Annotated in this window: 31 protein-coding genes (1 of these 31 running past the window's edge); 18 read left to right on the top strand and 13 right to left on the bottom strand. The window is 73.6% G+C overall.

The features are described 5' to 3' along the window. Window positions 1-1,466: the 5' portion of a BCCT family transporter gene (locus tag E1265_RS02815; RefSeq protein ID WP_243740493.1), read on the bottom strand. The gene continues 289 nt to the left of window position 1, outside the view; the window shows 1,466 of its 1,755 coding nt (coding positions 1-1,466); the start codon lies at window positions 1,464-1,466; its stop codon lies off the left edge, out of view. Between the two features lie 393 nt (window positions 1,467-1,859). On the opposite strand from E1265_RS02815, the gene E1265_RS02810 reads away from it, so the two are divergent. Beyond that, a complete protein-coding gene (locus E1265_RS02810; protein ID WP_132928582.1) occupies window positions 1,860-3,173 on the top strand; it encodes a cytochrome P450 in 1,314 nt (437 codons plus the stop codon). Here the strand turns inward: E1265_RS02810 and E1265_RS02805 are convergent. Beyond that, window positions 3,170-3,445, bottom strand: coding sequence for a DUF397 domain-containing protein (locus tag E1265_RS02805; RefSeq protein ID WP_132928581.1), 276 nt, complete (start codon window positions 3,443-3,445; stop codon window positions 3,170-3,172). The genes E1265_RS02810 and E1265_RS02805 overlap by 4 nt on opposite strands. Continuing rightward, the gene (locus E1265_RS02800) at window positions 3,442-4,218 is read right to left on the bottom strand and encodes a helix-turn-helix transcriptional regulator (RefSeq protein ID WP_243740492.1); all 777 of its coding nucleotides are present in this window, start codon (window positions 4,216-4,218) and stop codon (window positions 3,442-3,444) included. Before E1265_RS02800 ends, E1265_RS02805 begins: the two co-directional genes overlap by 4 nt. Window positions 4,219-4,348: 130 nt before the next feature. Here E1265_RS02800 and E1265_RS02795 point away from each other — a divergent pair, with 130 nt between their 5' ends. After that, on the top strand, window positions 4,349-4,804 hold the full coding sequence (locus E1265_RS02795; protein ID WP_243740491.1) for a hypothetical protein: 456 nt from the start codon (window positions 4,349-4,351) through the stop codon (window positions 4,802-4,804). Window positions 4,805-5,083: 279 nt separating this feature from the next. Here E1265_RS02795 and E1265_RS02785 read toward each other — a convergent pair whose 3' ends face one another. After that, entirely contained in the window at window positions 5,084-6,865 is a 1,782-nt protein-coding gene (locus tag E1265_RS02785) for a polysaccharide lyase family 8 super-sandwich domain-containing protein (protein ID WP_132928580.1), read from the bottom strand. A 130-nt stretch (window positions 6,866-6,995) separates the two neighbouring features. Here E1265_RS02785 and E1265_RS02780 point away from each other — a divergent pair, with 130 nt between their 5' ends. Together E1265_RS02780 and E1265_RS02775 are read left to right on the top strand one after the other, a co-directional pair. Further along, complete coding sequence (locus tag E1265_RS02780) at window positions 6,996-7,928, top strand: LysR family transcriptional regulator (RefSeq protein WP_132928579.1); 933 nt, start codon at window positions 6,996-6,998, stop codon at window positions 7,926-7,928. An 11-nt stretch (window positions 7,929-7,939) separates the two neighbouring features. Then, on the top strand, window positions 7,940-8,464 hold the full coding sequence (locus E1265_RS02775) for a DapH/DapD/GlmU-related protein (RefSeq protein WP_132928587.1): 525 nt from the start codon (window positions 7,940-7,942) through the stop codon (window positions 8,462-8,464). Window positions 8,465-8,471: 7 nt separating this feature from the next. On the opposite strand, the gene E1265_RS02770 is transcribed toward E1265_RS02775, so the two are convergent. Together E1265_RS02770 and E1265_RS02765 are read right to left on the bottom strand one after the other, a co-directional pair. Then, complete coding sequence (locus tag E1265_RS02770; RefSeq protein WP_132928578.1) at window positions 8,472-9,254, bottom strand: DUF899 domain-containing protein; 783 nt, start codon at window positions 9,252-9,254, stop codon at window positions 8,472-8,474. A gap of 96 nt (window positions 9,255-9,350) precedes the next feature. Next, a complete protein-coding gene (locus E1265_RS02765; RefSeq protein WP_132928577.1) occupies window positions 9,351-9,998 on the bottom strand; it encodes a TetR/AcrR family transcriptional regulator in 648 nt (215 codons plus the stop codon). Between the two features lie 71 nt (window positions 9,999-10,069). Between E1265_RS02765 and E1265_RS02760 the strand changes: the two genes are divergently transcribed. From E1265_RS02760 to E1265_RS02740, 5 genes are all read left to right on the top strand, one after another. Beyond that, window positions 10,070-11,566, top strand: a complete 1,497-nt coding sequence (locus E1265_RS02760) for a serine hydrolase domain-containing protein (protein WP_132928576.1) — start codon at window positions 10,070-10,072, stop codon at window positions 11,564-11,566. Window positions 11,567-11,576: 10 nt separating this feature from the next. Beyond that, window positions 11,577-11,726 carry a hypothetical protein gene (locus E1265_RS40585; protein WP_207930929.1) on the top strand — a complete coding sequence of 50 codons (150 nt, stop codon included), beginning with the start codon at window positions 11,577-11,579 and terminating at the stop codon, window positions 11,724-11,726. 345 nt (window positions 11,727-12,071) lie between these two features. Next, window positions 12,072-12,317 (top strand): hypothetical protein, encoded by a 246-nt coding sequence (locus tag E1265_RS02750; protein ID WP_132928575.1) that lies wholly within the window; start codon window positions 12,072-12,074, stop codon window positions 12,315-12,317. Between the two features lie 41 nt (window positions 12,318-12,358). Continuing rightward, the gene (locus E1265_RS02745) at window positions 12,359-12,901 is read left to right on the top strand and encodes a DinB family protein (RefSeq protein ID WP_132928574.1); all 543 of its coding nucleotides are present in this window, start codon (window positions 12,359-12,361) and stop codon (window positions 12,899-12,901) included. 168 nt (window positions 12,902-13,069) lie between these two features. Continuing rightward, window positions 13,070-14,236 (top strand): MFS transporter, encoded by a 1,167-nt coding sequence (locus E1265_RS02740; RefSeq protein WP_132928573.1) that lies wholly within the window; start codon window positions 13,070-13,072, stop codon window positions 14,234-14,236. A gap of 19 nt (window positions 14,237-14,255) precedes the next feature. Here the strand turns inward: E1265_RS02740 and E1265_RS02735 are convergent, their stop codons facing one another. After that, a complete protein-coding gene (locus tag E1265_RS02735; protein ID WP_132928572.1) occupies window positions 14,256-15,335 on the bottom strand; it encodes an alkene reductase in 1,080 nt (359 codons plus the stop codon). 118 nt (window positions 15,336-15,453) lie between these two features. Between E1265_RS02735 and E1265_RS02730 the strand changes: the two genes are divergently transcribed. After that, window positions 15,454-15,825, top strand: a complete 372-nt coding sequence (locus E1265_RS02730; protein ID WP_132928571.1) for a MerR family transcriptional regulator — start codon at window positions 15,454-15,456, stop codon at window positions 15,823-15,825. Between the two features lie 114 nt (window positions 15,826-15,939). Beyond that, window positions 15,940-16,953: a class I SAM-dependent methyltransferase gene (locus E1265_RS38545; protein ID WP_132928570.1), complete on the top strand. Its 1,014-nt coding sequence runs from the start codon at window positions 15,940-15,942 to the stop codon at window positions 16,951-16,953. Between the two features lie 22 nt (window positions 16,954-16,975). Here E1265_RS38545 and E1265_RS02720 read toward each other — a convergent pair whose 3' ends face one another. Together E1265_RS02720 and E1265_RS02715 are read right to left on the bottom strand one after the other, a co-directional pair. After that, the gene (locus tag E1265_RS02720; RefSeq protein WP_243740490.1) at window positions 16,976-18,805 is read right to left on the bottom strand and encodes a VanW family protein; all 1,830 of its coding nucleotides are present in this window, start codon (window positions 18,803-18,805) and stop codon (window positions 16,976-16,978) included. A gap of 135 nt (window positions 18,806-18,940) precedes the next feature. Further along, a complete protein-coding gene (locus E1265_RS02715; protein ID WP_243740489.1) occupies window positions 18,941-19,393 on the bottom strand; it encodes an ATP-binding protein in 453 nt (150 codons plus the stop codon). A 195-nt stretch (window positions 19,394-19,588) separates the two neighbouring features. On the opposite strand from E1265_RS02715, the gene E1265_RS02710 reads away from it, so the two are divergent. Both E1265_RS02710 and E1265_RS02705 read left to right on the top strand, forming a co-directional pair. Next, a complete protein-coding gene (locus E1265_RS02710; protein ID WP_132928568.1) occupies window positions 19,589-20,446 on the top strand; it encodes a helix-turn-helix transcriptional regulator in 858 nt (285 codons plus the stop codon). Between the two features lie 6 nt (window positions 20,447-20,452). Next, complete coding sequence (locus E1265_RS02705; protein WP_132928567.1) at window positions 20,453-20,722, top strand: DUF397 domain-containing protein; 270 nt, start codon at window positions 20,453-20,455, stop codon at window positions 20,720-20,722. Window positions 20,723-20,762: 40 nt separating this feature from the next. On the opposite strand, the gene E1265_RS02700 is transcribed toward E1265_RS02705, so the two are convergent. The 3 genes from E1265_RS02700 to E1265_RS02690 form a co-directional block, all read right to left on the bottom strand. Then, window positions 20,763-22,250 (bottom strand): MDR family MFS transporter, encoded by a 1,488-nt coding sequence (locus E1265_RS02700; protein ID WP_243740494.1) that lies wholly within the window; start codon window positions 22,248-22,250, stop codon window positions 20,763-20,765. A 173-nt stretch (window positions 22,251-22,423) separates the two neighbouring features. Then, window positions 22,424-23,920: a cation:proton antiporter gene (locus E1265_RS02695; protein WP_132928565.1), complete on the bottom strand. Its 1,497-nt coding sequence runs from the start codon at window positions 23,918-23,920 to the stop codon at window positions 22,424-22,426. 16 nt (window positions 23,921-23,936) lie between these two features. Continuing rightward, a complete protein-coding gene (locus E1265_RS02690) occupies window positions 23,937-24,164 on the bottom strand; it encodes a potassium transporter TrkA (RefSeq protein ID WP_132928564.1) in 228 nt (75 codons plus the stop codon). Window positions 24,165-24,884: 720 nt separating this feature from the next. On the opposite strand from E1265_RS02690, the gene E1265_RS38540 reads away from it, so the two are divergent. From E1265_RS38540 to E1265_RS02610, 5 genes are all read left to right on the top strand, one after another. Continuing rightward, on the top strand, window positions 24,885-46,556 hold the full coding sequence (locus tag E1265_RS38540; protein WP_243740488.1) for a type I polyketide synthase: 21,672 nt from the start codon (window positions 24,885-24,887) through the stop codon (window positions 46,554-46,556). Window positions 46,557-46,592: 36 nt separating this feature from the next. Then, window positions 46,593-52,139 (top strand): type I polyketide synthase, encoded by a 5,547-nt coding sequence (locus E1265_RS02625; RefSeq protein WP_132928563.1) that lies wholly within the window; start codon window positions 46,593-46,595, stop codon window positions 52,137-52,139. Continuing rightward, window positions 52,136-52,642, top strand: a complete 507-nt coding sequence (locus E1265_RS02620) for a nuclear transport factor 2 family protein (RefSeq protein WP_165953625.1) — start codon at window positions 52,136-52,138, stop codon at window positions 52,640-52,642. The genes E1265_RS02625 and E1265_RS02620 overlap by 4 nt, the downstream gene beginning before the upstream one ends. An 89-nt stretch (window positions 52,643-52,731) precedes the next feature. Next, complete coding sequence (locus E1265_RS02615) at window positions 52,732-55,407, top strand: alpha/beta fold hydrolase (protein WP_132928561.1); 2,676 nt, start codon at window positions 52,732-52,734, stop codon at window positions 55,405-55,407. Further along, window positions 55,407-56,303, top strand: coding sequence for an ABC transporter permease subunit (locus E1265_RS02610; protein WP_132928560.1), 897 nt, complete (start codon window positions 55,407-55,409; stop codon window positions 56,301-56,303). Before E1265_RS02615 ends, E1265_RS02610 begins: the two co-directional genes overlap by 1 nt. 49 nt (window positions 56,304-56,352) lie before the next feature. On the opposite strand, the gene E1265_RS02605 is transcribed toward E1265_RS02610, so the two are convergent. Then, window positions 56,353-57,671: ABC transporter permease (locus E1265_RS02605; protein WP_132928559.1), on the bottom strand; the 1,319-nt coding region annotated here is incomplete at its 5' end.

Raw genomic sequence — 57,671 nt, 5'->3', positions numbered from 1 at the left:
AGGATCGTCAGGTTCTGCAGGCCATCCAACGCCGTCGACCCGCCGCCGCCGATCACCAGCATCACGGCGGCCACGGCACCGGTCAGCGCGCCCCAGAACACGACGACCAGACGGTGCGGCTCCAGCGTGCCGCGCTGCGACAGGGTGCCCATCACGATGGACGCCGCGTCGGCACCGGACACGAAGAAGATCCCGACCAGGACCATCACCAGCAGCGCCGTGACGCTGGCCAGCGGGTACTCCTGGAGCACCGTGAACAGCTGGCCCTCGGTGGTGGCCTCGCCGGTCAGCCCGGCGCCCTGCTCCTCGAGCCGCATCGCCGTGCCGCCGAAGATCGCGAACCAGACCAGGCTGACCACGCTCGGCACCAGTATCACGCCGCCGACGAACTGCCGGATGGTCCGGCCCCGGCTGATCCGCGCGATGAACATGCCGACGAACGGCGTCCACGAGATCCACCAGGCCCAGTAGAAGACCGTCCAGCCCGAAAGCCAGTCGCCGACGCCCTCGCCACCGCTGGCCTCGGTGCGGGCCGCCATGTCCGGCAGGTCACCGATGAAGGTGCCCACCGACGACGGGATCAGGTCGAGCATCAGCACCGTCGGGCCCATCAGGAACAGGAAGACCACCAGCACCACGGCCAGCACCATGTTGATGTTGGACAGCCACTGGATGCCCTTGGCCACGCCCGAAACGGCCGACAGCACGAAGGCGGCGGTCAGGCCGGCGATCACCAGCACCAGCAGCCCGGTGCCGACGTCGCTCATCCAGCCGAGCTCCTCGACGCCGCTGCCGATCTGCAGCGCGCCAAGACCCAGCGAGGCGGCCGAGCCGAAGAGCGTCGCGATGATCGCCAGGATGTCGATCACCCGGCCCCACGAGCCGTTGGCACGCTTGGCGCCGATCAGCGGGGTGAACACCGCGCTGATCGTCTGCCGCCGGCCGCGCCGGTAGACGCTGTAGGCGATGGCCATGCCGACCACCGCGTAGATCGCCCACGGGTGCAGCGTCCAGTGGAAGAGGGTGGTGGCCATCGCCGTCGTCATCCGCTCACCGTCGTCGGCCGGCGAGGTGCCGGGCGGCGGGGTGGTGAAGTGGGCCAGGGGCTCGCTCACGCCCCAGAACATCAGGCCGATGCCCATGCCGGCGCTGAACATCATGGCGACCCAGGAGATCGTCCTGAACTCGGGCTTCTCGCCCTCCTTGCCCAGGGTGATCCGCCCGTACCGGCTCATCGCCAGCCAGAGCGCGAACACCACGAACCCGGAGGCCGCGAGCACGAAGCCCCAGCCGGCGTGGTGGATGATCGCGCCGAGCGCGTCCCCCGACGCCTCGGCGAGGGAGTCCGAGGACAAGGCGCCCCAGACGACGAAAGCCAGCGTCAGCACGGCGGAGACGCCGAACACCACCGGATCCGTCCGTGGTTTCGTCAGCGACAGCCGAGGAGGCCTGTCCGTAGCCGTCACCGAACCGTGTTTATCGCTTGGCACGCCCTAAACCTTTCCTTTCCACCCGGTCTCGTCGCGGGGTCAGCCGCTGTATCTGTACCGGGCAACAATCCGCATGCGCGAGCGGCTACCCGAAATCGCTACAACCATGCCACTCAAATAAAACGCGCTGACCTGCGGAGATCGCGTTCTGTCGAATGGCTGCCACGCTCTGTTGGTGGTTGCGCCGGCGAAAAATCTCACAACCCTCATGCGATTCTTACGCTCACCGCCCGGCCGTCGACGCAACGTGACCATCTGCCGTAGTCGCCCGATCACGCAAACCGTCAAGTTCCAGCCATTGCCCGGGCCCCCGGGGATTCCCTACGATCGCGCAGCCAACGATCTTGAGTACCACCAAGCGGAGCCCCGGTGTCGTCCCCACTTCCCACGGCCGCTCGGCTGGCCGACCTGCCCGCCGACCCCCTCTTCACGCACGACTACGAACGGCGCCGCCCGGCCGTGCTCGCCGCCCTGCGCGAGCGCCACGGCGCCGTCGCGCCCGTCGACCTGCTCGGCCAGCCCGTCTGGCTGGTGCTCGATCACGGCGAGGCCATGCGCGTCCTGACCGACGAGGAGCGGTGGAAAAAGGCCCCCACCCACTGGCGCGCCTACCGCGAGGGGGCCGTCCCCAGGGACTGGCCGCTGCGGTTCGTCGTGGACAGCGAGATGGTGGTCTTCTTCGACGACGAGCGCCGCGTCGCCGCGCGGGCCGCCATCGACGCCGCCCTGGCGCCCTACCAGGGAGAGGGGGCCGAGGCCGAGCGGCTCACCGGGTTGATCAGCGGCCACGCCGACTCCCTCATCAGCTTCCTCAGCGCGGGTGGCGGCGGGCGAGGGATGGCCGACCTCTGCGGCCAGTACGCGCGCCCGCTGCCGCTGATGGTCGCCAACCACCTGCTCGGCCTCCCGGACGCCGAGGGCGACGACGTGCTGATGGACGTCTGGCGGGTGCTCGACGCCGGCCCCGAGGCGCCGATGGCCGTCCACCGTCTCCTGGTCGGCCTGCGCGAACTGGTCGAGGAGAAGCGGCGCCGCCCAGGCGACGACGTCCCGTCCCGGCTGCTCGCCCACGCGCCCGACGCGAGCACCGAGGAACACGCCCTCCACCTCAACATGATCCTGATCACCACGGCCGAGTCCACTGGCGCGCTGCTCGCCGGCAGCCTGGTCCACGCCCTCGCCACGAACACTCTTGCCGAGACCGAGCCACGCGAACTCATCGAGCGCACCGCCATCAGCAACCCGCCCATGCAGAACCTGTCGCTGCGCTTCGCGGCGGCGGACACCCGCCTCGGCGACGTCACCGTCGCGGCCGGCGACCCGGTGATTGTCTCGCCGGCCGCCGCCCACGCCTGCCCGCACTTCACCGGGGACGAGGCGGCCCCGCACCTGGCCTTCGGCGCCGGCCCCCACGCCTGCCCGGCCCGCCCGCTGGCCGAGACGATCGTCACCATCGGCATCGAACGGGTCCGCGAGCGGTTCGGGGAGCTGACACTGGCCATGCCGCCGGACCAACTCCCATGGCGCGTCACCCCCCTGGTGACCGGCCTGAGGTCGCTCCCGGTCCGCTATAGCGTTGCCACGCCGGAGCCGGGACCGGCGGCGCCGGCCGTTGAGCCATCTGCTCCCGAACGCCGCCCCGCGTTCTGGCGGTTGCTGGCGACGCTGCGGGGAGCGCGCTAACGCGCCACGTGACGAACCATGCTCCGCCACGCCGCCGCCGACACGGCGAGCGTCGCGCCTCCGGCGCGGTCCTTGGAATCCCGGACATGGACGGTGACGGGGGCGTCGTCGGTGTGTGCGGAGGTGTGCCACTGTGTGGCGACCTCCAGGCACTCTCCGCCTTGGCTGCCGCTGTGGCTGGACTTGCGCCAGTTCAGGGCGACTTCCAGGCAATCCCCGCCCTGACTGCCGCTGTAGCTGGACTTGAACCACACGAGAGAAGAACTGCTCATAGTTCGCGGATCATCTCCTCGATCAGCTTGCGGGATTCCTCTGGATTGAGGGCCTGCGAGCGGATCATGCCATACCGCGTTTGAAAGGCGCTGACGTGCGTGCGGTCATCGATGACGTGGCCGATGTGTTGCCCTTCGACGTAGGCAACCCAGTCCCGATCCGGCGTTTCGAGCAGCGTGAAGGGGCCATCGAACCCCGCATGGGCTGTATAGGACATCGGCATCACCTGCACCGAGGCGTTGCGCATGGCCGACACCTCAAGCAACCGTTCCAACTGTTCCCGCATCACTTGCGGGCCGCCGATCGGCTGCCGCAGAACAAGCTCCAGGATGACCTGCGAGAAGTTCACGGCCGGTTTCCGAGCCAGTAGTTCCTGGCGGTCCATTCGGGCTTGTACATGGCGCTCGACCTCATCGTCATCGAGCATGGGTGAGTAGGCGCTCAGTACCGCGCGGGCGTAGCTCCGCGTCTGCACGAGTCCCTTGATGGTCAGAGCGTCGTAGCACCAGAGGCTGACCGCCTCGCCCTCCCGGTCCGCGTACTCGCCGAACCAGTCGGGGTGCCGCTGCTCCCTGAGCCGGGTTGCTGTCGGAGACAAAACGCCCTGCAAACCCAGCAGTTTCTCCAGCTCGTCGATGAACTCCGGGCTCGCGTTACGCTCGCCGCGTTCGATCTTCTCCAGCATGGACTCCGAGTAGCCCACGATCAGCGCCGCCTGTCCCGGCGTGACGTCGTTGAACTCGCGGAGCGCCCGCAGGAGCGCGCCGAACACCTGTCGTCCGCGAGGCTTTGGTTCTTCTTCCCGGCCATCTCGCCCTCCCGAGGTTTCACACAGCCGCACACACCGGCCAGGTGGCGTGGCACACGCTGTGGTGTCGGCCCGTCACCTCTGGTCACCGTAGGTGCTGGCCGAAAAGGATGTGGGCGTGATCGGAGAAAATGAACTCGAACCGGTGGTATCTCCTTATCGTCCGGACTGGGTGCCCGTGACCGGCACCACGCTGCGCATGGTCGGCGTCGTCTTCGACGCCGTCCGGATCGTCGGCGAGCGTGGGCCCGAGGTGGCCGACGCGTTGGGGCGTGAGGCCGGGCCCATCGTGCACCAGGCCGTCGGGGAGTCGCGGATGTACTTCCTCGTGCCGCCCCGAAGCGTCCGTGGCTACCGTTGGCCTTACCCGGCCGAGGCGTTCAGCCGAGGCGACGCACGCTACTCCTACATCGGCGTTCCGGCGCTCCGCGCCGGGAGCGGCACGTGGCCGTTGGTCTGGCGCTCGGCGCCCACCGAGAGCGCGCCGTTCGTCGACGTGAGACTCCTCAACGCGACGGTACGTTCGCTATGGCGTGCCGATATCCCGTGATGCCTGGTCACCGAGCTGAGCGCGCTGGTCGCCGGCGGCGCCTCCCTGGCCGGGGTGTCGGTCTTCATCGGTGGGTTCCGCCAGCTCTTCAACGACACCGAGCGCCACGTGCTCGCGGCGAGGCCTGGTCGCGGCTGCGCTCGGCGGTCCAGCACTACCAGCTGGTCCCGGAGGCGGAACGCGACGAGGCCAGCCGCCAACTCCTGCTGGAGCACGTCGCTGGGCCGCCGACCGCCGTGGACTGCAACTGGCCCCGATACCAGGGGACCAGCCGCCGGCCTAGGGTGTCGTACCCAGCGTCATGCCGGTGGCGTCGTGCCGGGCGGTGAGCGTGATGCCGGTGCGGTGGCAGCGGACGGCCTGCAGCGTGGCGGTGTTCGCGAGCACGGTGACGCCCGGTCGCGTGGCGCGCCGGCTGGTCGTCTCCGCGTCGGTGTCGGGCAGGACGAGCCAGGCGTACGCGGCGCCTCGCGGCGCGGGGCCGTGGTCGACGCCGATGTGGAAGACGTCCGCCGTCAGCGGTGTGGCTTCGCCGTCCCGGGTGATGTCGGACCAACGGCCGGTGCGGGGGCGGGTGTGGGAGAACACGCCGGGGTGTGCGGTCAGCGGGATGTATCCGATCCGCCCCTGGTGGGTGAAGCCCGCCCCGGTCGTCACAGGACCGGTGGCCAACCGCTGGTCGAGGGTGGTGACCACCCGGTGTTCCGCCGACGGCGCCGTGATGTCCGCGCCGAGGGCGATCACCATGTCGTCGAAGCAGAACCAGGCCTTCCAGCCGTCGTCGACGCGGTCGGTGCCGGCCAGCCGCATCAGAGCGATGCCGAGGCGGCCGTCGGTCCATCCGGCGACGTCGTCGCTGGCTCCGCGCCGGTCGCCGGGGCGGGGGAGGAGCGCGGCGGGGTCGGGCGGCTGTTCTGCGGTGGTGCCGGGCAGGCACGCCCAGTCCCACAGGGGGAGGACGGCCCGGTAGCCGTCGTCCGAGGCGTCGCCCACCCGGATCGTCGCGACGCCGTCGGCCAGGTGACGTCCCCGCAGGTTCTCGCCGTTGATGCTCTCGGACGGGATGGTCCGGGTCGAGGACATCCGCACCGAGACCGACCAGCCGGGCCCGCGGTGCGCCAGATAGTCGGAGCGAGGGTAGTACCGACAACCCACAGGGCCGCCCTCGGCGCGGCCACCGGCCGCCAGCCGCGCCAGGCGTCGTTCGAGGGCCGCCAACTCCGCCGACCTGGGCGGATCGGTGGTCAGCAGCCGCCGCAGCGCCTCCCGCAGGGGGCCGCCGGCCCGGTGCGCGGTCGCACGGCTGACCTCGCGCCCCATCAGCGTGAAGTCGTAGCCGTCGCCGTGTAGGGCCCACTGCTGGCCGTCGAGGAGGTAGTCGACCAGCAGCCGCACCTTCGGCTCGTCGAACGCCCACGGCGTGCCGTGCACCGCCTGGACCCACGGGACGACGGTGGTGACGAGCGAGGCGCCGTAGCCGCCGGCGTAGGGCAGTGGTCCGTGGTGGTGGAAACTCAGGTCGTCCTGGATGCCCTCGTCCCGGGTCGGGCGGAGCACCGACGCCATGCGGGCGACCGCGGCGGCGAGCAGGTCGGTGTCCTCGACCAGGACGGCGCGCCGTAGTTCGACGCCCGCACGCCAGATGATGTTCTGCCCGGTCATCTCGACGGGACCGGCGGAGTTCCCGAGCCAGTCGCCCCACTGCTCACGTTGCTCCGCGTCGAGTTGGTCGCGCAGCAGGAGCAGGGCGTCGCCGACGTTCTGCGGAACGCCGATCTCGTTGTACCACCAGTTCGCGGCCCGGATCCCGAGCTGCCGCCAGCCGTCCAACGCCCGCAGAGCCTGGCCGTGGTGAGCCGTCGAGCCGGCCATCGACCGGGCGCGGCTCACATGGGCGAGTGCCGGCCACTCCACGCCCTCCGGAGCGGTGTAGTCGACGTCGGGCCAGGTGCCGTCGTCCTTCAGCGTGTCGGCCAGCCGATCGAGCCGCGTGACGTCCGGCGGCTCGGCGGCCAACAGCTCGCGGCACAGGCGGGTGCGAACGGTGTCGAGTCCGGGCATGCCCAGCACCCTCTCGTCGCACGACGCCAAGCCGCATCCGGTTTTCACCGGGCATCCGCACTCAGGAGGGGACGAACAACCCATCCTCCGCGAGCCACAACGATCAGTTGGGCACGCATACGCTGCGGCCGTGGACACCGAGGCATTGCGATCCTTCGTCCGGGCGGCAGAGCTCGGGCAGTTCCAGCTCGCGGCCGACGAGCTGGGCGTGACTCCGCAGGCCGTCTCCAAGCGGATCGCCGCCCTGGAGCGCGAGTTGGAGGTTCGGCTGTTCGCGCGTGCCGTCCGGGGGATCGAGCTGACGCTCGACGGCCAGGCGTTCCTGCCCCACGCGCGGAGCATCGTCGCGGGTGTGGAGCGCGCCGTCGCCGCGGTCAGGCCGGGCTCTCGGGCGCTGCGGCTCGACGTGCTCGGCCTGCGCAGCGCGCAGGCCGTCGTCCTGCACGAGTACTGGCGGTCGCGTCCCGGAACCGATCTCGACGTGGTGACCCTCCGGGTCGACGACCCACGCGTGGCGCTCGCCGCCGTCGAAGCGGGCGATGTCGACGCCTCGTTCCGCACCATCACCGACCCGGCCGCGCTGCCGCCCGACGTGCGGATGATCCGCGCGTTCGACTCCCCGCTCGAACTTCTCGTCGGCCCGAGACATCCGCTCGCCTCCGCACGCGGCCTGACGCCATCACAGCTGCGCAGGCACCGGATCTGGGTGCCCGGCATCGCGCCGAAGAGCGAATGGGCGGAGTTCTACGACCAGCTCGCCACCGCGTTCGACCTGCGCGTCGACGCGGCGGGCCCGCACTTCGGGGACGAGGTACTCCTGGATGTCCTCGCCGAATCCGCGGACGTGGCCACCCTCGTCGGGGCGCGCGACCGGTACCTCTGGCCGACCAACCACGACCTGCGCCGCATCCCCATCGTGAACCCGACCCTCGCGTACCCGCTGTCGCTCCTCCTCCCCAGGACGAATCCCCATCCGGGACTTCGGGGACTCATCACCCACCTCGAAAGCCTGCCCAGGCTCCCCGAGCCGGTCTGGCTCCCGTCCTGGGGGACGAGGCCGTGAACGACCGTCTCATGCGCATCCACAGCGCCGAGTTCCAGGCGATGGCCGCGAGGGTCCTGCGGGTCACCGAGCTCACCTCCCGCCTGAACGTCCTCCCCTTCGAGGACGAGGCGGGCAGGGCGGAGCTGTTCGCGCGGATCCTCGGCAGGCCGCTGCCGTCGGGGGTCACGATCTACCCGCCCTTCTACACGGAGCACGGTCTCCGCCTCGACCTCGCCGAGCGCGTGTTCATCAACCAGAACTGCACATTCCTCGACTACGCCGGCATACGGCTCGGCGAGCGCGTGATGGTCGGCCCGAAGGTCACGTTCATCACCGTCGGCCACCCGGTCGATCCCGGGGAGCGGCGGCGGTACCTGACCGGCGGGCCCATCGACGTGGCGGAGAACGTGTGGATCGGCGCCGGTGCCACGATCCTGCCCGGCGTCAGCATCGGCCGTGACGCCGTGGTGGCCGCCGGCGCGGTCGTGGCCGACGACGTGCCGCCGGCGAGCCTGGTGACCGGCCCCAAAGCCACCGTGCGCCGGCGGTGGTGAACGCGCGTCAGTGGCAGTGGCCGTGCCGTCCCAGGGTCTCCACGGGGGTCGCGCCGGGGCGGGTCCACTGGGGCACGGGGCGGCTGGTCGGGCCCCAGGTGGCGTTCCCCTCCGCGTCCGAGCGCCAGGACCAGCACGCTTCCCGGCCCTCGGGCCAGCCCTCGGGCTTGTCCTCCCACGCCTCGCCGCGGCCGTAGGGCGTCATGTCGAGCAGCCCCATGGACCCGTTGACCCGCTCGTTGCCGCGGCCCGTGGTGGAGTAGGTGAGGAACACGCGGTCGCCGTCGCGCAGGAAGCAGGTGAGGTAGCCCATCTCGCCGCCGACCGGCTCGTCCAACTCGCGCACCGAGTACCAGGGCTGGGTGTAGCCCATGAACTCGACGTAGGAGGCCACCTCTTCCCAGCGACCCGTGGTCAGGACGGCGAACGAGACGCCGCGGGCGTTGAGGTAGACGGCGTCGTTGAGGTGCCAGGCCGTGGTGGTGCAGCCCTCGCACTGCCCCTGGTGCGGCGCGCCGTCGTACCACATGTGCTTGTAGACCACGAGCTCGTCGCGGCCCTGGAACAGGTCGAGGAACGGGACCGGTCCTTCCGGTCCGACGACCTCGACCGCCCCGTCGAACTCCACCATCGGCAGCCGGCGGCGGGCCGCGGCGAGGGCGTCGCCCTCGCGGGTGTTGGCCTTCTCTCGGACCAGCAGCGCGTCCCGCGCGGCCTGCCAGGTGGCGAGGTCGACGACGGGCGGGCGGCCGGTCAGCGCGGTGGTCGAGTCGTCGGGCGTGGTCGTCATGGTGTCCTCCGTGTGTCTCGTGCCGGGCGGCGTCGTGCGACGCCCCGCGACGGTCACCAGAGAGGACTCGCGCCCCGGCCGGAACTCATCGCCCGCTCAGCCCCTGCGGTACTGCCGGCACTCGCCGGTGAAGACGTGGTCCAGACACTCCCGGACGAGGTCTTCCGCGGTCGTCCGCAGCGTGCGGTCGCCGACGCCGCGGTTGGGATCCAGGTAGAGCTGTTCTGCCAGGCCGTCCACGAGGGCCGCGATCCGGACGGCGGCCAGCGCGGGGTCGAGGTCCGGTTCGACCTCGCCGCACTCCTTGCCGTTGTGGACGGCGGTGGACAGCTGGTCCCCGAGGTCCGCCGCTCCCGCCCTCGCCACCTCGGCGAGCGTGTCGTCGTCCAGGGCGCGGCCCCGGAAGGCGCGTGCGACCCGGTACTCGCCCCGGCGTTCGTCGTCGAGGGGGAGCAGCTCGAGCAGGCTGTCGAAGAGGACGGCCGAGATCGTCCGTCGCCGCGTGACCCCATCGGCGATGCGTGCCGCCACCCGGTCGTGGATGGCCGCCGTCACCTGGCGGTAGGCGAAGAGCAGGAGTTCGTCCTTGCTCCTGAAGTAGTGCTGCACGAGGCCGACGGAGAATCCGGCCTCCCTGGCCACATTGGCCACGGTCGCCTCGTCCAGGCCCGCGGTGGCCACGAGCCGCCGCACGGCGCCGGCGATCTCCCGGCGGCGGAGGTCATGGTCTGCGGTGCGTGCCACGCCATAACCGTATCAGTGTATGGTCCCTCATAACCGTATGCCCATATGGTTATCTCAACGTTGGGGGCCACATGAGACTTCGCCTGCCCGTGACCGCCGCACTCGTCGCCGTGCTGACCCTGGGGGCGGCCGCGCCCGCCACGGAACAGCCGACCGACATCGACGCCTACCTGCGGGAGCGGACGGCGGCCAGCGAGACGCCGGGCGTGGCCTACGCCGTCGTCACGCCCGAGGCGATCGAGCGCGTCGGCGTCTGGGGAGAGTCCGGGGACGGGGAGCCGGTCACCGAGGCCACGCCCTTCCTGTGGGGTTCGGTCTCCAAGCCGGTGACGGCGACGGCGGTCATGGCCCTGGTCGAGGACGGAGCGGTCGAGCTCGACGAGCCGGTCCGCGCCCACCTGCCTGACTTCACCCTGGCCGGCGGCGCCGGCGGCGACATCACCGTGCGGCAGCTGCTCGACCAGACCAGCGGCATACCGGGGGAGACGGGCGTCACCGACCGGTTCGAGCGGCGCCGGGACCCGTACGGCGAGGCCGTCGCCGAACTGGCCGACGTGGCGCCGCTGTTCCCGCCGGGGGAGCGGTTCGAGTACTCCAGCGCCAACTACCTGCTGCTGGGGGCGGTCGTGGAGGCCGTCAGCGGGCAGGCGTTCGGCGCGTACCTGCGTGAGCGCGTTCTCGACCCGCTCGACATGGACGGCGCCCTCACCTCGCCCGGGGAGGCGCGGGCCGCCGCGCTCCCCGACGGCCACGGCTACGTCTACGGCCGGCCGGTCGGCGTCGCGCCGCGCTACGACGAGACCGGGGCGAGCTACGGCTACCTGGGCGGCACGGTCGAGGACCTGGCGCACTTCGCCATGGCCCAGCTGAACGGCGGTAGTTACGGGACGGAGCGGGTGCTCGACGCCGACTCCGTGGCCGCGACGCACAGCGGCGCCGCGCGCGTCGGCGACACCGTGCGGTACGGCCTCGGCTGGCGGGTCGACGAACGCAACGCGGACCTCGACACCGGCATGGTCTGGCACACCGGGGCGTCGCCCGGCTACTTCGCCGGCGTGGTGCTGCTGCCCGAGTTGAAACGCGGCGTCGTCGTCCTGGGAAACGCCTACGGCTACTTCCAGGACGCCGAACTGGTCGGGACCGTGCTGGGCGCGGCCCGGATGCTGGCGGGCGGACAACCCGAGCCGGTGTCGGGCGACTTCACCTACCCGCTGGCCCTGGCCGTGCTCACCGCGATCGTGCTCGGCGCCGCCGTGGTAGTCCTCTGGTCCTGCTACCGGCTGTTCCGCCCGGCCGCCGGGCGGCGCGGGCGGGCCGGGATCGTCGCCGGCACGGCCTCCTGGGCGCTCGGCGGCCTCGCGCTCGCCCACCTCGCGGTGGCCGGCACGCCGCAGGCGCTCGGCGTCGGCCTCGGGACCATCCGGCTGTGGGCCCCCGACGTGGGCTGGCTGCTGGTCACCGTCGCCGCCGCGGGGCTGGCCGTGGCGGCGACCCGACTGGTGTGCGGCTGTGTCACCCTGCGGCGGTGTCGTCAACGCGACGCGGGAACGTGCGCACCAGCGCGGTGATCTCGGGACCGTGGGTCTCCAGCGCGAAGTGGCCGGCGTCCAGCGGGTGCAGTTCCGCCTCGGGCAGGTCGCGCGGGAACGCCTCGGCGCCGGCGGGGCCGGAGATCTCGTCGTTCCGGCCCAGGTCAGGAGCGTCGGCGGCCGCTGGAAGTCCAGGTAGCCGTCCGGGTTGAACTGGTAGTCCCAGAAGAGCTGGAGCTGGATCGCGTCGTTGCCTGGTCGGTCGAGCCCCGCCTGGTCGAGCAGCCAGGTCTCGGGGCGATGCGGTCCATCCGGTCGGCGGGCACGCCGGCCGATGGCGGCCCCGTGGTCCTGGAGATAGAGGGCGAAGCGGTCGGGGCCGCGCCTGTCGAGCAGCGCCAGGGTCGGCCAGCCGGGATCGCCGGTCTCGCGGTAGAAGACGTCGAGGCCGTCGACCGTCACCGTGCGGTACCGGACGTGAAGTCTCTTGATGTGCCATGGTCATGCCACTGGGCTTCCGGCCAAGGGGGACCTGCTCCAGGCCGTGCTCCAGGAGTGTGACCTGGCCGTCCGCGAGACCCTCGCCGCCTACGTCGAGGAGCACGCGGACGCCCCGCGCGAGCGGATCCTCGCGGTCTTCGACCATCTCCGGGCGTTGGGGGACGCGGCCGGCCTGCCCGCCGAGCGCGCCGACCAACTCGCCGTGCTGGCCAGCGGGGCCATGGCCACCGCCGGGATCAACGCCAGCCGCGCGCGGGAGGTCGCCCGGACACTGCTCGCCGCCGGCTGACCCGGCCGGGCGTCCCGGACCGCCCTCTACACTCCCGGGGCATGACCGACATAGATGAACAGGGACGGCCCGAGCCGCCGGTGGCGGGGGACGAGGTGGCGACCCTGCTCGGGTACCTCGAGTTCCACCGGGCCACGCTGGCGTGGAAGTGCGCGGGACTCGACGCGGCCGGGCTCGCGGCCACGGTCGGGGCCTCGACGATGACGCTCGGGGGGCTGCTCAAGCACCTGGCCTACGTCGAGGACCACTGGTTCTCGCGGTTCCTGCACGACCGGGATCCGGTGCCGCCGTGGGACACCGTGGACTGGAAGGCCGACCCCGACTGGGACTGGCACTCGGCCGCGAAGGACAGCCCCGAGGCGCTGCGGACCCTGTGGGAGGAGGCGGTGGACCGGTCGCGTCGCTCGGTCGATGAGGCGCTGGCCGAGGGCGGCGGGGTCGACCAACTGGCCAGGAGCGCCTGGCGGGACGGGCGATCGCCAAGCCTGCGCTGGATCCTGACGCACATGATCGAGGAGTACGCGCGGCACAACGGCCACGCCGACCTGCTGCGCGAGGCGGTGGACGGAGCAACGGGGGAGTAGCCGACGCCGGTTCGGTGTACGGTGATCGGCCAGGAGGTCGCGGACATGGGCGGATGTGAGGCACCAGGGAGTCCCGGCACGCGGTAGCGCGCGTGCCGCCGACAGAGATCGCGTGGCACGGCGAGCGCCCGACGTCCCATCCGTCGCTCCCCGAAGGGCCCTTCCTCCATGTCCGCCTCACTTCTCGTTCTCTCCTGTCTCGCCTATGTCAGCATGGCGCTGCCCGACAGCGTGTTGGGCGTCGCCTGGCCGGGGATGAGCGTCAGCCTCGACCAACCCATCGGCGCGCTCGGTCTGTTGCTGCCGTTCGGGGTCGGTGCCGCCGTGCTGTCCAGCGCCCTGACGGGGCGGCTGCTGAGCTGGTTGCCGCTCGGGCGGCTGCTCAGCGGCAGCACCTGGCTGTCCGTCCTCGCCGTGGTCGGCTACGCGGTCGCGCCCTCCTTCTGGGGCGTGGTCGGCGCGACCGTGCTCCTCGGCCTCGCCTCCGGCGCGATCGACGCGGCGCTCAACGCCTATGCCGCGAGCCGGTTCAGCGCCCGGCAGATCACCTGGATGCACGCCAGCTACGGGCTCGGCTCGGTCGTCGGGCCCGCCGTGGTCACCGCGGTGCTCAGCGCGGAGCTGGGCTGGCGCCTCGCCTACGCGCTCGTGGCCGGCGCCCAGGCGGCGCTCGGCTGCGCCTTCCTGCTGAACACCCGCCGCTGGGCGGCGGCGAGGCCGCGGCCCCTGGCGCGCCCGAAGGGCCCGGCGCCGCGCTCCGGCAGGGGACTGGTGCTCGGCTCGGTGGTCTTCGTGCTCCAGATGGGCGTCGAGGGCGGCATCGGCCTGTGGGGTTACCTCTACCTCACCTCGGCGCAGGGCCTGCCGGCCGACGTGGCCGGTCTGGTCGTCTCCGGCTACTGGGCCGTCATGTTCGTCGGCCGGCTCGGCCTCGGCCAACTCGCCGAGCGGGTCGGGATCGGGCCGGTGCTCGCGGCCTCCGTCGCCGGGATCGTGGCGGGGACCGGCGCCATGGCCGCGCCGGGTCCCGCGCCGCTGGCCGTCGGCGGGATGCTGCTCGTCGCCCTCGCCTCGGCACCGGTGTTCCCGCTGCTGATCCTGACCACGGCCGACCGGGTCGGGCCGGCGCAGGCCGACCGGGCCGTCGGCGCGCAGATGGCCGCCGCGAACGGCAGCAACGTGCTGTTGCCTGGCACCATCGGCCTGCTGGTCGAACGGTTCGACGCCGCCGTCATCGGGCCCGCGCTGCTGGCCGTGGCGCTCGCCATGGCCGCGGCCTACGCCCTGCTGGCGCGCCTCCACCCCGCCCGGGTGCCCGCCGTCGAGCGAGGCTGAGGGCGCGCCTGCCGGTCGGTCAGTACTGGTGGCTCGGGTAGTCGATGAAGCCGGTGTCGCCGCCCTGGTACCAGGTCTCGCGGTCCGGGGTGGGCCGTGGCGGCACGCCGGTGCGGAAGCGCTCGACCAGGTCGGGGTTGGCGAGGAACGCCCGGCCGTAGCCGATCAGGTCGGCGCCGCGCGCCAGCCACTTCTCGCCGTCGGCCTGGTCGGTCTCTCGCGGGCCGATCTGCCCGCCGGGGTTGACGACAAGGGTTCCCGGCCACGCCCGGCGCAGCCCGTCGAGCAGTTCGTCGCCGTCGGGCGGGGCCAGCAGGTGGACGTAGGCCAGGCCGAGCGGGGCGAGCGCGGCGAACAGCGCCGAGTAGAGCCCCGGCACGTCGTCCTCGACGATGTCCCACACCCGGCCGCCTGGGGAGAGGCGGATGCCGACGCGCTCCGCGCCGATCGCGTCGGCCGTCGCCGTGACGGCCTCGACGGCGAAGGCGATGCGGCCGGTGAGCGACCCGCCGTATCGGTCGGTGCGCTGGTTGGCGTTGCTGGAGAGGAACTGCTGGATCAGATAGCCGTTGGCGCCGTGGAGTTCGACGCCGTCGAAGCCGGCCTCGACCGCGCGGCGGGCGGCGTCGGCGTACACCCGGGCCTCGGCGCCGACCTCGGCCGTCGTCAGGGCGCGGGGCATGGGCGCCGGCCGCATCGGCTCGCCGAACCTGACGAAGACGTCGCCGCGCATCGCGACCGCGGACGGCGCGACGGGCTGGTGGCCGGAGACCGCGGGGTGGCCCACCCGGCCGCCGTGCATGAGTTGGGCGAAGATCCGGCCTCCGTTGGCATGCACCGCGTCGGTCACCGGGCGCCAGGCGGCCACCTCGGCGGCGTTGCGCAGCCCCGGCATGTCGGGGTTCGCCTGGCCGGGGTGGCTGGGGGCCACGCCCTCGCTGACGAGCAGCCCCGCGGTGGCGCGCTGGGCGTAGTAGGTGGCCATCGACGGCGTCGCGAGGCCGTCGGCGGTGGCTCGGGCCCGGGTCATCGGGGCCATCACAAGGCGGTTGGGCAGGCGGAGGTCGCCGATGCGGTAGCCGTCGAAGAGGCTGGTCACGGTCGTTTCCTTTGCGTGTGTGGAAGGGGTGGACCGAACTGCGCGCGCGACGGCTAAGCTAAAACCTCACGCTGACGTCAGAGGCAAGACGGAGTGACCGGGATCACGGGGAGGCGCGATGCGGATCGGCGAGCTCGCCGCGCGGACGGGCGTCAGCGTGCGTGCGCTGCGCTACTACGAGGAGCAGCGGCTGCTCGAGCCGGAGCGCAGCCCGTCCGGCCAGCGGCGCTACCCGGAGCGCGCCGTGGACCGGGTGCTGATGATCCAGGAGCTGTACGCCGCCGGGCTCACCAGCCGAGCGATCCTCGGGCTGCTGCCGTGCATCGCGACCGGCGAGTCGACGCCCGAGGTGTTGGCCGTGCTGGCGGCCGAGCGGGACCGGATCGGCGCCAGGATCGGTGAGTTGGAGCGCACCCGCGATCGGCTTGACTCCGCCATCGCGCGGGCCACCACGGCCCTGGTCACCAACACGCCCTGCCACCCCGCCTAGGAGTCTCACCCGAACGGCCGCATTTCGCTCCACCCTGCATGCGCGTGTCGCGGCGCCGCCGCACGCTGGGGACAACGCCGAATCCCTAGCAAGCACAGAAAACAGGGGCATGCGATGACGACATCCCAGCAGCGGCTGCCGGAGGGGGCGCGCTACTGCGCCGACACGTTCAACGGGGCCATCGCCTCGGCCGCGCTGAGCGCCGCGTGGGAGATCGGGCTGCTCGACGAGCTGGACCAGAGACGACGTGTCGACATAGCCGCCTTCGCCGAGCAGCGGGACGCGCACCCGCACACGGTGCGGGCCATCCTGGTCGCCCTCTCCAGCCGCCGCATCGTCATGCTGGACCCGGAGCGCAAGGTGGCCGAGACCGACATCGGCTTCGACGACGCGTTCCGCGCCCGCGCCTTCTTCTACTGGCTGACCAGGGGCTGCGGCGAACTGCTCACCACCCTGCCGGTCAAGGTGGTCAACAGCCTGCGGCAGGGCGGCTTCGTGCGGCGGGACGCCCGCGCCCTCAGCGTGGCCTGCCGCAACATCACCCAGACCTACTTCGACCCGGCGCTGTGCGACATGCTGGAGAAGCTGGAGCTCGGCACCGTCGCCGACCTGGGGTGCGGCGGCGGGGAGCGGCTGCGGACGCTGGCGGCGCTCCGGCCCGAGCTGCGGCTGATCGGTGTCGACAAGTCGGCGAGCGCGATCAGCCTGGCCAGGGAGGCGGTGCGGGAGGCCGGCGTCGCCGACCGGGTCACGCTGCTCCAGGACGACCTGGTCACCATGGGCCCGCGCCCCGAGTACGGGCAGGTCGACACGGTGACCTGCTTCCTGATGGGCCACGACCTCTGGCCCCGGCAGAACTGCGTGCGCACGCTGCGCCGGCTGCGGACCGTCTTCCCGTCCGCCAGGAACCTGATCCTCGGCGACACCTGCCGCTCCACCGGCCTGGACGGACCCGAACACCCCATGTTCACCCTGGGGTTTGAGACCGTGCACAGCGTGATGGGGCAGCTGGTGCCGACCATCGACGAGTGGTCGACCGCCATCGAGGAGAGCGGCTGGCGGATCGTCGACCGCCGCCTGCTCGACGTCCCCGCCTTCAGCTTCATCGACGTCCTCGCGCCGGCCTGACGCGGGCCCGGGGGCCGCGGGGTCAGTAGCCCTGGCCCCAGTACCACCAGGGCCAGCCGCCGCCGGAGACCGGTGGGTTCCGTTCCGGCGCCGTGCCCTGGTCGGCCTCCCGCGCCGAGACCGAGCCGGTCACCGTGGCGGGGCAGAGGACCTCGTCGCGCGGCACGTAGCTGGTGGTGTAGCTCTCCCGGCCGACCTCCTCGCCGTCGTTGACGAAGATCCGCTGGACCTCGACGTCGAAGCCCTCGAACGGGGGCTGCGGCACGCAGTCCTCGCCCTCGCCCCGCCGGGTCTCCGGTTCGCGGATGTTCTCGCGCGGGCCGGTGTCGGCGCGGACCTGGTCGTACTTCCTGGTGCCGAGGAAGGTGACGGTGACCGAGGTGTCGGTGGCGTCGGCCAAGATGTAGACGGCGTTGCCCGAGTCGTTGAGGAAGCGCAGGTCGAGGCTGCCCCAGGCGACGGTGGCCTCGCGGCCCTCCGGATAGCGCTCGATGTAGAAGGAGTGCGCGCCGTGTTCGAGCGGCTTGACGCCGGCGAAGAAGATCGCGTTGTAGACGGTGGTGGCCACGGCCGAGACGCCGCCGCCCTGGGCGCGCTGGTACTGGTCGTCGAGGATGATGACGCCCTCCACGAAGCCGTTCTCCTCGGTGCGCTCGCCGACCCGGTCGTTGAAGCTCCAGGTCTCGTCGGGCAGCACCAGCGAGCCGTTGATCAGCTCGGCGGCGCGGCCGATGTTGGTGGTGCGGTAGTCGGCGGGCTCGAACTCGACGGTGAAGGAGGACATCTCCTCGACGAGGCCCAGCTCCCGGTAGGTGTCGCGGCTGAGCGTCGGCTCGACCGGCTCGGTGTCCACGGGGCCGGTGCGGGCCGCCTCACCGATCCCGGTGAGGAGCGGGAGCACGGCCTCGCCGACCGCATCGGGCGCCACCCGGCTGCCGGGTTCGCCCGGCTCGTCGAAGACCACCCGGTCGCCGTCGAGGCGCACGGTGCCCTCGACCGGGTCGACGGTGGCCGCGGCGAGCGCCTCGGCGACGCGCTCGTCGGCGGCCAGCGCCTCGCCGTCCAACTCGGGGCGCAGCGTGCCCAGCGCGTCGGGGGTGAGGGCGAGGTGGTCGCCGATCACCTCGGGCGAGATGGGGATGCGGCGGTCGCCTGCGGTGAGGGTGACGGGTCCTGACATGGCCGGCTCGGCGAACTCGGCGAGGGCCCGCTCCACCTCACGCTGGTCGGTGCGTGGCTCGGCCTGCCAGACCGGCAGCCGCACCGGCCCGGCGTCGGCGTCGAAGGGATAGGCGTCCCGCAGCGGCCCGAGCGAGCCGGCCACGTCGAGCACGATGCCCGCCTCGGGCTCGGTGACCTCCACCCGGCCGTCCACGAAGGACACCGCGCCCTCCTCGACCGCGCTCTCCCAGGAGTCGGCGAGCGCGGCGAGCCCGGCCCTCGCGCCCGCCGCGTCCTGGATGACCACGGGCTCCAACTCGCCGCCCCTGGCCCCGAAGAGCCGGCCGAGCGGGCCGGATCGGTCGGCCTGCGCGACGGTCGCCTCGACGTCGACGCGGAGGCCGGCGGTGGCCGGTTCGACGGCGTGCCGCTCGGACTGTTCACCGCCGAGCAGCACCTGGAGCGGGGCGGACCAGGAGTCGGCGAGCTCGGCGGACAGCCGATCCCGCGCCTCATCGGGCGAGAGACCGCCGATGTCCACGCCCTGGACGCTGGTGCCCCGCGCTATCTCGCCGCCGAGCGGGCCGAAGAGCAGGATCCAACCGAGGGACAGACCGCCGAAACCGAGCGCCAGCACACCGCCGATGAGGACCGGGCGGGGTGGACGCGGGAGGGGAGGGATGCGCGACACGCGCGCACCATAGCGCGCCGTGACCGGACGTGTGCACTCCGGAAACCGTACTCGTAAAAGGTTGTGGCGGAGGTGACGGAAGTTATCCAATTTTGATGTTGGCGGGCGGTGTCCGCGAGTGTGGGGACCGGGGCGTCAGGGGTGTATCTCGGCCCACACGGTGCAGCCCGACACGTGCCCCGGTGGGATGACACCCCAGCGCACCGCAAGCGAGTCGAGCAGCATGAGGCCGCGGCCGCCCTCCGCCTCCGAGCTTGCCTGGCGCGGCACCCGGGGGGCCATGCCGGGGCCCTGGTCCGTGACCTCGACCCGCACCCCACGGCCCTGCGAGACCAGCCAACACACCACACGGTCACTGCGCGTGTGCAGAACGGCGTTGGTCACCAGTTCGGAGACGACCAGTTGCGCCGTGTCACGGACCGACTCCGGAAGCCCCCAGTGATCGAGGCGGGTCCGCACCCGAGCTCGCGCCGCGGCGACCGAGGTCGCGACCGCCGGCAGGTCGATCCGCTCGCCCGGCGGGCTCGGCGGACGGTGGTCCGCGCGGCGGGGCAGAGGGATGGGCGTCGTGCCGCGAAGTGGGGACACGGGCGGGGTCGCCTTCCATGGGGCAGGAGCCATCGTGAGCCGGGTCACTTGATAACTATGGGCAACGACGCTACGCAAGCGCAAGGGTAGTTCTGCAATTTGCAGAAAGTCAGATGACTCTCTGCCGATGCCGCTACTGGGTGTGGCAAACTTTGTCCGGGTCGGGGGACTTGGCAATGCCCGGAGGAGGGCGAGGTGGCAGAGGCGCGTTCGGGGCCGACCGTGGGACAGATCGTCCTCGGGATGCGGCTGCGCGATCTGCGGGAGCGTGCCGGCCGCACCTTCGCCGACGCCGCCCGCGCGCTCAGCGTCAACACCGCCACCGTGCGCCGCATGGAGAAGGCCGAGGTCGGCCTCAAGCCGCTGTACGTCAAGGCCCTGTTGGAGCTCTACGGCGTGGACGACGCCGAGGTGGCGTCGTTCATGGAACTGGTCGAGGAGGCCAACCGCCCCGGCTGGTGGCACCGGTTCCGCGACGTCACCCCCGACTGGTTCTCCCTCTACGTGAGCCTGGAGGGCGAGGCCAGGCTGATCAGGGCGTATGAACCACACTGCGTCCCGGGGCTTCTGCAAACCCGGGACTATGCCAGAGTCCTGTTCAGAACAGGTTTTCCCGGCGCGCCGACCGAGGAGATCGAGCGCAGGGTGGACCTGCGCATGGCGCGCCAGGAACTGCTTCGCCGGCCACGCGCCCCGCTGCTGTGGGCGGTGGTCGAGGAGCACGTGCTGCGGCGCAGGGTCGGGCCACCGGCCGTGATGCGCGCGCAGGTCGACCGGCTGATCGAGGCGACGTCCCTGCCGAACGTCACGCTGCAGATCATGCCGCTCAGGGCCGGGCCACACCCCGGCATGTTCGGGCCGTTCCAGCTCTTCAGATTCGAGATCCCGGAACTGCCGGACATCATCTACGCCGAGAGCCTGACCGGTGCGGCCTACCTCGACGAACGGCCCGACACCGTGGCCTACCGCGAGGTGCTCGACCGCATGGGCGCCCAGGCCGCACCGGTTCAAGACACCGCGGCGATCCTCGGTGACATTCGCAAGGAGCTCTGACACCGCATGGGTGACGAGACGCGCCGCAGGGCGCTCACCACGACACGGATATACAACGGGATGCCGGCCAGGGAGCTGGGCACCGAGGGCTGGCGCAAGCCCTGGAGCGGAACGAACGGCGGCAACTGCGTCGAAGCCATGAAGCTGGCCGACGGTCGGGTGGCCCTGCGCCAGTCGACCGATCCCGACGGGCCGGCACTGATCTACACCCCGCACGAGATCGAGACCTTCATCCGAGGCGCCAAGCGCGGAGAGGCGGACTTCCTGCTGGCCTGACGGCACGGTCCCGCCGCGCGGAGCGCGGCGGGACCGGCGCCTACTGCCGGGTCCGCAGCGCGACCTCCTTGACGAACAGCATGAGCAGCAGCGCCACCACCGCTGACGGCGCGGCGAACAGGAAGATGTCGGCGACGCCGTGCCCGTACGCGCTCTCGACAACCGTGCGCAGCGGAGCCGGCAGCGCGGCCAGGTCGGGGATGCCGCCGCCGGTCACGCTCTCGGCCGGGATGCCGAGGTCGGCCAGGCCCTCGCGGGTGTAGTCGGCCACCCGGCTGGCGAGCAGCGCGCCGAAGGCAGCGACGCCGATCGCCCCGCCGAAGGAGCGGAAGAAGGTGACGGTGGAACTGGCCACGCCCAGGTCCCTGGCCGCCACCTGGTTCTGGGCGGCGAGCACCAGGTTCTGCATCAGCATCCCGAGGCCGAGACCCATCAGGCCCATGAAGGCGGCGATCTGCCAGTAGGGGGTCTCGTGGCGCATGGTGGTCAGCAGCGCGGTGCCGGCGCTCATCAGGACGCCGCCCGCCACCAGCCAGCGCTTCCAGCGCCCGGTCCTGGTGATGAACCACCCCGAGACGGTGGTGGAGAGGGACATGCCACCGATCATCGGTATGGTCATCAGGCCCGAGACGGTGGCGCTCCGCCCCTGGGCCAGCTGGAAGAACTGGCTGAAGAAGATCGTACCGGCGAACATCGCTATGCCCACGAAGATCGAGGCGATCGACGTCAGCGTGATCGTGGGGTCGCGGAAGAGTCGTGGCGGGATGATCGGGTCGCTGGCCCGCAGCTCCACGAGGACGAACAGGGCGCCGAGCAGCAGCGAGCCGCCGACCATGGCCAGGGTCTGCCAGGACGCCCAGGGGTAGCTTTCGCCGGCCAGCGTCACCCAGATCAGCAACAGCGAGACGGCGCCGACGACCAGCAGTGCCCCGGCCCAGTCGATCCGCACCCGGCGCCTGACCGCCGGCAGCCGCAGCGTGCGCCGCAGCACGGCGAGCGAGGCGAGCGCGAACGGGACGCCGATGTAGAAGCACCAGCGCCAGCCGAGGCCCGGGGTGTCGGTGATCAGGCCGCCGATGAGCGGGCCGCTGACGGTGGCCGTGGCGAAGGTGGCGCCCAGGTAGCCGCTGTAGCGCCCTCGCTCCCGCGGCGGGATCATCGCGGCCAGGATGATCTGCGAGAGCCCCACCATGCCGCCGACGCCGAGGCCCTGCACCGCGCGGACGGCGATCAGCGTCCCCGCGTTCTGCGCGAGGCCGGCGACGAGCGAGCCCAGCACGTAGACGACCAGCGCGACCTGGATGAGCAGCTTCTTGCTGAACAGGTCGGCGAGCTTTCCCCACAGCGGCATGGAGGCCGTCATCGACAGCAGGGTCGCGGTCACCACCCAGGTGTAGGCGGACTGTCCCGCGCCCAGGTCGGTGATGATGTGCGGCAGCGCGTTGGTGACGATCGTCGAGGACAGGATCGCCGTGAACATGCCGAGCAGCAGCCCGGACAGCGCCCGCACGATCTGCGGGTGGGTCATCGCGGGTGCGGGTGACTCCGCGGGCGCGGTCGTGCCGGTTCGGTCGGCGCCGGCGGCGGTCAGGTCTTCCTTACTCTGTGTCGTCACGGTCTTCCCATCGGTTGCTGCCCCGCTGGCGACCCTACGACAAGATGCTTACTACATATAAACGAATTGGCGAAATCTTTAGCTGGCTATGAGTCCACCGTGGAAGACCGTTTCCGGCCGAGCGGCGCCTGCACCAGGGTCTCGTCGGGGAAGCACCAGCGCCAGTCCTCGCCGGGCTCGGCGGACTGGATGATCGGATGCCCCGACTCGCGCGCGTGCTCGCTGGCGTGCCGCCGCGGCGAGTCGTCGCAGCAGCCCACCTGCCCACAGGTGACGCAGAGGCGCAGCTCCACCCAGCTGCTGCCCTCCGCCAGGCACCGCGGACACGCCTCGGCGTCCGTCTCCGTCACCCGGATCCGGTCCAGGTGGGTGCAGGAGGTGCTGATCGTCTCCTCCCGCACGTACCGCCAGCCGGGCCGCAGCAGCCAGTCCGGCATCAGCCGGGCGGCGCGGCGCGAGTACGCGGCCAGCAGCGGGCTGAGCGCCGCGAGCACCAGCACGTAGACGGCCACGAACGGGCCGATTCTGGCGTCCAGCCCCGCCGCGAGCGCCAGGCTGGCCAGGATCAACGAGAACTCGCCGCGGCCCAGCATCGTCAGGCCGACGTTGACCGCCCCCCGCTGGTTGAAGCCGAACAGCCTGGCCGCCGCGACGCCGGCGGCCAGGTTGCACACCAGCGTCACCGCCACCGCGATCACCACCGGCAGCGCCACCGCTCCCAGATGGGCGACGTCGATGGTCAGCCCGAAGGTGACGAAGAAGATCGCGGCGAACACGTCCCGCAGGGGCAGCACCAGCCGCACCACCCGCTCCCTGATCTCCGTCCGCGACAGCACGAGACCGGTCATCAGCGCGCCGATCGCGTCCGAGACGCCGAGCCGGTCGGAGAGGCCGGCCACCAGCACGACGAGCCCGATCGTCAGCACGGCGAACAGCTCGTCCTCCCGGCTGTCGACCAGCGTCGCCACCAGCCGGGCGCCGAACCTGGCCACCAGGAAGAGCAGCAGCAGGAAGCCGAAGCTCGCGGCCACGTCGGCGGCCAGCCCGGCCGCCGAGCCGGCCTGCGAGAGCGCGGGGGAGAGGAGCGCCAGATAGAGGGCGAGGAACAGGTCCTCGATCACGATGATCCCGAGGATCACCGGAGTCTCGGCGTTGGTCAGCCGGTGCAGCTCGATCAGCAGCTTGGTGACGATCGCGGAGGACGAGATGCCGAGCGCGCCCGCGATCACCAGCGCCTCGGGGCCGCCCCAGCCGAGGACCAGGCCGAACAGCAGGCCGGCGCAGACGTTGACGGCGATGCAGATCACCGCGGCCAGGAACAGCCGGCGACCGCCGCCGAGGACCTGGTCGACCGGGAACTCCACCCCCAGGTGGAACAGCAGCAGCACCAGGCCGAACGCCGCGACCACCGTCAGGTCCTCCGGGTGGCGCACCAGCTCGGGCCCCGGGGTGCCGGGCCCGAAGGCGATGCCGACCAGCATGTAGCAGGGGATCGACGGCAGCCCGAACCGCCGGGCCAACCGCGCCAGTACGCCGGCGATCAGCACCGTGGCGCCGATGCCCAGGAGGTCGGCGTGGCCCATGCCGGACGCGCTTCCCTCAGGCCTCGAAGAACGTCGCCGAGAGCACGGCGCTCACCTTGCGGGCCTGCTCCTCCGTCAGCTCGATCACGGCCGTCGGGTCGGCAGACGCGGTGGCGAAGACGTAGAGGTCCCGCACGCCGCCCGACCTTATGATCACCGAGATCCGCTGGTCGGGCCGGCCGAGGTCGATGTCGTACCGCTTCCCCACACCCGGCAGGTCCTGCACGTGCACGTCCTTGCCCATGACCGCTCCTCTCCTCGTCCGATATCGGGCATTCAAACACTCAAGGGGGCGTCAAAACCGGACGGCTCGCCTCCTGTTGTGATGGCCGGAATGTTGTTCCTCCGATGGTTGCCGCTCATACCATCTCGCCGTCCTGTCCAGTGCGTGAGTGACTACCGAAGGTGAGTGCGAGTGTCCGCGTCGGCGTGCTGGCCAGGGGGAACGGGAGCGCCCGGCGGTCCTGCGTGCGTGTCCGGTGCCTTTGGGGCGGCAATCGGAAAGGCGCTGCCGGGGCGTGGCGAAGTTATTTCGCCGGTAATTCGGCGAACCTTTGGGGAGGTCGCGAAAGCGGCACGAAGAAAGGCTTCGCGGCTGAGGTTCCGGCCGCCGTCGAGGCAGGAATTCAGAAATGCGAAATCGCCGCTGCCGGGTCACTGGCCCACGGGAGTCTGCCATGGCGCGACGTCGCGTGCAAGGGGGGGCCGGTGTGAGTTTCGCGGTTCTCACCTGCACCTTCCCGAGATGATCTACACTCGGCGGGTTGCGTCGAATCGCACCTGCGATGTTCCTGCGGGGAGCCGCTGCGGTTTTGTGAGGGGCTTGGTGTGGTGCTGAATTAGTACGGTTGTGTCGTTTCCTCGTCTGGACGGCCGGATAATCTTTGGCCGGGATGTCGGCTCTGCTGCTCTTGAGGGGTTCTGAGACTGTATGGTGCGTGAAACTAACGGACCGGCGGCACCGTTGAGCGGATCGCACGAGCCGGTGGCCGTCGTGGCCATGGGCTGTCGGTTCCCGGGCGGAGTCACCGGTCCCGACGAGCTGTGGCGGCTGCTGGCCGACGGCCGGGACGCCATCGGCCCCTTCCCCGAGGACCGCGGCTGGGACCTGGCGGGCGCCGCCGCCGAAGACCCGGGCACGCCAGGCCACAACTACCAGCGCGAGGCTGGCTTCATCCACGACGCCAACCGGTTCGACGCGGCGTTCTTCGGGATCTCGCCACGTGAGGCGCTGGCGATGGATCCGCAGCAGCGACTGCTGCTCGAGACCTCCTGGGAGACCCTGGAGCGCGCCGGCATCGACCCGACCACCCTGCGCGGCAGCGACACCGGCGTCTTCGTCGGCGCCATGCCGACCGACTACGGCCCCCGCATGGACGAGGGATCGCCGCTCGAAGGCCACATCCTCACCGGCACGACGGGCAGCGCCGCATCCGGCCGGATCGCCTACACCCTGGGCCTCGAAGGCCCGGCCCTGACCGTGGACACCGCCTCCTCGGCCTCCCTCGTCGCGGTCCACCTGGCGGTCCGGTCCCTGCGCTCCGGCGAGTGCGATCTTGCCCTGGCCGGCGGCGCCACCGTGATGAGCAGCCTCGGCATGTTCATGGAATTCAGCCGGCAGCGCGGCCTGGCCCCCGACGGCCGCTCCAAGCCGTTCGCCGCCGCGGCGGACGGATTCAGCCTCGCCGAGGGCGTCGGCCTCGTCCTGCTGGAACGCCTGTCGGACGCGCGGCGCAAGGGGCACCAGGTGCTCGCCGTCATCCGCGGCAGCGCCATCAACCAGGACGGCGCGTCCAACGGCCTCACCGCCCCCAGCGGCCCCGCGCAGGAGCGCGTCATCCGGGCGGCCCTGGCGGACGCCGGCCTGACCACCGCGGACGTCGACGCCGTCGAGGCCCATGGCAGCGGCACCACCGTCGGCGACCCGGTCGAGGGCGCCGCGCTGCTGGCCACCTACGGCCAGGACCGGCCAGCTGAACGGCCCCTGCTGCTTGGCTCGTTGAAGTCGAATATCGGCCATACCCAGGCCGCGGCCGGTGTCGCCGGTGTGATCAAGATGGTCATGGCCCTGCGGCACGGTGCGCTGCCCGCGACCCTGCACGTGGACGAGCTGACGCCGCGCGTGGACTGGTCGGCCGGCGCCATGGAGTTGGTGACCCGGCACACGCCGTGGCCCGAGGCGGCCCGGCCCCGGCGCGCAGGCGTCTCCTCGTTTGGCATCAGCGGCACCAACGCGCACGTGATCCTGGAGCAGGCGCCGGTCGAGGCCCCCGCCGAGGGTGCCGTGGCGACCGACGGAACGCTGCCCCTCGTGCTGTCCGCGAAGACCGCCGAGGCGCTGCGCGAGCAGGCCGGGCGGCTGGCCGACGCGGTGTCGGAACCAGTGGCGCTGGGCCGGGCCCTGGCGGGGGGGCGTGCTTCCCTCGAACACCGCGCCGTGGTCGTCGGCCGGGACGCCGGCGACCTGCGGGAGGGCCTGGCCGCCCTCGCCGCGGGTGACGAGCGGCCCGGCGTCGTCGTGGGCCGGCGCGCCGGCCACCCGGGCGGGACGGTCTTCGTGTTTCCGGGCCAGGGATCGCAGTGGCAGGGCATGGGGGTTGAACTCCTCGACTCCTCACGGGTGTTCGCCGAGCACCTGACGGCCTGCGCGGACGCGCTCGCGCCGTTAACGGGGTGGGACCTGCTGGCGGTGTTGCGTGGCGAGCGGGGTGTGCCGTCGCTTGAGCGGGTGGACGTGGTACAGCCGGCGCTGTTCGCGGTGATGGTCTCGCTGGCCCGGTTGTGGGAGTCGATGGGGGTGCGTCCCGACGCGGTGGTGGGCCACTCCCAGGGCGAGATCGCCGCGGCGTACATCGCGGGGATGCTGTCGTTGTCGGACGCCGCGCGGGTGGTGGCGTTGCGCTCGCGGGCGTTGCGGTCGATCGTCGGCCGGAGCGGGATGGCCTCGCTGCCACTGGGCGCCGACGCGGCGCGCGAGCTGATCGGCTCACGAGCCGGGCGGATATCGGTCGCCGCGGTCAACGGCCCCACCAGCACGGTCGTTTCGGGCGAGGACGAGGCGTTGGACGAGCTGTTGGCTCGTTGCGAGAAAAAGGGTATCAGCGCCCGGCGGATCGCCGTCGACTACGCCTCCCACTCGCCGCAGGTCGAGACGATCCGCGACGAACTGCTGAAACTGCTGGCCCCGATCGAAGCACGCCCGGGCGACGTGCCCTTCCACTCCACCGTGGCCGGCCGCGCCGCCGGTCCGCTCCCGGCCGACGTGCCGCTGGACGCCGCCTACTGGTACGAGAACCTGCGCCAGACCGTCGAGTTCGAGACCGCGACCCGGAACCTGCTCGCCGCCGGTCACACCCTTTTCGTGGAGACCAGCGCCCACCCGGTGCTGACCGTCGGCGTCGAGGAGGCCATCGCCACGCACGCCCCCGAGGCCGGCGCCACCGTCACTGGCACGCTGCGCCGAGGCGAGGGCGGCTGGTCACGGCTGCTGACCTCCCTCGCCGACGCGCACGTCCACGGTGGGGTGACCCCAGACTGGTCGGCCGCGATCGGCGAAGGGTCGATCGACGCCACCGCGCTGCCCACCTACCCTTTCCAGCGCCAGACGTATTGGGCGGACAACGGCGCCGCGGCCCATGTGGCATCCGCCGGCCTCGACACCCCGGAGCACCCGCTGCTCGGCGCCGGCACCGCGCTCGCCGACGGCGAGGGACACCTCTTCACCAGCGCTCTCGCCACCCGCTCCCACCCCTGGCTCGCCGACCACGCCCTCGGCGACGCACCGCTGCTGCCGGCTGCCGCCCTTGTCGAACTCGCCCTCGCCGCCGGCGAGTCGGCCGGCGCTGGCGAACTGCGCGAGCTGCGCCTCGACACCCCGCTGCGGCTGCCCGAGTCCGCCGCCGCGCAACTTCAACTGCGGCTCGGCCCCCCGGACGCGGACGGCCGGCGCGCGCTCACCATCAGCTCCCGCGTCGCGGGGGAGGCCGACTGGACCCGGCACGCCACCGGCTCGTACGGCCCAGGTGACCCCGCCGTCACCGGTCGCACGTCCGAACTCGCCGCCTGGCCGCCGGCCGGCGCGATCCCCCTGGACCTCGACCCGCTGTGCGACCGGCTCGCGGCCCGCGGCCACCAGTACGGCCCCGCCTTCCAGGCGCTCCGAGCCGCCTGGCGACACGGGGAGGACCTGTTCGCCGAGTTGGCGATCCCCGCGGAGACCGCCGACACCGATCGCTACGCCCTGCACCCCACGTTGCTCGAGGCCGCCCTCCAACCGGCCTTCGCCGTCACGGAGTCCGACCGGCCGTGGCTGGCGCGCGACTGGTCCGGGGTCCGGGTGCACACCACCGGCGCCCGCGCGCTGCGGGCACGCCTCACCCGCGTCGGCGACGACCGCTTCGCGATGCTGCTCGCCGACCCGACCGGCGGCATGGTCTTCAGCGCCGAGTCCGTGACCATCGGGCGACTCGCCGCCGATGAGCTGCCGCCCGCGCGCGGCGCCCGTGCGGAGCCCGTCCTGCGGCTCGACTGGCTGCCGCTGCCGTCGTCGGCTCGAACGACCGCCCCCGAGCCCGCCACCTGGGCCGTCGTCGGCGAGGACGACCTGGGTCTCGATCTGCCCCGACACACCAGGCTCTCCGCCGTCGCGCAGGGCGACGGGCCGCCGCCCGGGGTGATCCTCACCGCCGCCGTCCCACGCGAGGCCGATTCGGCCGAGGAGCTTCCGCCGGTCGCCGCCCGCCGTGCCATCCGGCGCGTGTCGGCCCTGCTCCGCGGCTGGCTCGGCGACGAGCGACTGAGCACGGGATCCCGGTTGGTGATCGTCTCGCGCGGCGCCGTGGCCGCCTGTCCCGGCCAGGCCGTCGACGGGCTCGCCGACGCCGCGGTCTGGGGCCTGGTGCGCTCGGTGCAGCGGCAACACCCGGGCCGCGTCACCGTCGTCGACCTCGACGCGGCCAGCCCCGCCGACGCCGCGCTGGCCGCGGCCGTCGCCACCGGCGAACCCCAACTCGCCGTCGTGGACGGTGTCCTGTACGTGCCCCGGCTGCGGCGTGACACCTCGTCCCCGGACGCCGGCCGGGCCGCGCTCCCGGCCACCGGGACCACGCTGATCACCGGCTTCCCCGGCCCGCGGGCCGGCACGATCGCCAGGCACCTCGCCACCACCCGCCCCGGCGCCCGGCTGCTGCTGCTCGGCCGGCGTGCCGCCGACGCCCCCGGCCTGGCCCAGCTCCGTGCCGAGCTCGCCGAACTCGGCGCCGAGGTGACCATCAGGGCCTGCGACATCGCCGACCGACAGGCGCTCGCCGGAGCGCTCGCCGACCTGCCGACCGCGCACCCGCTGACCGCCGTCGTGCACGGCGCCGGGGCCCAGGACGACGGGATCCAGCGGACGATCGCGGCCGCCTGGCACCTGCACGTCCTCACCCGCGACCACGCGCCCGCGCTGTCGGAGTTCACGCTGCTCGCCTCGACCGCCGGGCTGCTGGGCGCCGCGGACGGCCGCAACGGCGCCGACACCGACGCGTTCCTCGCCGCCCTCGCCGCGCACCGCCGCGCGGCAGGCCTGCCCGCCACCGTGCCCCACCTCGGTCTTGACGGCGACGCCGCGCTCGGCCTCGAACCGCCCCGCACGGAACGGGCCCTGGCCCTGCTCGCCCGGGGTGGGGCCGCGGAGCCCCGACTCGCCGCCGGCCTCGACCTCGTCGCCCTGCGTCGCCACGCCGCCGACGACAGCCTTCCCGTCGTGCTGCGCGGCCTGCTCCCCGAGCGCGCCCGCCGCGCCGCCCACCCGGACCAGGACGCGCCCGCCACCAGCGGCGACCCCGCCGCCGCCCGGGATTTCTCCCACCTCGTCCGTACCCATATCGCGGCGGTTCTGGGCCATGGCACCGCCGAGTCCGTGGACGTCGAGGCCACGTTCAAGTCCCTCGGCTTCGACTCGCTCACCGGCGTCGAACTGCACAGGCGCCTCGCCCCCGCCACCGGCCTGCGACTGCCCACCGCACTCATCTACGACCACCCCACCCCCGGCGCGCTGATTGCCTACCTGGAGGACCGCCTGGGCGTCACCGTCGGCGCCACCCGGGCGACGGCACCCGCGATGAGCCCGGCCGTCGCCGACGATCCCATCGCCATCGTCTCGATCGGCTGCCGCTATCCGGGAGACGTGCGGTCACCCGAGGACCTGTGGCGGCTGCTCACCGAAGGCGTCGACGCCGTCGGCGACTTCCCCACCACCCGCGGCTGGGACCTGGACGCCCTCTACGACCCGGAGCCGGGCAAGCCGGGCAAGACCTACACCCGCCACGGCACGTTCCTGCGGGACGCCGACGCGTTCGACGCCGCGTTCTTCGGAATCTCGCCGCGTGAGGCGCTGGCGATGGACCCGCAGCAGCGTTTGCTGCTCGAGACGGCGTGGGAGGCGCTGGAACGGGCCGGGATCGACCCGACCAGTCTGCGCGGCAGCGACACCGGCGTCTTCGTCGGCGTCATGCCGCAGGACTACGGGCCGCGCGCCACCCAGGCGCCCGAGCAGCTCAGTGGCTCGCTGCTGACCGGCAAAACCACGAGCGTGGCCTCCGGCCGCATCGCCTACGCGCTCGGCCTCGAAGGCCAGGCCGTCACCGTGGACACCGCCTGCTCCTCCTCCCTGGTCGCGCTGCACCTCGCCGCCCGGGCGCTGCGCGCGGGCGAGTGCCGGCTGGCGCTGGCCGGCGGGGCGACGGTCATGGCGACGCCCGAGATCTTCACCGAGTTCGGCCGCCAACGCGGACTCGCCGCCGACGGACGGATCAAGCCGTTCGCAGCGGCGGCCGACGGCACGGCATGGGGCGAGGGCGTCGGCCTCGTCCTGCTGGAGCGGCTGTCGGACGCCCGCCGCAACGGCCACCCGGTCCTGGCACTGGTCCGCGGCTCCGCCGTCAACCAGGACGGCGCCTCCAACGGGCTGACCGCGCCCAACGGCCCGTCGCAGCAGCGGGTGATCAGGCAGGCGCTGGCCGATGCCGGTCTCGCCGCCGCCGACGTCGACGTCGTGGAGGCGCACGGCACCGGCACCACCCTGGGCGACCCGATCGAGGCGGGGGCGCTGCTGGCCACCTACGGCCAGGACCGTGCGGCCGAACGGCCACTGCTGCTGGGCTCGGTGAAGTCCAACATCGGCCACACCCAGGCGGCGGCCGGCATCGCGGGCGTCATCAAGTCGGTGCTAACGATGCGGCACGGCGTACTGCCCGCCACCCTGCACGTGGACGAGCCCACCCCGCACGTCGACTGGACGAGCGGCGCCGTCGAGCTGGTGACCGAGACCACCGGCTGGCCCGCCGTGGACCGGCCGCGCCGCGCGGCCGTCTCCTCGTTCGGCATCAGCGGCACCAACGCCCACGTCATCCTCGAACAGGCCCCGGCCTCGCCCCCCGCCCCGTCCGTGCCGTCCGCGCCGAGCGGTGAGACCCCTGTGCTCTGGCCGCTCTCCGCCAGGACGCCGGACGCCCTGCGCGCCCAGGCCGGTCGGCTGCTCGACCATCTCGACGCCACACCGGCGCCGGACCTCGCCGCCATCGGGCACACCCTCGCCACCGGCCGTGCCGCGCTCGAAAGCCGGGCCGTCACCGTGGGGCATACCCTGCCCGAACTCCGGACGGCGCTCGGGGCGTTGGCGGCAGGCCGGACCGACGCCGGCCTCGTCGTGGGCGCTCCCGACGGCGCCCCGGGGCGCACGGCGTTCCTCCTCGCCGGCCAGGCCGCCCAGCGGGCCGCCATGGGGGCCGGACTGTACCGCGCGGTGCCCGCTTTCGCCGAGGCACTCGACGACGTCTGCCAGCATCTCGACCCGCACCTCGACCGGCCGCTGCGGCCCCTGCTGCTCGCCGACCCGCACACCCCGGAAGCCGCCCTCCTCGACCAGACCCGCTACGCGCAACCCGCGCTGTTCGCCGTCGAGATCGCGCTTCACCGGCTGATCACCCGGCTCGGCATCACGCCGGACCTTCTCATCGGCCACTCCCTCGGCGAACTCGTCGCCGCCCATCTGGCCGGCGTGCTCTCCCTGCCGGACGCGGCCACCCTGGTGGCCGCGCGCGGTCGGCTGATGCAGGACGCCACCCCCGGCGGGGTGATGATCGCCGTCCAACTCCCCGAGGCCGAGGTGGCGGCCGCGCTCGCCGACCTCACGGACCGCGTCGTCATCGCCGCTGTCAACGGGCCGCGCAGCACCGTGCTCGCCGGCGAGGCCGAGGCGACCCGCGAGGTCGCCGCCCGGCTCGCCCCGCGCCCCGAACACCGCCGAGAGTTGCGGGTCTCGCACGCGTTCCACTCGCCACACATGGACGGCGTGCTCGCCGAGTTCCGCGCCGTCGCCGGCACCGTCAGCTACCACCCCCCGACGATCCCCGTCGTCTCCAACGTCACGGGCCAGCTCGCCACCACGGAGCAGCTGACCAGCCCCGACTACTGGGCCGAGCACATCAGGCGGCCCGTCCGCTTCCGGGACGGCGTCGCCACCCTGCGCGCGCTCGGCACCACCACCTACCTCGAACTCGGACCCGACGCGGCCCTGGCGGGCCTGGCCGAGGAGACCCTGGCCGCCGCGCACTCCACCGGCCACCTCACCACGGCGGTGCTGAGCCGCCGCCACCCGGAGCCGGTCGCCCTGTGGACCGCACTGGCCCGACTGCACGTCCATGGGATCTCCCCGGACTGGGCCGGTCTGTTCGGCGAGGCGGCCGGTGCCGCCACCGACCTGCCCACCTACGCCTTCGAGCGGCAGCGGTTCTGGGCGGGAGCCGCCACACCCGGCCGCCTGGCCGGGGCCGACGCGGTGGACCACCCGCTGATCGACGCCCGGCTGGTGCTGGCCGACGACGAGGGCGAGTTGCTGACCGGGAGCCTCGCCACCGCCGCGCTGCCCTGGATGACCGACCACACCATCGCCGACACGCCGCTCTTCCCGGCTGCGGGCTTCGCCGAACTCGTCCTCACCGCTGGCGACTTGGTCGGCTGCCAAGTGCTGGGCGAGCTGACGCTCGAGACCCCGCTCGCGCTGCCCGACGGCGGTACCGTCCAGCTCCAGGTTCGCGTCGGCGGCCCCGACGACGCCGGACGGCGCTCCCTCACCGTTCACTCCCGCGTCCGCGAGGACGCGTCGTGGACCCGGCACGCCGCCGGGCGCCTCGCACCCGACGACGCGCGGGAGCCGGCCGGCGACCCGCTCACCCCGTGGCCGCCAACCGAAGCCGAGGCCCTCGACGTCGACGACGTGTACGCCGGCCTCGCCGACCGCGGCTACCGGTACGGCCCCGCCTTCCGGGGCCTGCGCGCCGCCTGGCGGCGCGGGGGCGAACTCCTCGCCGAGGTCGAGCTGCCCGACACCGTCGAGCACGGCCAGGCCGGCGGCGACTTCGCCCTCCACCCCACGCTGCTCGACGCGGCCCTCCACCTGGCCGCCGCCGAGGAGACCGGCCGGCTGCGACTGCCCTTCGCCTGGTCGGGACTGCGGCTGCACGCCACCGGCGCCCGCCGGCTGCGGGTGCGGCTCACGCCCACCGGCACGGACCGCCACGCCCTGCTCCTGACCGACACCGACGGGCGGCCCGTGCTGACGGCGGAGGCGCTGACCTGGGCCACGGCCGACGCCGGGCGGCTGGCGGGCTCCGGCACCGCCCGGGACGGCCTTTCGCGGCTCGACTGGCTGCCGCTGGCCGTCCCGACCGAGACGGCGCGCCCCACCGGGTGGGCCGTGCTCGGGGACGACGACCTCGGACTCGGCGGCCGCCGCTACCCCGACCCGTCCGCGATCGAGGAACCCTTCCCCGAGGTGGTTCTCGCACCGGTCGCCGGCCCGGACCCCGACCGGTCGCTGCCCGACGCCGTCACGCACGCCACAGAGCGGGTGCTCGACCTCCTGCAGCGGTGGCTGGCCGAAGAGCGGACCGCCGCCTCGCGCCTGGTGCTGGTGACCCGCGGGGCGACGACGGGCACCGACACGGCCGCCCTGGCCCAGGCCGCGGTCTGGGGCCTGGTGCGGTCGGCCCAGACCGAGCACCCCGGCCGGTTCTCCCTGGTCGACTTGGCGGACGACCACTCCGCCACCGCCTCGGCGCTGCCGGCGGCCGCTGCCGCCGGGGAGCCGCAGGTCGCCGTGCGTGCCGGCGAACTCCTCGTGCCGCGGCTGCGGCGGGTGACCCAGCCGCCGAGCGACACCCCGCGCGACCAGGAAGCCCCGGGCACTGTCCTGATCACCGGCGGCACCGGAGCGCTCGGAGCCCTGCTGGCCCGGTTCTACGCCGTCTCCCGCCCAGGCGGCCATCTGCTGTTGCTGAGCCGGCGGGGCCCGGAGGCCCCGGGGGCCGATCAGCTGCGCGCGGAACTGACCGCGCTCGGCGCCCGGGTCACCATCAGAGCCTGTGACGTGACCGACCGCGCCGCGCTCGCGGCCGAACTCGCCGAGCTGCCGGCGGAGTACCCCCTGACCTCGGTGGTCCACGCGGCGGGCGTGCTTGACGACGCCACCGTCGAGTCCCTGGACGCCGAGCGGCTCGGCCGGGTGCTGCGCCCCAAGGTCGCCGCCGCTTGGCACCTGCACGAGCTCACCGGGAACACCACCCTCGCCGAGTTCGTCCTGTTCTCCTCGATAGCCGGCACGATCGGCACCGCGGGGCAGGCCAACTACGCGGCGGCCAACGCCTTCCTCGACGGCCTCGCGGACCACCGGCGCGGGCTCGGCCTGCCCGCCATCTCGCTCGCCTGGGGGCCATGGGCCGCGGACGGCGGGATGGCGGCGGCGCTGACCGACGTCGACCTCGCCCGCTGGCGCGGCATCGGCATCAGCCCGCTGGCCGAGGACGAGGGCCTCACGCTGTTCGCCCAGGCCCTGAACCTGGACGAGGCCAGGCTGTGCCCGGTGCGGATCGACGCGGCGACGGCGACGTCCAGGACCACGGCCGCCGCCCTGCCCGCGGTCCTACGGGGCCTGGTCAGGACGGCGCGGCGCGTGGTGGCGGCCGGCGAAGGGACCGGCGGTTCCGTGCTCCGGGACCGGCTCGCCGGCCTGCCCGCGGAGAAGGCGGTCGCGGCCGTGCTGGACATGGTGCGTGAGCAGGCGGCGGCCGTGCTCGGCATGCGGGACGCGGCGGCCGTCGAACCCGAACGCCCCTTCAGGGAACTCGGCTTCGACTCGCTGGCCGCCGTCGAGTTGCGGAACGGGCTCAACACGGCCACCGGCTCGCGGCTGCCCACGACGCTGGTCTTCGACCACCCGACCCCCCTCGCGCTGGCCCGCTTCCTCGCCGTCGAGCTGGGCGCCGCCGGCGCCCCGGCGACCGCCTCCGCCCCACGGCTGATCCCGCACGCCTCGGACGAGCCGGTGGCGATCGTGGCGGTCGGCTGCCGCTACCCCGGCGGGGTGCGCTCGCCGCAGGACCTGTGGCGCCTTGTGACGGACGGCGCGAACGCGGTCGGCGAGTTCCCCACCGACCGTGGCTGGGACACGCACGCGCTCTATGACCCGGAGCCGGGAGTGCCGGGGAAGACCTACACCCGCCACGGCACGTTCCTCTACGACGCGGCGGGCTTCGACGCCGAGTTCTTCGGGATCTCGCCGCGCGAGGCGCTGGCGATGGACCCGCAGCAGCGGCTGTTGCTCGAGACCTCGTGGGAGACGCTCGAACGGGCCGGGATCGATCCCCGGGGGCTGCGCGGCAGCCGGACCGGCGTCTTCGTCGGCGTCATGCACCACGACTACGGCGCGCGGCTCGCCGAGATACCCGACGCCGTCTCCGGCTACTACGTGAACGGCACCGCGGGCAGCGTCGCGTCCGGCCGGGTGTCGTACGCCTTCGGCTTCGAGGGGCCGGCGATCACGGTGGACACGGCGTGCTCCTCCTCGCTGGTCTCGATACACCTCGCCGCACGCGCGCTGCGCTCGGGCGAGTGCGACCTGGCGCTGGCCGGCGGCGTGACCGTGCTGGCGACGCCCGACGTCTTCACCGAGTTCAGCCGGCAGCGCGCGTTGGCGCCCGACGGGCGGATCAAGCCGTTCGCGGCGGCCGCTGACGGCACGTCCTGGGGCGAGGGCGTCGGCCTCGTCCTGCTGGAGCGACTGTCGGACGCCCGCCGCAACGGTCACCAGGTGCTGGCACTGGTCCGTGGCTCCGCGGTGAACCAGGACGGGGCGTCGAACGGGCTGACCGCGCCCAACGGGCCGTCCCAACAGCGGGTGATCCGCGATGCGTTGGCGAGTGCCGGGCTCGGCACGTCGGACGTGGACGTGGTGGAGGCGCACGGCACGGGCACGACGCTGGGTGATCCGATCGAGGCGGGCGCCCTGTTGGCCACCTACGGGCAGGGCCGGCCGGAGGAACGGCCGCTGCTGCTTGGCTCGGTGAAGTCCAACATCGGCCACACCCAGGCCGCCGCCGGCGTGGCCGGCGTGATCAAGATGGTCGAGGCCATGCGACACGGCGTCGTACCGAGGACGCCGCACGTGGATGAGCCGACGCCACACGTCGACTGGTCGGCCGGGGCCGTCGAACTGGTCACCGAGAACACGCCCTGGCCCGAGGTCGGCCGCCCCCGCCGCGCCGGCGTCTCCTCGTTCGGCGTCAGCGGGACCAACGCCCACCTCGTCCTGGAGGAGGCGCCGGTCGACGAAACGCCCCGTGCCGCCCCTCTGACGGACGGTACGCTGCCGCTCGTCCTCTCGGCGAGGAGCGGCGCGGCCCTGCGTGAGCTGGCCGGCCGCCTGCTGGCCGCCCCGCTCGACCCAGCCACCCCGGAGCTCGCGTACGCCCTGGCCGCGGGGCGCGCACCCCTCGAACACCGTGCCGTCGTGGTGGGCCGCGGGGCGGCGGAGATCCGGTCGGGACTCGTGGCGCTGAGCACCGGCGAGGGGGCGCCGGGGCTCGTGGTGGGATCGGCGCCGACCCGCCCCGGTGGGACGGTGTTCGTGTTCCCCGGCCAGGGAACGCAGTGGCCTGGCATGGCGACGGAACTGCTCAGCTCCGCGCCGATGTTCGCCCGGCAACTGACGGCCTGCGCCGAGGCACTGGCCCCGTTCACCGACTGGGACCTGCTGGCGGTGCTGCGCGGCGAGGTGGACGCCGCGTCGTTGGAGCGGGTCGACGTCGTCCAGCCGGCCCTGTTCGCGGTGATGGTCTCACTGGCACGGCTGTGGGAGTCGCTCGGCGTGCGCCCGGACGCCGTCGTCGGACACTCGCAGGGCGAGATCGCCGCGGCGCACGTCGCCGGCATGCTCTCGCTCGAGGACGCGGCGCGGATCGTGGCCCTGCGGTCCCGGGCGCTCCGCGGTCTCGCGGGACGGGGCGCCATGGTGTCGCTGGCCCTGGGGGCCCTGGAGGCGCGCGAACTCATCGCGCCGTGGTCGGGACGGATCTCCGTGGCCGCCGTCAACGGCCCCGCGGCCACCGTCGTGTCGGGTGACACCGACGCGTTGGCCGAACTGCTGACCCGGTGCGAGGGCGAGGATGTCCGAGCCCGGCGGATCGCCGTGGACTACGCCTCGCACTCGCCCCAGGTGGCGTCTATCCGGGAGGAGTTGCTCGACCTCCTGGCCCCCGTGCGACCGCGCACCGGCGATCTGCCGTTCTACTCGACGGTGGCCGGCCATGACGGGGGTCCGCTCGACGCCGCCTACTGGTACCAGAACCTGCGCGGAACGGTGGAGTTCGAGCCCGCGATCCGGAGGCTGCTCGCGGACGGCCACACCCTGTTCGTCGAGACGAGCGCCCACCCGGTGCTCACCGTCGGGCTCGAGGAGACCGTCGCGGCACACGCACCGGAGGCCCGCGTGTCCGTCACCGGGACCCTGCGGCGGGACGAGGGCGGCTGGCGGCGGCTGCTGACCTCGCTGGCCACGGCGCACGTGCACGGCGGCGCCGTGCCCGACTGGCGGGCCGTCTTCGGCGAGCGGCCGATTGACGCGGCCGGGCTCCCCACCTACCCCTTCCAGCGCCGTGCGTACTGGCTGAAGAACCCGCCGTCGACGAGCGACCCCGTGACACTCGGCCTCGCCCGCGCGGACCACCCCCTGCTGGTCGCCGCCATTCCGCTGGCCGAGGCGGACGAGCACGTCCTCACGGGTAACCTGTCCCCGCGCACCCATCGCTGGCTGGCCGACCACGCCGTTCGGGGCAGCGTGCTGCTGCCGGCCACCGCGATGGTCGAACTCGCCGTCCGGGCCGGCGACCAGGTGGGCTGCGGCCACCTGGAGGAACTCACCCTCGGCACCCCCCTGGTACTGCCCACCGGCGGCACCACGACCATCCAGGTCCACGTCGGCTCCCCGGACGAGCACGGGCGCCGCGCCCTGACCCTGTACGCCCGCCCCGCGGCGTCCTCGGCCGAAGGACCGTGGACCACACACGCCACGGGCACCCTCACGCCCGAGCGCCCCCGCACCCCGGAACCGACGGGCGAGGAGACCGTCTGGCCCCCGGTCGGAGCCACGCCGATCGACCCGTCGGACCTCTACGACCGGCTGGCCGGACGCGGTTACGCCTACGGTCCGGCGTTCCGCGGACTCACCGCGGCCTGGCGGCTCGACACCACCCTCTACGCCGAGGTCACCCTTCCCGAGGAGGCGGGCGAGCCCGACGGGTTCGGCCTGCACCCCGCCCTGTTCGACGCCGCCCTGCACATCGCCCTGCCCACCACAGGAGAGACCCGGGTTCCCTTCTCCTGGCAGGACGTCAGGCTGCACGCCACGGGCGCGCGCACGCTGCGGGCGCGCGTCGACACGGGCGACCCCGAGACGGTGCGGGTCTCCCTCAGCGATCCGGCGGGCACCCCCGTGCTCGAGGCGGGTGCCCTGGCACTGCGAGCGCTCGGGGACGTCGACCGGGCCGCCGTCGCCCAGGACCTGCACCATGTCGTCTGGCGCCCCGCGCCGTCGACCGAAGGCTCGGGGCCCACGCGCCTGGCGGTGCTTGGGGAGCACTCCGAGGCGGTGGAGCTGGCAGCCGCCCTGGACGCCGCGGGCTTCGAGGTCACCGGCTGGCCGGACCTGGCGGCCCTGCGCGCCGCCGCTGGACCTCCGCCGGACGCCGTGGTGGTTCCCTGCGCCCCGCCGGACGATCCGGCCGACACACCGCGGGCGGCGCACGAGGTCACCCGGCGGACGCTGGAACTGCTCCGGGACTGGCTGGCTGATCCGGGCGTGTCTTCCGGCACCGGCCGGGCGGAGCCCGCCGGCACCAGACTCATCCTGGTCACCCGGCGCGCGGTCGCCGCGCGCGAGGGCGAGGACGTGCCGGGCATCGTGGCCGCCCCCGTCTGGGGCCTGGTCCGCTCGGCCCAGACCGAGAACCCGGGTCTCCTGACCCTCGTCGACCACGACGGCACGGTCGCCTCGCTGCGCGCGCTGCCGGCCGCGTTCGCCACCGAGGAGCCGCAACTGGCGCTGCGCGACGGCTCGGTGACTGTGCCCAGGCTCCTCGCCGCCGTCTCGGAGCCCGAGCTCTCCCCGCCGCCGTCCGGCGCCTGGCGGTTGGACTTCACCTCCCGTGGCTCGGTGGCGGATCTCGCGTTCCTGCCGCACCCCGCCTACGACCAGCCGCTCGGCGCAGGTCAGGTTCGGGTCGCGTTGCGGGCGGCCGGCCTCAACTTCAGGGACGTGATGACGGGCCTCGACCGGGTCTCCGACGCCCGCCCGCCCGGCGGCGAAGGCGCCGGGGTGGTGCTCGACACCGGCCCGGAGGTGACGGGGTTGAAACCCGGAGACCGGGTGATGGGCGTCTTCGTAGACGGCACAGGCCCGATCGTCGTCGCCGACCAGCGGTTGCTGGTCCGGATGCCCAGCGGCTGGTCCTTCACCGAGGCCGCGACCATCCCCGTGGCCTTCCTCACGGCCGCCTACGCGCTCACCGACCTGGCCGCGCTCCGGCCTGGCGAGACGCTCCTCGTCCACGCCGCCACCGGCGGCGTCGGCATGGCGGCCGTGTGGCTGGCCCGACGGCTGGGCGCCGAGGTGTACGGCACGGCAAGCCCTGGCAAGTGGGCCACGCTGCGCGCCCAGGGGGTGGCCGAAGACCACATGGCCAGCTCCCGGACGCTGGAGTTCGAGGAGACCTTCCGCGCCGCCACCGGCGGCCGCGGCGTCGACGTCGTCCTCAACGCCCTGGCCGGCGAGTACACGGACGCCTCGATGCGACTGCTCGCTCCCGGCGGGCGGTTCGTGGAGATGGGCAAGACCGACATCCGCCGCCCGGGCGAGGCCGGCGTCCCGACGGACGGCCGCTACCGGGCGTTCGACCTGATGGAGGCCGGCGAGGACCGCATCCGGGAACTGCTCACGGCGCTGCGGGACGACTGCGAGAGCGGCGTCCTTCGGCCGTTGCCCGCCACCACCTGGGACATCCGGCAGGCGACCTCGGCGCTGCGGCACCTGGCCCTGGCCAGGCACACCGGCAAGGTCGTCCTGACCATCCCGCCCACGGTCCACCCGAGGTCACGGCCCGGGGCCAGGGGCACGGTGCTGATCACGGGCGGCACCGGCACCCTCGGACGGCTGGTGGCTCGCCACTACGCGATCTCGGGACGGGTCGGCCACGTGCTGCTCGCCGGCCGGCGTGGCCCCGACAGCCCGGGCGCGGCCGAACTCGTCGCCGAACTCGCCGAATCGGGCGTGAGCGCCACCGTCGTGGCGGGCGACACGGCCGACCGGGAGGCGGTGGCGCGCCTGTTGGACGCCGTCCCGGCCGAACACCCGCTGACCGCCGTGGTGCACGCCGCCGGTGTGCTGGACGACGGCGTGCTGCTCAGCCAGACGCCGGGGCGCCTCGCCGCGGTGCTGCGGCCGAAGGTCGACGCCGCCTGGCACCTCCACGAGCTGACCCGGGAACTCGACCTGGACGAGTTCGTCCTCTTCTCCTCGGCCGCCGGCACCCTGGGCACCTCGGGGCAGGCCAACTACGCGGCCGCCAACGTCTTCCTGGACGCGCTCGCCGCCCACCGGCGGGCCCAGGGACTCCCGGCCGTCTCCCTGGCCTGGGGACGGTGGGCCCGGGCCAGCGAGATGACCGGCCACCTCGAACAGGCCGACCTGACCCGGATCGCGCGCCTCGGTCTGATCCCGATCTCCGACGAACACGGCCTGGCGCTCCTCGACGCGGCCCGGGAAGCCGACCGGCCCGCAATGCTGCCGAGCGGGGTCGACCGGGCCGCGGTGCGCGCCCTGGAACACCCGCCGGCGCCGCTGCGCGGACTGGTGCAGGACGGACCTCGCCGCACCGCCCTGACCACCACCGCTGCCGATGCCGCGGACGGAGGGTTGGCGCGGCGCCTGCTCCGACTGCCGGAGCCGGAGCGCGAGCCCACCGTGCTCGCCCTGCTGACCAACCAGATCGCGACGATCCTGGGCCACACGCCCGGCGACACGATCGACCCGCGCGAGCCGTTCAGGGCCATCGGCTTCGACTCGCTCACCTCCGTCGAACTGCGCAACCGGCTGAACGCGCTGACCGGCCTTCGACTCCCGGCGACGCTGGCCTTCGACCACCCCACGCCGCACGCGCTGGCCGGGGAGCTCACGACCCGCCTCACGGGCCGTCAGGAGCCGGAAGCGCCCGCTGGCACCGAGGAGGCTGGCCACCGGGGCGACGCCGACCCCGTCGTCATCACCGCGATCGGCTGCCGCTACCCGGGCGGCGTGCGTGGCCCCGAGGACCTGTGGCGGCTGGTGGCCTCGGGCACCGACGCCATCACCCCGTTCCCCGCCGACCGCGGCTGGGACCTGGACCACCTGTTCGACCCCGACCCGGACCGACCCGGCACCTCCTACGTGGCGCACGGCGGCTTCCTGACCGACGCGGCCGAGTTCGACGCCGACTTCTTCGGCATCTCGCCGCGCGAGGCGCTGGCGATGGACCCGCAGCAGCGGCTGCTGCTGGAGACGGCGTGGGAGACGATCGAACGCGCCGGCATCGACCCCACCGCGCTGCGCGGCAGCCGCACGGGGGTGTTCGTCGGCGCGGCGGGGCAGGAGTACGGACCCAGGCTGGCGCAGGCGCCCGCCGAACTCGGCGGATCGATACTGACGGGCAACACCACGAGCGTGGTCTCCGGCCGGATCGCCTACACGCTGGGGCTCGAGGGGCCCGCCGTGACCGTCGACACCGCGTGCTCCTCCTCGCTGGTCGCACTGCACCTGGCGGTCCAGGCGCTGCGCTCGGGCGAATGCGACCTGGCACTGGCCGGCGGCGTCACGGTGATGGCGACGCCCGGCATGTTCGTCGAGTTCAGCCGCCAACGCGGGCTGGCCAGGGACGGCCGGATCAAGCCGTTCGCCAAGGCCGCCGACGGCACGGCCTGGTCGGAGGGCGTGGGCCTGCTGCTCGTGGAGCGACTGTCCGACGCACGCCGGCACGGGCGACCCGTGCTGGCCGTCGTCCGGTCCACCGCGACCAACCAGGACGGCGCCTCCAACGGGCTCACCGCGCCCAACGGGCCGTCCCAGCAACGGGTGATCCGGCAGGCGCTGCGGAGCGCCGGTCTCGCCCCGGCCGACATCGACGCCGTGGAGGCCCACGGCACGGGCACCCGCCTCGGCGACCCGATAGAGGCCCAGGCGCTCCTCGCCACCTACGGACAACAGCGGCCCGCCGAACGACCGCTGCTCGTCGGCTCGGTGAAGTCGAACATCGGCCACGCGCAGCTCGCGGCCGGCGTGGCGGGCGTGATCAAGATGGTGGAGGCCATGCGGCACGGGCTGCTGCCCGCCACCCTGCACGTGGACGCGCCGACCGACGAGGTCGACTGGACCACCGGCGCGGTCGAGCTGCTGGCCGAGAACACCGCCTGGCCGGCGGTCGACCGCCCGCGTCGGGCCGGCGTCTCGTCGTTCGGCATCAGCGGCACCAACGCGCACGTGATCCTCGAACAGCCGCCGGCCGAACCGGTGTCCGTGGCGGCCGGCGCGGAAGTGGGCGGAGCGCGGGAGGCCGGGGCGGAAGCCGTGACCGATGCCTATGCCTATGCCGATGCCTATGCCGATGCCTATGCCTATGCCGAGCCGGGAACCCGCGTCGTGGCCTGGCCGCTGTCGGCCAGGAGCGGCCCGGCGCTGCGCGCCCAGGCCCGGCGGATGCTGGATCACCTGGTCGCGCACCCCGAGCCCACGCCCGTCGCCACGGGCCGGGCCCTGGCCGGGACCCGCACCGCCTTCGACCACCGGGCCGTGCTCCTCGGCACCACCCACGCGGACTTCAGGGCCGGGCTCGCCGCGCTCGCCGCTGGCCGGGAGGCGGCCAACCTGGTCACCGGCGTGGCCGGCACCGCCGGCCGGACGGCCCTGCTCCTGACCGGCCAGGGCAGTCAGCGACCGGGCATGGGTCGCGAACTGTACGACGCCTTCCCGTCGTTCGCGGAGGCCATCGACGACGTCTGCGGTCACTTCGCCGACCACCTCGACCGTCCGCTGCGCGAGGTGCTGTTCGCCGACCCCACCTCGGAGGGGGCGTCGCTCATCCACGAGACCCGGTTCGCCCAGCCCGCGCTGTTCGCCCTCCAGGTCGCGCTCCACCGGCTGGTCACGGAGGCCGGGATCGCACCGGACGTGCTGATTGGCCACTCCGTCGGCGAACTCACCGCGGCCCACCTGGCCGGGGTGCTCTCGCTGCCGGACGCCGCCACGCTGGTGGCCGCCCGGGGCCGGCTGATGCAGCGCGCCACCCCTGGCGGGCTGATGATCGCGCTCCAGGCGCCGGAGGACGAGGTCGCCGCCGCCCTGACGGGTCTGGCGGACCGCGTCGCCATCGCGGCCGTGAACTCGCCGCGGGGAACCGTGATCTCCGGCGACGCCGAGGCCGCGGAACGGGTCGCCGCGCACTTCGCGGCACGCGGCGGGCGCCCCCGCAGACTCAGGGTCTCGCACGCCTTCCACTCGCCCCACATGGACGGAGTACTCGACGAGTTCCGGTCCGTCGCCGCGACGCTCGGCTACCATCCGCCGCGGGTTCCCGTCGTCTCCAACGTCACCGGCAAACTCGCCGACGCCGCGCGGCTGACCAGCCCCGACTACTGGGCCGAGCATATCCGCCGCGAGGTGCGGTTCCTGGACGGTGTCCGCACCCTGGAGGCCCTGGGTGTCACCGCCTTCCTCGAACTCGGCCCCGAGGCCGTCCTCAGCGGGCTGGTGCGGGAGAGCCTCGACGGGCGGGGGGACCAGGGCGCCGCCGATCGCGACCCGGCCGTCGTCCCGGCCCTCAGGCGGGACATGGCCGAGCCCGCCGCCCTGTCGCGGGCGCTCGGGGAACTGCACGTCCACGGCGTCGAGCCGGATTGGAACGCGGTCCTCGGCCGATCGACCGAGCCCGCCGTCCCGCTGCCCACCTACGCCTTCCAGCGGAGGCGTTACTGGTACGAGGAGCCGGCCACCGCGGCGCCCGCGTCCGCCGGCGGTGCCGAGCGACTGCTCTGGGAGTCCGTCGAGCGGTCGGACCCCCGGGCCCTGGCCGACGCGCTGAGCCTCGACGACAGGGAGCAGGCCGCCGCGCTGCTGCCGGCGCTCGCCGGTCTCCGCCGGCGCGGCGCCGACCGCGCCGAGCCGGACGCCTGGCGCTACCGCGAGACCTGGCTGCCCCACCGGAGCGTGGAGGCCGGTCCGCCCGAGGGCACCTGGCTGCTCGCCGTTCCCGAACACCTGGCGGGCCACCCCTGGGCGGAGGCGGTAGCGTCCGGCCTCGCCGACCGTGGCGCGAAGCCCCGCCTGCTCCACCTCGACCTCGCCGCGGCCGACCCCCGGCGACTCGTCGAGTCGCTGCGGGCGGCCATCGCCGAGGACGGCGGCGGCCGGCCCGCGGGGCTGCTGTCCCTGCTGGCCCTCGACGAGCGGCCGCACCCCGACTGGTCCGCCCTGCCGGCCGGCCTCGCGCTCAACCTCGCGCTCGTCAGGGCCCTCGGCGAACTCGGAGTCGCCGCACCCCTCTGGTGCGCCACCAGCGGCGCCGTGCCCGAGGCGCTCACCCAGGACGGCCTGAGCCCGGCCCAGGCACAGACCTGGGGCGCCGGGCGGGCCATCGCGCTGGAACACCCCGACCGTTGGGGCGGCCTCATCGATCTGCCCGCCGCCCCGGACGAGCGGAGCGTCGCCCTGCTGTGCGCGGCGCTCGCGGCACCGGACGACGAGGACCAGATCGCGATACGGGCCAGCGGCACCCATGTCCGCCGTCTGGTGCGGGCTCCGCGCACCCAGCCCCCGGCACCTGGTGCCACCCACGCCCCGGACAGGAGCGGCCCGGACGGTGCCGCGGCCAGCGACGGTTGGCGGCCACGCGGCACCACGCTGATCACCGGCGGCACCGGGGCGCTCGGGGGCCGGGTGGCCCGCTGGCTCGCGGGGCGCGGAGCCGAACACCTGCTGCTGGTGAGCCGCCGCGGGCCCCGGGCCGAAGGCGCCGCGGCCCTCGCCGCCGAACTGCGGGCGCTCGGCTCCCGCGTCACGGTGGCGGCCTGTGACACGGCGGACCGCGACGCCCTGGCCCGGCTGCTCGACGAGGTGCCGGCGACCCATCCGGTCCGCTCCGTCGTGCACGCCGCCGGAGTGGCCGCCGACCGGCGCGTCGCCGAAGGGGACCTGGCCGAGTTCGCCGCCGTGCTGTCCGGAAAGGCCATGGGGGCCACGCACCTGGACGCGCTCCTCGGCGACACCCCGCTGGACGCCTTCGTGCTCTTCTCGTCCGTCTCCGGCACCTGGGGGAGCGCCGGCCAGGCAGCCTACGGCGCGGGCAACGCCTACCTGGACGCGCTGGCCAGGCGGCGGCGCGCCGCGGGACTGCCAGCGACCGCGATCGCCTGGGGTCCTTGGGCGGAGTCGGGCCTCGCCAGGGAAGAGCACACCCGGACGTTCCTCAGCAGGCGCGGGGTGCGCCCGATGGCGCCCGAGCGCGCCATCCAGATCCTGGACGAGGCTGTGGCGGGCGACGAGACGGCGCTGACCGTCGCGGACGTCGACTGGGAGCCCTTCGTCCGTGCCTTCACCGCGCTGCGGCCGAGTCCGCTGCTTACCGGCGTCCCCGAGGCACGCCGGCCGGCCACGGACATCGGAGGGCGGGACGCCGACGCGGAGCCCGAGGCGGCGACCGGCACCCCGCTGGCCGACCGGCTCGCCGGGCTCGGCGAACCGGAACGGCGTGCCGCGCTGCTCGACCTGGTGCGCGAGCAGGTGGCGGCCGTGCTCGGCCACGATTCGGCCCAGGAGGTCGGCTCGGCACGGTCGTTCAAGGACCTGGGCTTCGACTCGTTGACCGCGCTGACGCTGCGCGACCGGCTGCAACGGGCCACCGGGCTTCGGCTGCCAGCCACCCTCGCCTACGATCACCCGAGCGCCGGGGCCCTCGCCGGCCGGCTCCACGAGGAGATCACGGGCGGCGAGGAACCGGCGGAGCCCTCGGTCTTCCGTGAGCTCGACCAGTTGGAGAAGACGCTGGCCGCGGTCGACGACACACCCGTCGTCCGGGCCCAGGTGGCCTCCCGGCTGACGAGGCTGCTGGCGGGCTGGCAGGCACAGTCCACGACGACCGATCCGGGCCCGGCCGGCGACGGCCATGTCGCGGCCGACCTCGACGAGGCGTCTGATGACGAGCTCTTCCACATGCTCGGCGACGAGTTCGGGATTTCCTGACGGACGCGTTCCGCAGGGGGATAGGGGTTGATTGGCATGCCGAGTGCCGAGAACGAGGAAAAGCTGCGTCGCTTCCTCAAGAAGACGATGGCCGACCTCCGGACGGCCAGAGAACGGCTGGCGGCCGTCGAGGCGGGACAGGCGGAGCCCATCGCCGTCGTCGGCATGGCGTGCCGTCTCCCCGGAGGCGTCACGAGCCCCGAGGAACTGTGGGAACTGGTCGCCCGCGGAACCGACGCGGTCGGGCCCTTCCCCGAGGATCGAGGCTGGGACCTGGCCGCGATCTACGGACCCGACGCCGAGCGCGAGGGACGGGCCACCCCTCGGGAGGGCGGATTCGTGGCCGACGCCGGAGGGTTCGACGCCGCCTTCTTCGGGATCTCGCCGCGCGAGGCACGGGCCATGGACCCGCAGCAACGGCTGCTGCTCGAGACCGCCTGGGAGACCCTGGAACGAGCGGGCATCAGGCCCGAGGCGCTGCGGGCCACCCGCACCGGGGTGTACGCCGGGGCCAGCGCGGACGCTGCCCCGGGATCCGACGTCTCCGACGCTCCCGGGGGCACCGACTACGGCCTGACCGGCGCGTCGATGGCGGTGCTGTCCGGGCGCGTCGCCTACACCCTCGGCCTTGAGGGGCCCGCCGTGACGGTCGACACGGCCTGCTCCTCGTCGCTCGTGGCCATGCACCTCGCCGCCCAGGCCCTGCGCGCCGGCGAATGCGACCTGGCGCTGGCCGGCGGGGTCGCCGTGATGAGCCGCCCCAACGGGTTCGCCGAGTTCTCCCGCCAGGGCGGGCTGGCACGCGACGGCAGGTGCAAGTCGTTCTCCGCCGACGCCGACGGCACCGGGTGGGCCGAGGGCGCCGGGCTCGTCCTGCTCGAGCGGCTCTCCGACGCCCGGCGCAACGGTCACCGGATCCTCGCCCTGGTGCGCGGCAGCGCGGTCAACCAGGACGGTGCCTCCAACGGTCTGACCGCCCCCAACGGACCGTCCCAGCAGCGGGTGATCAGGCAGGCGCTGGACACCGCCGGGCTGACGGCGGCCGACGTGGACGTGGTCGAGGCACACGGCACGGGCACGAGGCTCGGCGACCCGATCGAGGCACAGGCGCTCCTGGCCACCTACGGCGCGGAACGCCCCGCCGAACGACCGCTTCTGCTCGGCTCGTTGAAGTCCAACATCGGACACACCCAGGCGGCGGCCGGGGTGGCGGGAGTGATCAAGTCGGTGTTGGCCATGCGGCACGGCACCGTGCCCGCCACGCTGCACGCGAGCCGGCCCACGCCGCTCGTGGAGTGGGACTCGGGCGCCGTGGCCCTCGTGAGCGAGCCCCGGCCGTGGCCGGCGACGGACCGCCCACGCCGGGTGGCCGTCTCCGCCTTCGGTATCAGCGGCACCAACGCCCACCTGATCCTCGAACAGGCACCGGAGGAGGAACCGCGGGAGCCCAGGACTCCGGCGGCGCCGGCCAACCCGGGCGCGCCCGTCCCCTGGGTGCTGAGCGCCCGCGACGCGCGGGCGCTCGGGCAGCAGGCCCGCCGGCTGCTCGACGGCCCGGCGCGCGACCCGGCGCGAAGCGCCGCGGAGATCGGTCTCGCGCTCGCCATGACCCGGAACGTGTTCGAGCACCGGGCCGTGCTCCGCGGCCGTGACCGTTCGGAACTGCTCGCCGGTCTGGCCGCGCTGGCGGCGGGACAGCCCTCACCCGTCCTCGCCCAGGGCAGCGTCCTGCCCGCGGCCGGCAGAACCGCGCTGCTCTTCACCGGCCAGGGCGCCCAGCGGCCCGGCATGGGGCGCGAACTCCACGACGCCTTCCCCGTGTTCGCCGAGGCGTTCGACGAGACGTGTGCCGCGTTCGACGCGCTGCTGCCGGTGCCACTGCGCGAGGCCGTCCTCGCACCCGACGGCACGTCCACGGCCGAGGCGCTGCACGACACCGGTCTCGCCCAGCCGGCGCTCTTCGCCTACGAGACCGCGCTGTACCGGCTGTGGCGGTCCTGGGTCCCCGCCGCCCCGGACTTCCTGATGGGCCACTCGCTCGGCGAGATCACCGCCGCCCACGTCTCGGGCGTCCTGTCGCTCCCCGACGCCGCCACGCTCGTGGCGGCCCGCGCCGCGTTGATGCGTGCCCTGCCGGCCGGTGGCGCGATGGTGGCCATCGGGGCGACCGAGGAGGAGGTGGTCAAGGAACTCGGTCAGGAGCGGGGCACCGGCGGACCGGTGGCGATCGCCGCCGTCAACGGCCCGTCGTCCGTCGTCGTCTCGGGCGAGGAGGGAGCCGTGGCCCGCGTCGCCCGGGCGTTCGACGACCGGGGGCGCCGAACCAACCGGCTGCGCGTCTCGCACGCCTTCCACTCCCCGCTGATGGAACCGATGCTCGACCGGTTCGCCGAGGTCCTGAGGGGCCTGACCTTCCGCGAGCCCGAGATCCCCATCGTCACCAACATCACCGGGCACCTCGCCAGGACCGGCCAACTCACCGCGTTCGACTACTGGCTCGACCAGGTCAGGCGCGCCGTCCGGTTCCACGACGGGGTCCGAACGCTGCGGGCCGAGGGCGTCGCCCACTTCGTCGAGATCGGCCCCGACGCCGTGCTGACCGCGGCCGTCCGAGAGAGCCTGTCGGGCGAAGCGGGGACGGTGGCCGTCGCGACCCAGCGCCGCCGCGGCCCGGAGGCCGAGACGTTCACCGGCGCCCTCGCCACCGCCTTCCTGCACGGCCAGCCGGTCGACTGGGGCACCGCCTTCGTCGCCGACGACCGCACGCCGGACGCGCTCCCCGAGTTGCCCACCTACCCGTTCCAGCGCGACAACTACTGGCCCACTCCGGCCTCCCGGGTCCGGCCGGCGGACCCGAGCGCCGAGGTGGCGAGTTGGCGCTACCGCGTGAGCTGGGAGCCACTGCGGATCGCGCCCGGCAAGCCGCTGTCGGGGGACTGGCTGCTGGTGGCCGCCGAGGACGACCCGCTGTCGGCACGCGTCGCGGAGGTGATGCGGCGGCGCGGCGCCCGGGTCGCCCTCCTCGACACCGCCGATCCGACCGGCGCGGGCGGTATGGCTGACATCCCCGAGGTGGGCAGGGACGAACTGGCCTCCCGGCTCGCGGCGACCGCGGCACGACTCACGGACCGGCGGACCGGACTGTCCGGCGTGGTGTCCCTGCTCGCCGCCCAGGACCGGGCCCAGGACGGCGCGCCCGACGATCCGGGCCCGAGCCCGGCCCGCGTGGTCGGCGCCCTCGGCCGCGACCTCGTCCTCGGACAGGCCCTGGCGGACGCCGAGATCGGGGCCCCGCTGTGGTGGGTGACGCGGGGAGCCGTCTCGGTTTCCGGCGAGGTCGTCACCAGCCTGACGGGCGCGGCCTCCGCCGGCCTCGGCCGGGTCGTCGGCCTCGAACGTCCCGAGGAGTGGGGCGGCCTCGCCGATCTGCCCGCCGCCGTGGACGAGCGCACTCTCGACACCCTGGTCGATCTCCTCACCACGGGCGGCGACGAGGACCTGGTCGCCATCAGGGACGACGGCCCCCACGCCCGCCGGCTCACCCGGGCCCCGCGTCCCGTCCCGGCGGCGGCGCCTCGAAGGACCGGGGGCACCGCGCTGATCACCGGCGGCACGGGCGGCCTCGGCGGCCATGTCGCTCGCTGGCTCGCCCGCGGAGGCGTCGAACACCTGGTGCTGCTGAGCCGTCGCGGGCCGCGGGCACCCGAGGCCGACCGGCTGCGGGCCGAACTCGAGGAAGCCGGCGCGGCCGTGACGATGCTGGCCTGCGACATCGCGGACCGCGCCGCCCTGGCCGCGACCCTCGACCACCTACGGGCCGCCGGCCACCGGCCCAGGATCGTGGTCCACGCCGCCGGGTTGCACAACGCCGTCCACCCTGTCATCGAGACCGACCACGCCACGCTTGTCGCGGCCGTCCACGCCAAGGTCGGCGGGGCCCTGCACCTGGACGAACTACTCGCCGGGGAACCGCTCAACGCCTTCGTGCTCTTCTCCTCGGCGGCCGGCGTCTGGGGCGGCGCAGGCCAGGGCCCCTACGCCGCGGCCAACGCCCTGCTCGACGCCCTGGCACAGCGCAGGCGAGCCGCCGGCCGGCCCGCCACGTCGATCGCCTGGGGCGTCTGGGCCGGCGACGGTATGGCCCGGGACATCGACGGGCGCACCATCAACCGCCTCGGCATGCGGGCGATGCCCCCGGAGAAGGGCGTGGTGGCGCTGCGCCAGGCGCTGGAGGCGGACGACACGCAGGTCACGGTCGCGGACGTCGACTGGACGCGGTTCGCGGACAACTACCGGATGGCCAGGCCAAGGCGACTCATCACCGCACTGATGGTCCAACCCACCGCCGGCGAGGCCCGGACCAGCGGCACCGACACGGCCGAAACGCTGCGCGAGCGTCTCACCGGCCGCTCCGCGACCGAACGCCACGCGCTACTGCTCGATTTGGTACGCGAGGAGGTCGCCGCAGAACTCGGCCACCTCACCCCCGAGGCGATCGGCGCCGACCAACCCTTCCGGGACCTCGGGACCGACTCGATGGCCGCCATCGGCCTCCGCGACCGGCTGAGCCGTAGCACGGGCCTACCGCTCACGGCCGGCCTGGTCTACGAGAACGAGACACCGAGCGCGCTCGCCACGTTCCTGGCCGCCAGACTGGACACCAGCCGTGAGACGGCGGCGCCGTCCGGGGACGAGTCCCTGGCATCGCTGTACCGGAGGATCGCCCTACTGGGGCGGTCGTACCAGGCGGAGAGCATGCTCGCCGCGGCGGCCGAGCTGCGGACCACCTTCGGGAGCCCCGAGGAGCTCGCCCAGTCCGACTGGCACCATGGGGGCGCGACCCGACTGTCCGCCGGGGGCGAGGAGGCCCCCCTGGTGATCGCCTTCCCGCCGGTCGCGCCGGTGGAGCCCGCCGTCCAGTACGCCCGGCTGTCGTCCCAGCTGCACGGGCTGGCCGGGCTGTCCGTCATCCCGCTTCCCGGCTTCCGGGACAGCGAGCCGCTCCCGGCGTCCACGGACGTCCTGGCCCGCGTCCTCGCCGAGGCGGCGCTCAGCCACGCGGACGGCCGGCGCTTCGCGCTGCTCGGCTACTCCTCGGGCGGTTGGTTCGCCCACCAGGTCGCCGCTGAGCTCGAATCCGCGGGCACCCGTCCGACTGGTGTCATCCTGCTCGACACCTATCCGCCGGACGGCATGACGCCACGGCTGCGAAAGGCCATGAACTACGAACTGATCGAACGCAGAAGAGAGTTCTCCACCCTCGACTACACCGCGCTGACGGCCATCGGCACCTACCGCTCGCTCCACCGCGGCTGGCGGCCCGTGCCGCTGGAGGCACCCACCCTGCTCGTGCGGCCGACGGACTGCGTCCCCGGATCCCCGGAGGAACCCACCACCGGCTATGACGAGTGGCGCGCCACCTGGCCGCTGGACCACGACCTCGCCGAAGTGCCGGGGGATCACTGCACCATGGTCGCCGACCACGCCGACAAGACCGCTGAGGTGGTACACCGATGGCTCGAATCCCGATACCTCCGTTCCGATCCCACGGCCGAGGCCGGTCGCCTTGCGACTCACCGGTGACGGTGGGTCCGCTGCTGAGGCCGGGAGCGACCGCCCACCTCAACCCGGAGACACTCGCCGACCACGCGGCGATCAAGGACGTGACCGCCGCCTACGGCCACTACTACGACTCCGGCGACTTCGACGGGCTGCGGGAGCTGTTCACCGAGGACGTGCGCTATGAGTTCGTGCCCGAGACGCCACCGTTCCCCGGCCGGGTCGAGGGGCGCGAGAACGTCATGCGAGCCCTCGTCGAGCAGTGGCGCCACAACAGGCACACCCTCGGCGCACACCAGCGACACGTCACCACCAACATCGTCGTGCTCCGCCAGCGGGACTCGACGGCCGAGACCCGCTCCCTCCTCACGGCCACCCTCGCCTACGAGGACGGTCGTCACGAGGTGCGCAGGACCGGTGGCTACGCCGACATCCTGCGGAAGGAGGACGGGTGTTGGCGCTTCGCCCGCCGGCAGCTGCGGTTCGCCGGGCTGCTCACCCCCGGGGTGCCCCTGACCCTGGAGTAAACCGGGCCGGATCACCCGACCGCCACGTCGCCGTCGCGACGAAGTAGCGTTGAGGAACGTCTGTCGCCTCGAAGGGGGAACCCCGGCACATGAGAACGCGATGGCCCCTGTGGGGCCGCCGGTTGGCCGGGGCGCTGGCGGCCCTGTCCGTGCTCGCCGGCGCCGGCACCTGGCTGGCGGCCGGCGACGACGGGCCCGAGGTGGTGCGCGACGACCGGGTCTTCGACATGCCGGAGGAGCCGGGCGGCCGTGGGACCGTGCGGATCGACACCTCCTTCTTCACCACGGCCGACGCCGGCGAGCCGCGGCCCGCCGTGCTCCTCGCGCACGGTTTCGGCGGCAGCAAGGAGGACGTCAGGCCGGAGGCCGAGGCGCTGGCCCGCGCCGGCTACGCCGTGCTCACCTGGTCAGCCCGCGGCTTCGGCGGCTCCACCGGGCGCATCGGCCTCAACGACCCGGAGCGCGAGATCGCCGACGTCTCCCGGCTGATCGACTGGCTCGCCGAGCGCCCCGACATCCAACTCGACGGCGCCGGGGACCCCAGGGTCGGCATCGCCGGCTCCTCCTACGGCGGCGCCGTCGCGCTGCTCGCCGCGGGGCACGACGACCGGGTGGACGCCATCGCCCCCCGCGTCACCTACTGGGACCTCGACGAGGCCCTCTTCCCCGACGGCGTCTTCAAGCGGCTGTGGACCGGCATCCTGTTCACCACCGGATCCACCGAGGCCACCGGCTCGCCCGCCGAGGAACCGGGCTGCGGCCGGTTCCTGCCCGAGCTGTGCGAGCTCTACGAGCGGGTGGCCGTCGCGGGCGAACCCGACGAGGCGGCCCGCCGGCTGCTGCACGACCGCAGCCCCGCGGCCGTCGCCGACCACATCGACGTGCCGACCCTCATCACCCAGGGCCAGCACGACTCGCTCTTCCCCCTCGACCACGCCGACGAGATGGCCGGTGCCATCGAGGCCAACGGCGCGCCCGTCAGCGTCGACTGGGTCTGGGCCGGGCACGACGGCGGCGTCTCCGAGAGCAGCAGGACCGAGGCCCGCACCCGCGACTGGTTCGACCGCTACCTGCGCCACGACCAGGCCGCCGACACCGGACCCGGCTTCCGCGTCACCCGGATCAGCGGCTTCGACTCCACCAACGGCTCCACCCTGCTGCGCGGCGCCTCGGGTGACGCCTACCCGGGGCTGGCCGGCGAGCCCACCACCGTCGAACTCGGCGGCGGCGAGCAGACCTTCGTCAACCCGCCGGGCGGCGCCCCGCCCGGCGTCTCCACCGTGCCGGGGCTCGGCAACCTCTCCGGCCTCTCCACCCTCGGTCTCGGCCTCGCCCTCGACTTCCCCGGCCAGTACGCGGCGTTCGACTCCGCGCCGTTGACCGAGACGGTGCGCGTCACCGGCGCACCCACCGTCCGGGTCCAGCTCGCCTCGGACGCCGAGAGCGCCGTGCTGTTCGCCAAGCTCTACGACGTCTCGCCGGGCGGCGGCAGCCAGCGCCTGCCCGCCCAACTGGTCGCCCCCATACGCGTCGACGACATCGGCGCGGGTCGCGTCGTCGACGTCCGCCTCCCCACCATCGACTACCCGTTCGAGGCCGGCCACCGGCTGCGTCTCGTGCTCTCCAGCACCGACATCGGCTACGCCTCGCCCGACGAGCCCGCCACCCACACCGTCTCGCTCGCCGACCCCGGGCTCACCCTGCCCACCGCCCCCGACCTCGCCAGCGGCACGGCACCGCTGCCCTGGTGGACCTGGGGGCTGCCGCTCGCCGGCGCCGTCATCGCCGCCGCCCTGTTGCTCACCGGCCGGCGCCGCGGCCAGGGCGACCTGGCGCCCGACCCCCGGCTCGCCGACGTGCCGCTGCGGATCGAGGGCCTCACCAAGCGCTACGCGGGGGCCGGCGACCGGTACGCCGTCCGCGACCTCTCCTTCCAGGTCAGGCGCGGCCAGGTGCTCGGCCTGCTCGGCCCCAACGGCGCGGGCAAGACCACCACGCTGCGGATGCTGATGGGCCTGATCAGCCCCGACGCCGGCGAGATCCGGATTTTCGGCCACCTGGTCAGGCCGGGCGCCCCCGTGCTCTCCCGGGTCGGCGCCTTCGTCGAGGGCGCCGGCTTCCTGCCACACCTCAGCGGTCGCGCCAACCTGGAGCTCTACTGGGCCGCCACCGGCCGGCCCGCCGCCGACGCCCACCTCGACGAGGCGCTGGAGATCGCCGGCCTCGGCCCGGCCGTCGAGCGCGCCGTGCGCACCTACTCGCAGGGCATGCGGCAGCGCCTCGCCATCGCCCAGGCGATGCTCGGCCTGCCCGAGCTGCTGATCCTCGACGAGCCCACCAACGGCCTCGACCCGCCCCAGATCCGCGCCATGCGCGACGTGATGACGGGCTACGCCGCCGAGGGCCGCACCGTGATCGTCTCCAGCCACCTGCTGGCCGAGGTCGAACAGACCTGCACCCACCTGGTGGTGATGGACGGCGGCCGGCTGGTGCGCTCGGGGCCGGTCAGCGAGATCACCGGATCCGGCGACACCCTGCTGGTCGGCATCGACATCGAGGCCACCGACGCCGTGCTCGAGCGGGTCGCCGCGCTGCCCGGCGTCGTCTCCGTGGGCCGCGCCGAGACCGGCCTGCTCGTCCGGCTCGACGGCCTGACCGCCGCCGAACTCCTCGCCGAGCTCGTGCGGTTGGAGATTCCCGTGCATGCCTTCGGCCCGCACCGCCGCCTCGAGGACGCCTTTCTCACCCTGATCGGAGGCGCCTGATGGCCGCGCCCGACACCACCGCGAGCAGCACCACCGCGGCCGGCACCACGGCACTCGACGCGGCACCCGGCTACACCGCGCGCCGCACCCTGCCGCTGCGCGTCGAGGCCGTCCGCCAACTGCGCCGCCGCCGCACCCTGGTGCTTGGCGCGCTGCTCGCCCTGCTGCCGGCCGTGGTGGCCGTGGCCTTCGAGATCGGCGGCCAGCCGGGCGGCGGCGGAGGCGAGCTCACCCTGCTCGACACCGCTACCGTCTCCGGCGTCAACTTCGCCGCCACCTGCCTCTTCCTCTCCGCCGGCTTCCTCCTCGTCGTGCCCGTGGCCCTGTTCTTCGGCGACACCGTGGCCGCCGAGGCCGGCTGGTCCTCGCTGCGCTACCTGCTGGCCGCCCCCGTGCCGCGCACCCGGCTGCTGCTCAGCAAGCTGGGCGTGGCGCTGCTGTTCAGCGCGGCGGCCATGGCCCTGCTGCCGCTGGTGGCGCTCGGCGTCGGCACCGCCGCCTACGGCTGGGGCCCGCTCGAACTGCCCACCGGGGGCACCCTGCCGGCCGGCGAGTCGGTGCGCCGGCTCGCCATCGCGGTCGGCTACGTGCTGGTTGCCCAACTCGTCACCGCCGGCCTGGCGTTCTGGCTGTCCACCGCCACCGACGCGCCGCTCGGCGCGGTGGGCGGCGCCCTCGGGCTGACCATCGTCGGCAACATCCTCGACGCCATCACCGCGCTCGGCGACTGGCGCGAGTTCCTGCCCGCCCACTGGCAGTTCGCCTGGGCCGACGTCTTCCAGTCGCAGCCGGAGTGGGGCGGCATGATCCGTGGCGTGGCCGTCTCCATCGCCTACGCCCTGGTGCTGTTCGCCCTCGCCTTCCGCGGCTTCCGCACCAAGGACATCGTCTCCTGACCATCGTCTCCTGAGACCGATCGGCCACCGACCGGCCGCCCGGCTTCCGTCAGGCGCTCATCCGCCCTCCTCCCCGGCCGGGGGCGGCCACCCGGCGCAGGACGCGGCGGGCGGGCAGCACGCTCGCGGCCAGACCGAGCAGCAGGCACCCGCCCACCGCGCCCGCCACCCAGGGCCAGGCCACCTCCGGCGTCACCGGAACGCCCAGGTTCTCCCGCAGCCCACGGCTCATGCCCAGCAACGCCGGGGTGGCCGCGGCCAGGCCGAGCACGGCGCCGATCGCCACGACGCAGACGGTCTCTCCCGCGACGGCCAGGATGACCTGGCGGCGGGAGGCGCCGGACAGCCGCAGCACCAGGAAGTCACGCATCCGGTCGGCGGTGGCCGTCAGCAGGGTGGAGCCGACCGCGATCGCCGTGTATCCGGCCGTCATGGCGACCAGGAGCAGCGTGAACAGGCGTATGAGGCGGTCCTCCTCCGCGTCGTCCGCCCCGGCCTGCTCCAGGATCGAGACCTCCTCCGCACCAAGCTCCCCGGCCGGACGGGCCGGGGACCCACCGGTGCGGTAGACGACGTCCGCCAGCGCCGAGGGATCGCGCTCGCGCACCAACTCGGCCGGCAGCAACAGCTGGTAGGGCAACTCGTCGCCGATCACCGCCGCCACGCGGGGATGCTCGACCCGGCCGTCGTCGAAGACCAGGTCGACGCTCGCGCCCTCGGCCCAGCCGTACGCGGTGGCCGCCGCCGCGCTCACCACGACGGTGCCCTGGGCAGGGGCTGGCTCGGCGTGGACCGCCGCGAAACCGGGGGAGACGCCGGCCGCGAGCAGCGCGGCCCCGTCCGACGCGGTGTAGACGGTCGTGGACAGCACCGCGGTGCCCTCGACCTCGGCGGTCACGGCGGCCGAGAGCCCCGGGGTGCCGCGGGGGACGACCGCCGCCTCGGCGCGCACGGCGGCGGCCTGGCTGGCGGTCTCCGCGCTGGCGGTGGTCTCCACCGTGGAGCTGATCAGCACGGTGAACGCCACTGTGGCGAGCACCGGCGCGGCCGTCGCCGCCGTGCGGCGCACCGCGGTGCGGGTGTTCTCCCGGACCAGCACGGCCGTCGCCCCTGGGCGCAGCGTGAGCGGCCAGGTCAGCGCGGTCACCACGGGCCGGGTCAGCGCGGGGCTGAGGACGGTGAGACCTGCGGTCACGCCCAGCGCGGTGCCGAGCCCCAACAGGACCATGGTGTCGGGGCCGGCCGTCGCCGTGCCCACGGCGCAGCCCAGCCCGGCGCCCGTGAGGGCGAGCCCCACCAGCCAGCGACCCCTCGTCATCGGTCGGTCGTCGACCACCGCCTCCCGCATCGCGTCCAACGGGGCCACCC

The organism is Streptomyces sp. 8K308 (genome assembly GCF_004348315.1).
Lineage (GTDB): Bacteria > Actinomycetota > Actinomycetes > Streptomycetales > Streptomycetaceae > Streptomyces.
The sequence above is the reverse complement of the archived record's forward strand: the minus strand, read 5'-3'. Positions and strand labels throughout refer to the sequence as shown.

Bases quoted from the DNA above. Each gene is read 5' to 3' on its own strand.
- E1265_RS02805 (WP_132928581.1), bottom strand. From the start codon at position 3,445: ATGAGCAGTTCTTCTCTCGTGTGGTTCAAGTCCAGCTACAGCGGCAGT.
- E1265_RS02785 (WP_132928580.1), bottom strand. From the start codon at position 6,865: ATGCCCGGACTCGACACCGTTCGCACCCGCCTGTGCCGCGAGCTGTTG.
- E1265_RS02775 (WP_132928587.1), top strand. From the start codon at position 7,940: ATGCGCATCCACAGCGCCGAGTTCCAGGCGATGGCCGCGAGGGTCCTG.
- E1265_RS02770 (WP_132928578.1), bottom strand. From the start codon at position 9,254: ATGACGACCACGCCCGACGACTCGACCACCGCGCTGACCGGCCGCCCG.
- E1265_RS02760 (WP_132928576.1), top strand. From the start codon at position 10,070: ATGAGACTTCGCCTGCCCGTGACCGCCGCACTCGTCGCCGTGCTGACC.
- E1265_RS02745 (WP_132928574.1), top strand. From the start codon at position 12,359: ATGACCGACATAGATGAACAGGGACGGCCCGAGCCGCCGGTGGCGGGG.
- E1265_RS02740 (WP_132928573.1), top strand. From the start codon at position 13,070: ATGTCCGCCTCACTTCTCGTTCTCTCCTGTCTCGCCTATGTCAGCATG.
- E1265_RS02730 (WP_132928571.1), top strand. From the start codon at position 15,454: ATGCGGATCGGCGAGCTCGCCGCGCGGACGGGCGTCAGCGTGCGTGCG.
- E1265_RS38545 (WP_132928570.1), top strand. From the start codon at position 15,940: ATGACGACATCCCAGCAGCGGCTGCCGGAGGGGGCGCGCTACTGCGCC.
- E1265_RS02705 (WP_132928567.1), top strand. From the start codon at position 20,453: ATGGGTGACGAGACGCGCCGCAGGGCGCTCACCACGACACGGATATAC.
- E1265_RS02700 (WP_243740494.1), bottom strand. From the start codon at position 22,250: ATGACCCACCCGCAGATCGTGCGGGCGCTGTCCGGGCTGCTGCTCGGC.
- E1265_RS02695 (WP_132928565.1), bottom strand. From the start codon at position 23,920: ATGGGCCACGCCGACCTCCTGGGCATCGGCGCCACGGTGCTGATCGCC.
- E1265_RS02690 (WP_132928564.1), bottom strand. From the start codon at position 24,164: ATGGGCAAGGACGTGCACGTGCAGGACCTGCCGGGTGTGGGGAAGCGG.
- E1265_RS02625 (WP_132928563.1), top strand. From the start codon at position 46,593: ATGCCGAGTGCCGAGAACGAGGAAAAGCTGCGTCGCTTCCTCAAGAAG.
- E1265_RS02615 (WP_132928561.1), top strand. From the start codon at position 52,732: ATGAGAACGCGATGGCCCCTGTGGGGCCGCCGGTTGGCCGGGGCGCTG.
- E1265_RS02610 (WP_132928560.1), top strand. From the start codon at position 55,407: ATGGCCGCGCCCGACACCACCGCGAGCAGCACCACCGCGGCCGGCACC.